The organism is Arthrobacter sp. GCM10027362 (assembly GCF_042679445.1).
Taxonomy (GTDB): Bacteria; Actinomycetota; Actinomycetes; order Actinomycetales; family Micrococcaceae; genus Crystallibacter.
This window is the reverse complement of sequence record NZ_JBHTML010000012.1, coordinates 1-51,332: the sequence shown is the minus strand read 5'-3', so window position 1 is coordinate 51,332 and position 51,332 is coordinate 1. Positions and strand designations below refer to the sequence as shown.

General features: G+C 68.1%; 44 protein-coding genes, 1 tRNA gene and 1 riboswitch. Of the genes, 21 read left to right on the top strand and 24 right to left on the bottom strand.

Annotation, left to right across the window (positions count from 1 at the left end; translation table 11 throughout):
- The 6 genes from ACFQ36_RS04100 to argS all read right to left on the bottom strand — a co-directional run.
- A partial coding sequence (locus tag ACFQ36_RS04100) for a Rho termination factor N-terminal domain-containing protein (RefSeq protein WP_377010907.1) occupies positions 1–484 on the bottom strand: 484 nt, incomplete at its 3' end.
- Positions 485–867: 383 nt separating this feature from the next.
- Positions 868–1,830, bottom strand: a complete 963-nt coding sequence (gene thrB, locus ACFQ36_RS04095; RefSeq protein ID WP_377010905.1) for a homoserine kinase — start codon at positions 1,828–1,830, stop codon at positions 868–870.
- A gap of 7 nt (positions 1,831–1,837) precedes the next feature.
- Positions 1,838–2,938 carry a threonine synthase gene (gene thrC, locus ACFQ36_RS04090; RefSeq protein WP_377010903.1) on the bottom strand — a complete coding sequence of 367 codons (1,101 nt, stop codon included), beginning with the start codon at positions 2,936–2,938 and terminating at the stop codon, positions 1,838–1,840.
- A complete protein-coding gene (locus ACFQ36_RS04085; RefSeq protein ID WP_377010901.1) occupies positions 2,939–4,261 on the bottom strand; it encodes a homoserine dehydrogenase in 1,323 nt (440 codons plus the stop codon).
- Between the two features lie 109 nt (positions 4,262–4,370).
- Positions 4,371–5,825, bottom strand: a complete 1,455-nt coding sequence (lysA, locus tag ACFQ36_RS04080) for a diaminopimelate decarboxylase (RefSeq protein ID WP_377010899.1) — start codon at positions 5,823–5,825, stop codon at positions 4,371–4,373.
- A 4-nt stretch (positions 5,826–5,829) separates the two neighbouring features.
- A complete protein-coding gene (gene argS, locus ACFQ36_RS04075; RefSeq protein WP_377010896.1) occupies positions 5,830–7,470 on the bottom strand; it encodes an arginine--tRNA ligase in 1,641 nt (546 codons plus the stop codon).
- A gap of 241 nt (positions 7,471–7,711) precedes the next feature.
- Between argS and ACFQ36_RS04070 the strand changes: the two genes are divergently transcribed.
- Positions 7,712–7,784 (top strand) — tRNA-Arg (locus ACFQ36_RS04070).
- 74 nt (positions 7,785–7,858) lie between these two features.
- Here ACFQ36_RS04070 and ACFQ36_RS04065 read toward each other — a convergent pair.
- The gene (locus ACFQ36_RS04065; protein ID WP_377010894.1) at positions 7,859–8,839 is read right to left on the bottom strand and encodes a GlxA family transcriptional regulator; all 981 of its coding nucleotides are present in this window, start codon (positions 8,837–8,839) and stop codon (positions 7,859–7,861) included.
- Positions 8,840–8,920: 81 nt separating this feature from the next.
- On the opposite strand from ACFQ36_RS04065, the gene ACFQ36_RS04060 reads away from it, so the two are divergent.
- Positions 8,921–9,088 (top strand): hypothetical protein, encoded by a 168-nt coding sequence (locus tag ACFQ36_RS04060; RefSeq protein WP_377010892.1) that lies wholly within the window; start codon positions 8,921–8,923, stop codon positions 9,086–9,088.
- A 241-nt stretch (positions 9,089–9,329) separates the two neighbouring features.
- Here ACFQ36_RS04060 and ACFQ36_RS04055 read toward each other — a convergent pair whose 3' ends face one another.
- From ACFQ36_RS04055 to ACFQ36_RS04040, 4 genes are all read right to left on the bottom strand, one after another.
- Entirely contained in the window at positions 9,330–9,887 is a 558-nt protein-coding gene (locus tag ACFQ36_RS04055; protein WP_377010890.1) for a DinB family protein, read from the bottom strand.
- Between the two features lie 222 nt (positions 9,888–10,109).
- Positions 10,110–10,901: an ABC transporter ATP-binding protein gene (locus ACFQ36_RS04050; RefSeq protein ID WP_377010888.1), complete on the bottom strand. Its 792-nt coding sequence runs from the start codon at positions 10,899–10,901 to the stop codon at positions 10,110–10,112.
- Between the two features lie 2 nt (positions 10,902–10,903).
- Positions 10,904–11,821 (bottom strand): ABC transporter permease, encoded by a 918-nt coding sequence (locus ACFQ36_RS04045; protein ID WP_377010886.1) that lies wholly within the window; start codon positions 11,819–11,821, stop codon positions 10,904–10,906.
- A gap of 34 nt (positions 11,822–11,855) precedes the next feature.
- Positions 11,856–12,863: an ABC transporter substrate-binding protein gene (locus ACFQ36_RS04040; RefSeq protein ID WP_377010884.1), complete on the bottom strand. Its 1,008-nt coding sequence runs from the start codon at positions 12,861–12,863 to the stop codon at positions 11,856–11,858.
- A gap of 314 nt (positions 12,864–13,177) precedes the next feature.
- Between ACFQ36_RS04040 and hrpA the strand changes: the two genes are divergently transcribed.
- Positions 13,178–17,167: an ATP-dependent RNA helicase HrpA gene (gene hrpA, locus ACFQ36_RS04035; RefSeq protein ID WP_377010882.1), complete on the top strand. Its 3,990-nt coding sequence runs from the start codon at positions 13,178–13,180 to the stop codon at positions 17,165–17,167.
- Positions 17,168–17,327: 160 nt separating this feature from the next.
- Here the strand turns inward: hrpA and ACFQ36_RS04030 are convergent, their stop codons facing one another.
- From ACFQ36_RS04030 to ACFQ36_RS04015, 4 genes are read right to left on the bottom strand one after another with little or no spacing between them, the layout of a single operon-like run.
- Positions 17,328–17,756: an HIT family protein gene (locus ACFQ36_RS04030; RefSeq protein ID WP_377010880.1), complete on the bottom strand. Its 429-nt coding sequence runs from the start codon at positions 17,754–17,756 to the stop codon at positions 17,328–17,330.
- On the bottom strand, positions 17,753–18,982 hold the full coding sequence (locus ACFQ36_RS04025; protein ID WP_377010877.1) for an NAD(P)-dependent alcohol dehydrogenase: 1,230 nt from the start codon (positions 18,980–18,982) through the stop codon (positions 17,753–17,755). Before ACFQ36_RS04025 ends, ACFQ36_RS04030 begins: the two co-directional genes overlap by 4 nt.
- Complete coding sequence (locus tag ACFQ36_RS04020; protein WP_377010874.1) at positions 18,979–19,920, bottom strand: sulfurtransferase; 942 nt, start codon at positions 19,918–19,920, stop codon at positions 18,979–18,981. Before ACFQ36_RS04020 ends, ACFQ36_RS04025 begins: the two co-directional genes overlap by 4 nt.
- Positions 19,921–20,619, bottom strand: coding sequence for an MBL fold metallo-hydrolase (locus ACFQ36_RS04015; RefSeq protein WP_377010872.1), 699 nt, complete (start codon positions 20,617–20,619; stop codon positions 19,921–19,923).
- Between the two features lie 62 nt (positions 20,620–20,681).
- On the opposite strand from ACFQ36_RS04015, the gene ACFQ36_RS04010 reads away from it, so the two are divergent.
- Positions 20,682–21,137 carry a Fur family transcriptional regulator gene (locus ACFQ36_RS04010; protein WP_377010870.1) on the top strand — a complete coding sequence of 152 codons (456 nt, stop codon included), beginning with the start codon at positions 20,682–20,684 and terminating at the stop codon, positions 21,135–21,137.
- Here the strand turns inward: ACFQ36_RS04010 and ACFQ36_RS04005 are convergent.
- From ACFQ36_RS04005 to ACFQ36_RS03980, 6 genes are all read right to left on the bottom strand, one after another.
- On the bottom strand, positions 21,106–22,026 hold the full coding sequence (locus ACFQ36_RS04005; RefSeq protein WP_377010868.1) for a metal ABC transporter permease: 921 nt from the start codon (positions 22,024–22,026) through the stop codon (positions 21,106–21,108). The two genes, ACFQ36_RS04010 and ACFQ36_RS04005, sit on opposite strands and share 32 nt — an antisense overlap.
- A 2-nt stretch (positions 22,027–22,028) precedes the next feature.
- Positions 22,029–22,832, bottom strand: coding sequence for a metal ABC transporter ATP-binding protein (locus ACFQ36_RS04000; protein ID WP_377010909.1), 804 nt, complete (start codon positions 22,830–22,832; stop codon positions 22,029–22,031).
- Positions 22,832–23,848 (bottom strand): metal ABC transporter solute-binding protein, Zn/Mn family, encoded by a 1,017-nt coding sequence (locus tag ACFQ36_RS03995; RefSeq protein WP_377010866.1) that lies wholly within the window; start codon positions 23,846–23,848, stop codon positions 22,832–22,834. The genes ACFQ36_RS04000 and ACFQ36_RS03995 overlap by 1 nt, the downstream gene beginning before the upstream one ends.
- Positions 23,849–24,036: 188 nt before the next feature.
- Complete coding sequence (locus ACFQ36_RS03990; protein ID WP_377010864.1) at positions 24,037–25,098, bottom strand: hemolysin family protein; 1,062 nt, start codon at positions 25,096–25,098, stop codon at positions 24,037–24,039.
- Entirely contained in the window at positions 25,095–26,429 is a 1,335-nt protein-coding gene (locus tag ACFQ36_RS03985; protein ID WP_377010863.1) for a hemolysin family protein, read from the bottom strand. The genes ACFQ36_RS03990 and ACFQ36_RS03985 overlap by 4 nt, the downstream gene beginning before the upstream one ends.
- 403 nt (positions 26,430–26,832) lie before the next feature.
- Positions 26,833–28,287 carry a GuaB1 family IMP dehydrogenase-related protein gene (locus tag ACFQ36_RS03980; RefSeq protein ID WP_377010862.1) on the bottom strand — a complete coding sequence of 485 codons (1,455 nt, stop codon included), beginning with the start codon at positions 28,285–28,287 and terminating at the stop codon, positions 26,833–26,835.
- A 271-nt stretch (positions 28,288–28,558) separates the two neighbouring features.
- Between ACFQ36_RS03980 and ACFQ36_RS03975 the strand changes: the two genes are divergently transcribed.
- The 3 genes from ACFQ36_RS03975 (at position 28,559) to ACFQ36_RS03965 (ending at position 33,385) form a co-directional block, all read left to right on the top strand.
- Positions 28,559–32,371 (top strand): multifunctional oxoglutarate decarboxylase/oxoglutarate dehydrogenase thiamine pyrophosphate-binding subunit/dihydrolipoyllysine-residue succinyltransferase subunit, encoded by a 3,813-nt coding sequence (locus tag ACFQ36_RS03975; protein ID WP_377010860.1) that lies wholly within the window; start codon positions 28,559–28,561, stop codon positions 32,369–32,371.
- 96 nt (positions 32,372–32,467) lie between these two features.
- Entirely contained in the window at positions 32,468–33,067 is a 600-nt protein-coding gene (locus ACFQ36_RS03970) for a GDSL-type esterase/lipase family protein (RefSeq protein ID WP_377010858.1), read from the top strand.
- A 243-nt stretch (positions 33,068–33,310) separates the two neighbouring features.
- A complete protein-coding gene (locus ACFQ36_RS03965; RefSeq protein ID WP_369299106.1) occupies positions 33,311–33,385 on the top strand; it encodes a 50S ribosomal protein bL37 in 75 nt (24 codons plus the stop codon).
- An 87-nt stretch (positions 33,386–33,472) separates the two neighbouring features.
- Here ACFQ36_RS03965 and rsrA read toward each other — a convergent pair whose 3' ends face one another.
- Together rsrA and ACFQ36_RS03955 are read right to left on the bottom strand one after the other, a co-directional pair.
- A complete protein-coding gene (gene rsrA / locus ACFQ36_RS03960) occupies positions 33,473–33,736 on the bottom strand; it encodes a mycothiol system anti-sigma-R factor (protein ID WP_377010856.1) in 264 nt (87 codons plus the stop codon).
- Positions 33,733–34,464, bottom strand: coding sequence for a sigma-70 family RNA polymerase sigma factor (locus tag ACFQ36_RS03955; protein WP_377010854.1), 732 nt, complete (start codon positions 34,462–34,464; stop codon positions 33,733–33,735). Before ACFQ36_RS03955 ends, rsrA begins: the two co-directional genes overlap by 4 nt.
- A 397-nt stretch (positions 34,465–34,861) precedes the next feature.
- Here ACFQ36_RS03955 and ACFQ36_RS03950 point away from each other — a divergent pair, with 397 nt between their 5' ends.
- From ACFQ36_RS03950 to ACFQ36_RS03900, 11 genes are all read left to right on the top strand, one after another.
- Positions 34,862–35,476, top strand: a complete 615-nt coding sequence (locus ACFQ36_RS03950) for a DoxX family protein (protein WP_377010853.1) — start codon at positions 34,862–34,864, stop codon at positions 35,474–35,476.
- 5 nt (positions 35,477–35,481) lie between these two features.
- The gene (gene aroA / locus ACFQ36_RS03945) at positions 35,482–36,837 is read left to right on the top strand and encodes a 3-phosphoshikimate 1-carboxyvinyltransferase (protein WP_377010851.1); all 1,356 of its coding nucleotides are present in this window, start codon (positions 35,482–35,484) and stop codon (positions 36,835–36,837) included.
- 2 nt (positions 36,838–36,839) lie between these two features.
- Complete coding sequence (locus tag ACFQ36_RS03940; protein ID WP_377010849.1) at positions 36,840–37,952, top strand: ribosome small subunit-dependent GTPase A; 1,113 nt, start codon at positions 36,840–36,842, stop codon at positions 37,950–37,952.
- Positions 37,953–38,211: 259 nt separating this feature from the next.
- Positions 38,212–39,042: a histidinol-phosphatase gene (gene hisN / locus ACFQ36_RS03935; protein WP_377010847.1), complete on the top strand. Its 831-nt coding sequence runs from the start codon at positions 38,212–38,214 to the stop codon at positions 39,040–39,042.
- Between the two features lie 77 nt (positions 39,043–39,119).
- Positions 39,120–39,232: riboswitch (SAM riboswitch) on the top strand.
- 39 nt (positions 39,233–39,271) lie between these two features.
- Positions 39,272–40,651 carry an aminotransferase class V-fold PLP-dependent enzyme gene (locus tag ACFQ36_RS03930; RefSeq protein ID WP_377010845.1) on the top strand — a complete coding sequence of 460 codons (1,380 nt, stop codon included), beginning with the start codon at positions 39,272–39,274 and terminating at the stop codon, positions 40,649–40,651.
- Positions 40,652–40,717: 66 nt separating this feature from the next.
- The gene (locus tag ACFQ36_RS03925) at positions 40,718–41,482 is read left to right on the top strand and encodes a class I SAM-dependent methyltransferase (protein WP_377010843.1); all 765 of its coding nucleotides are present in this window, start codon (positions 40,718–40,720) and stop codon (positions 41,480–41,482) included.
- 45 nt (positions 41,483–41,527) lie between these two features.
- Complete coding sequence (locus ACFQ36_RS03920; protein WP_377010841.1) at positions 41,528–42,445, top strand: metal ABC transporter substrate-binding protein; 918 nt, start codon at positions 41,528–41,530, stop codon at positions 42,443–42,445.
- Positions 42,442–43,233 carry a metal ABC transporter ATP-binding protein gene (locus tag ACFQ36_RS03915; RefSeq protein WP_377010840.1) on the top strand — a complete coding sequence of 264 codons (792 nt, stop codon included), beginning with the start codon at positions 42,442–42,444 and terminating at the stop codon, positions 43,231–43,233. Before ACFQ36_RS03920 ends, ACFQ36_RS03915 begins: the two co-directional genes overlap by 4 nt.
- Positions 43,220–44,116, top strand: coding sequence for a metal ABC transporter permease (locus ACFQ36_RS03910; protein WP_377010838.1), 897 nt, complete (start codon positions 43,220–43,222; stop codon positions 44,114–44,116). The genes ACFQ36_RS03915 and ACFQ36_RS03910 overlap by 14 nt, the downstream gene beginning before the upstream one ends.
- Positions 44,117–44,132: 16 nt before the next feature.
- Positions 44,133–44,894 carry a metal-dependent transcriptional regulator gene (locus tag ACFQ36_RS03905; protein WP_377010836.1) on the top strand — a complete coding sequence of 254 codons (762 nt, stop codon included), beginning with the start codon at positions 44,133–44,135 and terminating at the stop codon, positions 44,892–44,894.
- Positions 44,895–44,973: 79 nt separating this feature from the next.
- Entirely contained in the window at positions 44,974–46,134 is a 1,161-nt protein-coding gene (locus ACFQ36_RS03900) for a glutamate--cysteine ligase (protein WP_377010835.1), read from the top strand.
- 52 nt (positions 46,135–46,186) lie between these two features.
- On the opposite strand, the gene ACFQ36_RS03895 is transcribed toward ACFQ36_RS03900, so the two are convergent.
- Positions 46,187–47,011: a BTAD domain-containing putative transcriptional regulator gene (locus tag ACFQ36_RS03895; RefSeq protein ID WP_377010833.1), complete on the bottom strand. Its 825-nt coding sequence runs from the start codon at positions 47,009–47,011 to the stop codon at positions 46,187–46,189.
- A 231-nt stretch (positions 47,012–47,242) separates the two neighbouring features.
- Here ACFQ36_RS03895 and ACFQ36_RS03890 point away from each other — a divergent pair, with 231 nt between their 5' ends.
- From ACFQ36_RS03890 to ACFQ36_RS03880, 3 genes are all read left to right on the top strand, one after another.
- Positions 47,243–48,670, top strand: coding sequence for an aspartate kinase (locus ACFQ36_RS03890; protein ID WP_377010831.1), 1,428 nt, complete (start codon positions 47,243–47,245; stop codon positions 48,668–48,670).
- Between the two features lie 181 nt (positions 48,671–48,851).
- Positions 48,852–50,234, top strand: coding sequence for an aspartate aminotransferase family protein (locus ACFQ36_RS03885; RefSeq protein WP_377010829.1), 1,383 nt, complete (start codon positions 48,852–48,854; stop codon positions 50,232–50,234).
- 174 nt (positions 50,235–50,408) lie between these two features.
- Entirely contained in the window at positions 50,409–50,990 is a 582-nt protein-coding gene (locus ACFQ36_RS03880) for a M12 family metallopeptidase (RefSeq protein WP_377010827.1), read from the top strand.
- The last annotated feature ends 342 nt before the right edge of the window (positions 50,991–51,332 follow it).

Genomic DNA, 51,332 nt, shown 5'->3' with positions numbered 1-51,332 from the left:
CCGGTGCGGCGGCCTCGGCCTGCCGCTCTTCGGCGGCCACGGGGGCTGTGCCCTCGCCCGCGGCCGGAGCGACGGTGCCCTCCGAGCTTGCGCGGCGGTTGCGGCTGCGGGTACGGCTGACCCGTTCGGCGGCCTTGACCGGATCACCGCCGTCCTTCTTCGGAGCTGCGGCGGCTTCGGCGGGAGCCTCGTTCAGCTTGGCCCGGCCTGCCGGCGCCTTTTCGGCCTGCTCCGACGGCGCCTGCTCCGACTGCGCAGCCTTGGTGGTGCGCCGGACCGGACGGTCCGCTACGGCAGAGCCGCGCTGGTGGTCGGAAATGGCGGCGACAAGATCGCTCTTGCGCATCCGCGAGCCTCCGGTGATTCCCAGCTGGCCGGCGAGGACCTGCAGCTGCACAAGCTTGAGTCCAGCCAGACCTGCGCTCTTGGGCGCAGAGTCCGATTTTTCTTCCACACCTGCAATCAGGTCAGTGGTTTCTGTCACGAAGGTTCCTTCCCCCTCGTCGGGCGGTCCGGATGGGAACAGGACCGCGGTGATTGCCTCCCGTCCGGTGCATGAGAAGCCCGGCCGGGTTCGGGTTTGCCAATGCCTAAGCCGGGCAAAGCCGAGTGATAGAAAGAGCCTTGGATGGAACCCGTTCACCCAGGTTGAGGTTTCGCCGCGGTGCCGGTGGCTCAATATGCACCGGCGGAACGCCTGGCGGGTCCTGGAAGGCTGCACCGATACATCGGTTAACGACGTCTCGACCCACAACGCATCCTTGCTGGAGCATTCAATACTGACTGGAATCAATACCGAGCCGCATCAATTGCGATTGATCCGACTTTGGTCGATCGGAAGCTTCCCGCGCCGTTTAACCATACCGGTTAATTCCGGGGGTGCACTCTTACTCTAGCACCTTCTGTGTCCACCGCGAGCCTCAGAACACGCCAGCCGTCGGGTGAATCCGAGGACTTCAGGTGGTCGGCGATCAGTGCCTCCACGGCGTCGGCCTGTTCCGCACCCGCCGCCAGGGTCATCACCGTGGGACCCGCCCCGGAAACCACCGCCGCAAATCCGGCGGCGCGCAGTGCCTGGATCAGGTCCGCACTCGGCCGCATGGCCGGCGCCCGGTGGGCTTGGTGCAGCGCGTCCACGGTGCCGGGCAGCAGCAGCGAAGGGTCCCGCGTCAGTGCCTGCACCAGCAGCGCGGCCCGACCCGAGTTCGCCGCGGCGGCGCTATGGGAAACCATGTCCGGCAACAGGTTCCGCGCCGTTTCGGTGGAGAGTTCGTAGGCCGGAATGGCCACCACCGGGACAACTTCCGGGTCGATATCCACCGCGGTGCTGAAGAACGTACCGTCCTCTTCCCAGGAAATGGCCAGCCGGCCGGCCAGGGCGGGGGCCACATTGTCCGGATGGCCTTCCAGTTCGGAGCAGCGCTGCAGGATCTGCGCCGCATCCAGCCTGGCCTCGGCAGGCAGCAGTGCGTTCGCCGCCAGGACCGCCGAGACGATGGCAGCCGCGGAGGAGCCCAGGCCCCGGCCGTGCGGAATCACGTTCTCCGCCCGCAGCCGCAGCCCGGCCGCGCTGAAGCCTGCCGATTCCAGCGTCTCGCGCAGCGTCCTGATGATCAGATGGGATTCGTCGGTGGGCAGTGCGGAGGCGCCCTCACCGGTGACCTGCGCCCGGAAGATGCCATCCTCGGTGGTTTCCACCGATACCGTGTCGTACAGGCCCACGGCCAGGCCCAGGCTGTCGAAGCCCGGGCCGAGATTGGCGCTGGTGGCCGGAACCTGCACGCTGACGCGCTGTCCGGCCTTGACCGCGGTGCGCTCCAATATCCTCAAGACTTCCCTACTCCAGGCCCAGGGCTGCCGCCACGCTGATAACGTCGAAGTCGACCTTCACCGGCGAGACTTCGGCTCCGTCCTCGGTGCGCAGGGCCCACTGCGGGTCCTTCAGTCCGTGGCCGGTGACGGTGATGACGATGGTCTTGTCCTCCGGTACCTCGCCGGAGGCATGCTTCTTGATCAGTCCGGCCACCCCGGCGGCCGAACCGGGCTCGACGAAGACGCCTTCCTTCGAGGACAGCCAGCGGTGTGCGGCAAGAATTTCGGCGTCGGTCACCGAGTCGATCAACCCGCCGGACTCGTCGCGGGCTTCGATGGCCGTCTGCCAGGAGGCGGGGTTGCCGATCCGGATCGCCGTGGCAATGGTCTCGGGCTCGGTTACCGGGTGTCCCAGCACCAGCGGGGCGGCGCCGGCGGCCTGGAAGCCCCACATCTGCGGGGTCTTGGTGGCAACGGCCGGCAGCATGCCGGCGGTGGCCGACTCGTAGGGAGCGGCGTATTCGCGGTAGCCCTTCCAATAGGCGGTGATGTTCCCGGCGTTGCCCACCGGCATCACGTGGATGTCCGGGGCGTCGCCGAGGAAATCCACGGTCTCGAAGGCCGCGGTCTTCTGGCCCTGGATGCGCGCCGGGTTCACCGAATTGACCAGGAACACCGGGTAGGCCTCGGAGAGCTTGCGCGCCACCTCGAGGCAGTTGTCAAAGTTGCCGTTGATCTGGATGATCTCGGCACCGTGGGCGATGGCCTGGCTCATCTTTCCCATGGCGATCTTGCCGGCCGGCACCAGCACGGCGCACTTCAGGCCCGCCTGGGTGGCGTAGGCCGCCGCGGAGGCGGAGGTGTTGCCGGTGGAGGCGCACACCACGGCCTTGGCGCCGGCCTCGACGGCGGCGGTGATCGCCATCGTCATCCCGCGGTCCTTGAAGGATCCGGTGGGGTTCATGCCCTCGACCTTAAGGTAGACGGTGGAGCCGGTGAGCTCGGAGAGCGCCTTGGCCCGGACCAGCGGAGTGCCGCCTTCACCCAGCGTGATGATTTCGGTCTGTCCGGTGACCGGCAGACGGTCGGCGTACTCGCGGATGACACCGCGCCATTGGTGAGCCACTTAGACTCCTTCTACTCGCAGGACGGAAATAACTGAATTGACGACGTCGAGCGCGCGGATCTCCTCCACCGTGGCCGCCAGCGCCGCCTCCGGCCCGCGATGGGTCACAATCCGCAGTTCGGCGGCCGGCCGGTCGGCGGAAGGCAGGCCCGGGACCGGCTCGGTGTGGACGGTCTGACGCATGGTTTCGATGGAAACGCCGTGGGCGGCGAAGATCTGCGCGATCTTGGCCAACACGCCCGGCTGGTCCGCCACGTCCAGGCCGATGCAGTAGCTGGTGGTCACGGCGCTCAGCGGCAGCGCGGGAACCTGGCTCTTGGTCGCCTCGATGCGCCACGGGCCGCCGGCCACCAGCGCGCGGGCCGCGCTCACGACGTCGCCAAGCACTGCCGACGCCGTCGGGGCGCCGCCGGCCCCCTGGCCGTAGAACATCAGTTGGCCGGCGTTGTCTGCCTCGACGAACACAGCGTTGAAGGCCCCGTGCACGGCGGCCAGCGGGTGCGTGCGCGGCAGCAGCGTCGGGTGCACCCGGACCGAAATGCCCTCGGTGCCGTCCTCGGTGGCCAGCTTCTCGGCAATGGCCAGCAGCTTGATCACCAGCTGCGCGTCCTTGGCCGCGGCAATGTCCTCCGCGGTGACCTTGGTGATGCCCTCGCAGTAGACATCGTCGAGGTTGAAGTCGGTGTGGAAGGACAGCGAGGCAAGGATCGCGCCCTTGGCCGCCGCGTCCAGGCCCTCAATGTCCGCGGTCGGGTCCGCTTCGGCATAACCGAGTTCCTGGGCAGCCTTCAGCGCGTCCGCGAACTGTGCGCCGGTGGAGTCCATCTGGTCCAGGATGTAGTTCGTGGTGCCGTTGACGATCCCGAGCACCTTGGTAATCCGGTCCCCGGACAGGCTCTCGCGGATCGGGCGCAGGATCGGGATGGCGCCGGCGACCGCGGCCTCGTAGGCCAGGCGCACCCCGGCTTCGTGCGCCTTCGCATACAGCTGCTGGCCGTTGGTGGCAATCAGCGCCTTGTTGCCGGTGACCACCGTGGCGCCGCCCTCAATGGCCTTGACGATCAGGCTGCGGGCAGGTTCGATGCCGCCCATCAGCTCGATGACGATGTCCTTGTCCTTCACCAGCGTCTCGGCGTCGGTGGTGAACAGGTTGCGCGGCAGCTCGACGTCGCGGGGCGCGTCGATATTGCGCACTGCGATCCCCGTCAGTTCCAGCTTCGCACCCACCCGGGCCGCGAGGTCGTCCGCGTCCTCAAGCAGGATACGGGCCACCTGGGAACCGACGTTACCGCAACCCAAGAGTGCCACTTTCAGCGTGTCCATGCCGCTCCAACTTCCAATCAGTGAAATATGCACAAGCGCGTCGCGCTTTCCCAACCGCTCGCAAGCTCGCGGCGGGACCCCTTAGCGCTAGCTTAGAGTCTGGTCCGGCTCAGCCCAGGTCGCGGGCCAGCAGGTCTGCTTCGGTTTCCCCGCGGACAATCAGCCGCGCCTGTCCGTCCCGGACGGCGACCACCGGCGGACGAGGCACGTAATTGTAATTGCTGGACAAGGCCCAGCAGTAAGCCCCGGTTGCCGGTACGGCCAGCAGATCCCCCGCGGAAACATCCTCGGGAAGATAAACATCCCGCACTACAATGTCACCGCTCTCGCAGTGTTTGCCAACCACGCGGGAAATAATCGGCTCGGCCGCCGTCACACGCGAGGCCAGCGCCGCAGAATAATCCGCGTCGTAGAGCACCGGGCGGGCGTTGTCGCTCATGCCGCCGTCGACCGAAATGTAGCGCCGCGGGCTGGTGCCGCCTTCGTCGCGGTCCACGTTGACGGTCTTGTGCGTGCCGACCTCGTAGAGCGTGAACGTCGTCGGGCCCACGATTGCCCGGCCGGGCTCGATCGAGATCCGCGGCACCGGGATGCCCAGCCGTGCGCAGGTCGAGCCGACGACGCCGGCCATGGCCCGGGCCAGTTCGGCCGGCGGGCGCGGGGTGTCCGCTTCGGTGTAGGCGATGCCGTAGCCGCCGCCGAGGTCCAGTTCCGGCAGGTCCACGCCGTGGTCCTGCCGGATGTCGGCCAGGAAGGTCAGCAGCCGCTCGGCCGCCAGGGCGAAGCCCTCCGGCTCGAAGATCTGCGATCCGATGTGGCAATGCAGGCCCAGCAGGTTGATGGACGGGGCGGCCAGCGCCCGGGCGACCGCCTCGGCGGCCGGGGACCTGTCCTGCTGCCCGCCGGCATCGCCGTGCTCGGGGGCCGCCATGGAGAGGCCGAATTTCTGGTCCTCGTGCGCGGTGGCGATGAATTCGTGGGTGTGCGCGTGCACGCCCGGGGTCAGCCGCAGCATCACATTGGCCCGTTCCCCGCGCGCGGCGGCCAGGTCCGTCAGCCTGGCCAGTTCGTCCAGGCTGTCCACCACAATCCGGCCCAGGCCCATGTCCAGGGCACGGTTCAGTTCCGCGTCGGACTTGTTGTTGCCGTGCAGCCCCAGCTTTCCACCGGGAAGGCCGGCGCGCGCGGCCACGGCCAGTTCGCCGCCCGTGCAGGTGTCCAGGCGCAGGCCCTCCTGCTCCACCCAGCGGGCCACTTCCGTGCACAGGAACGACTTGCCGGCGTAGTAGACGTCCACTCCCCCGCACAGGTCGGCGAAGGCGGCGTCGAAGGAGTCCTTGAAGTCCCGGGCGCGGGCGCGGAAGTCCGCCTCGGAGAGCACGAACAGCGGGGTGCCGAACTGTTCCTTGAGCTCGTCGACGCCGATTCCGCCGACGGTCAGCTCCCCGGAGTCCGAGCGCCGAACGTCGCTGGCCCATAGCTGCGTGCGCAGCGAGTTGACGTCGTTGGGGGGGCTGAGCCATGCGGGTGCCAGCGGGGAAGCCTGGGCAGAGGTGGAGACCATGGCGCTACATCCGTTCCGGGGCGCTGACACCGAGCAACTCCAGGCCGTTGGCCAGGACCTGGGTGGTGGCGTCGTTGAGCCACAGGCGGGTGCGGTTGACGTCTTCCACGGGTTCATCCCCCATCGGTGTCACGCGGCAGACGTCGTACCAGCGGTGGTACGCGCCGGCGATGACCTCCAGGTGGCGGGCAATCCGGTGCGGCTCGCGGTATTTCGCCGCGGTGGCCACCACGGACGGGTACTCGCCGAGCTTGGCCAGCAGTTCGTTCTCGGTGGCGTGGTCCAGCAGCGAGGCGTCGAAGGCACTGCGGTCCACCCCGGCGGCGGCGGCGTTGCGGGCCACCGCGCACGTACGGGCGTGCGCGTACTGGACGTAGAAGACCGGGTTGTCGTTGCTGTGCTTCTTCAGCACTTCCGGGTCGATGGCCATCGGCGAGTCCGCAGGGATCCGCGCCAGCGCGTAACGCAGCGCGTCCTTGCCCAGCCATTCGACCAGGTCCCGCAGCTCGATGATGTTGCCGGCGCGCTTGGACAGGCGCGCACCGTTAACCGAGATCAGCTGGCCGATCAGGACCTCGATGTTCTTCTCCGGGTCGTCGCCGGCGCAGGCGGCAATGGCCTTGAGCCGGTTCACGTAGCCGTGGTGGTCGGCGCCAAGCAGGTAGATCTTTTCCTCGAAGCCGCGGTCCTTCTTGGACAGGTAATAGGCGGCGTCGGCGGCGAAGTAGGTTGGTTCGCCGTTGGCCCGGATCAGCACCCGGTCCTTGTCGTCGCCGAAATCGGTGGTGCGCAGCCAGACCGCGCCGTCCTCGTCGAAGATGTGGCCTTGGGCGCGCAGGCGTTCGACGGCGGCCTGGATGGCGCCGGTGCTGTGCAGCTGCTGTTCGGAGAAGTAGACATCGAAGTGAACGCCGAACTCGTGCAGCGTCTTGCGGATGTCCTCCATCTGCGCCTCGTAGGCGGCGTGCCGGACCACCGGCAGGGCCGCCTGGTCGGTGAGCTCCCGGATGTCCGGATGGGCGGCCAGCACCTCGTGCCCGAGGTCGGCGATATAGGGGCCGGGGTAGCCGCCTTCCGGCGTCGGCCGGCCGTGGATGGCCGCCAGCACGGATTCGGCAAACTTGTTCATCTGCTTGCCGGCGTCGTTGATGTAGTACTCGGCTGTGACGTCCGCGCCGCTGGCCCGCAGCACCCGGGCGATCGCGTCGCCGAGGGCGGCCCAGCGGGTGTGGCCGATGTGCAGCGGGCCGGTGGGGTTGGCGGAGACGAATTCCATGTTGACCACGTGCCCGGCCAGGGCGTCGTTGGTGCCGTAAGCCGGCCCGGCCTCGACGATGCTGCGGGCCAGCGACCCGGCGGCCGCGGCATCCACGGTGATGTTCAGGAACCCGGGCCCGGCGATCTCCACCTTGGCCACCCCGGTGATCTTCTCCAGCCGGGCGCTGAGGATTTCGGCGAACTGTCGCGGGTTCATCCCGGCCTTCTTGCCCAGCTGCATCGCTACATTGGTGGCCCAGTCCCCGTGCTCCCGACTCTTCGGACGTTCCACCCGAACCTCGCCGGGCATCTCGACGGCGAATTCGCCGGCGTCGACGGCGTCCTGAAGGCAGGCGGTAATGGCAGCGGAGAGTTCTTCTGGAGTCACCCATTAAGCATAAATGCCCGTACCAACTCCGAATTCCGCCGCGGGAGGGGCCGGTAAGTACGTGATCGCCGCGGCAGGGGTTTCGGGACCGGGCCGGGGCCCGGACGGCCCGCACGGACATATTCCGTGGCTGTTGAGCGCGCCGTTTTCGTGTCGCGGCCCCTGACCTGATAAGCTCTATGAGTCCTGAAGATCAGTGCACGACTTCCCCCGGGAAGCATGGTGGACCGGTCGGAGCCACGCCCTCGTAGCTCAGGGGATAGAGCGTCTGCCTCCGGAGCAGAAGGCCGTAGGTTCGAATCCTATCGAGGGCACGCGAGGATACAGAAGGTCCGGGGCCGCAAGGCCCCGGACCTTCTGCCTATTCCGGCATTTCCCGTCCTTCGGCTCAGGCCGGCTGCAGCGACTTCCCGCGCAGCGATCCGCGGAAGGTGCGCCGGTAGGCCGCCGGGCTGACTCCCAGCGCCTTGGTGAAATGGTGCCGCAGCAGCACTGCCTGGCCGAAGCCGCACACCCGGGCGATTTCCTCGATCCCCAGGTCGGTCTCCTCCAACAGTTCCTGGGCCCGCAGCACCCGCTGCGAGTTCAGCCACGCGGCCGGTGTCGCCCCGGTTTCGGCCCGGAACCGGCGGGCGAATGTCCGCTCGGACATGTGCACACGCGACGCCAGTTCCGCGACGCTGACCTCCTGGCCGAGGTTTTCGCCGAGCCAGACCAGCAGGTCCTTGAGCGTGTTGCAGCCGGCCAGGGACATCGGCCTGTCGATGTACTGCGCCTGGCCGCCGTCGCGGTGCGGGGGCACCACCATGTCCCGCGCGATCGCCGTGGCCACGGACGCCCCCAGTTCGGTACGGACCAGATGCAGGCACGCATCGATCCCCGCGGCGGTGCCGGCACTGGTGATGATCCGCCCGTCCTGGACATACAGGACGTTCTCGTCCACCTCGATCAGCGGGTATTCCCCCGCCAACCGCCGGGCGTACTGCCAGTGGGTGGTGGCACGCAGGCCGTCCAGCAGGCCCGCCTCGGCCAGCACAAACGCGCCCGAACATACGGACAGTATCCAGGCGCCCCGGGCATGGGCCCGGCGCAGGGCCTGCTTGACGCTCTCCGGGGCCGGGACGGAGTCCCCGTAGGGGGCCACCACCACCAGGTCCGCATCCTCGGTGGCGTCGAGGCCGCGCGCAACGTTGATGGTGAAGCCCGTCTTGGTCCCGATGACGCCGGGCTCAGGGGTACAGACGGTGAAATCGAAGGCGGGAACCCCGGTTCCGCGGTTCGAACGGTCGATGCCGAAGACCTCGCACACCACGCCGAACTCGAAGGGGGACGTCCCGGGAAGTACTATGGCCGCTACCTTTTTCAGCACGTTTCCATTATGGCAGTTTTTTGCTGTTAAGGGTCTTTTCCGCCACTCTTTTTTTGCCTCGCGCGGGCGCACGATGGCGGTATGGAACTTCTTCTGGCACTGGTACTCATCACCATCGTGGTCGCCCGCACCATCAGGGCCATCCGCCGGGACGGTCTGGGCCATGCCCCCGCCGAGCGCTCGCAGGCAGACTGGATCGCCGATTCGCTGCCGAGCAGGGCCTACGCGGACCTGGCCCGGTTCCACTGAGCATTCATCCACCCCGAAACCACTTCGATCAGCAGCGCACAGGAGCCCGGTGCCGCCAGGCGGGACCGGGCTCCTGTGCTACCGCAGCCGGCCTGGATACCGGGGCACTGTCCCTGCCTCCTGCCCGAGGGCCTTCGCCTCCAGCAGTTCGAATTCCCCCGGCTGATGGTTCCGGCCTCGCGCAGGGCGTTGGCTTGGCAATTTCGTCCACCCCGCTGCGGACGTTCCGCCATCCCGCCGGCTACCGGCGGTGCGCGAACAGGTCCCGCAGCAAGGCCACCTCGGCCAGGTGGTGGATCAGTTCGCGGTTGATGTGCAGCACCAGGGCCGCCATCGGGCGCTCCGCGAAGGGTCCCTCGGCGGCACCGCAGGCCCGGCCCAATCCCTCCGCCCGCAGCGAGCGGACTCCCTGGACCCAGCGGCCGTAATACTCGTCCAGCACCGCCAGCGCGCCGCCGGCGGCGCCGGGGTAGTCGAATTCCTGATAACTGACCGGGGGGCCGCCGAAATACGCGGCGTTGCGGACCCCGAGGACGCCGACCAGGATGTGCCCCAGCCGCCAGGCAATGGTGGTCACCGGCGCCGGGGAGGGTTCCGGCAAGGCGAAGTCGATGGTGAACATACCGGAGCCGGCGGCGATCGGCGCATGGCTGGTACCGCGGTGCCGCACGTTCCAGCACCCTTCGGCCGGCTCCCAGAAGTATTCCTCGTCGGTCAGCCCGTCCAGCCGCGGCCGCGCCTGACGATCCCAGTGCCACACCAGCTGGTCCAACAGTTCCGCCTGGACGTCGAACGCCATCCCTGCCCCTTTCCCGGCTTTCCCCGCCCTTCCCCGGCACGGCCGGTGCCGGCCGCGGCTACACCCATGATGGCCGCCGCGGATCTGTTTGCCCAGCAGCCTGCCGGCGACGCGGCCCGGCAGAACCCGGGGACGCGGAAGGGGCCGCACGCTGCCAGCGTGCGGCCCCTTCCGGAGCAGCCGACACGGACCAGGAGGCCGGCCGGGAACTCCCGGTGCAGGTTACTGGAGCATCGTGCGGTCGTCGACCGCGGCGCCCTTGATCTTTTCGAACTCGTGCAACAGGTCCGGCACCGTCATCCGGCCCTTCTGCTCCCGGTCCAGATCCAGGATGATCCGCCCCTCGTGCATCATGATCAGCCGGGTGCCCAGCTGCAGCGCCTGTTCCATGTTGTGCGTGACCATCAGGGTGGTCAAATGGTGGCGGCTGACCACCTCGGCGGTCAGCCGGCTGACCAGCGCCGCGCGCTGCGGGTCCAGCGCGGCCGTGTGCTCGTCCAGCAGCAGGATGCTGGGGCTGCTGAACGTGGCCATGAGCAGGGACAGCGCCTGGCGCTGGCCGCCGGAGAGCAGGCCCACCTTGGCCTTGAGCCGGTTCTCCAGTCCCAGTTCCAGCGACTTGAGCTCTTCGCGGAAGAATTCGCGCTTCTTCCGGGTCACGCCCGGGGCCAGGCCGCGGCGCTTGCCGCGTTCGTAGGCGATGGCCAGGTTCTGCTCGATGGTCATCTCCGGCGACGTACCCGCCATCGGGTCCTGGAAAACCCTCCCGACGAACTTGGCCCGCTGGAACTCGGCCAGCCGGGTCACGTCCTTGCCGTCGATGGCCACCGTGCCCGAGTCCGGGCGCAGCTTCCCCGAGGCGATGTTCAGGATGGTGGACTTGCCGGCGCCGTTGCTGCCGATGACGGTGACGAATTCGCCGGCGTCCAGGGACAGGTTAATCTCCTGCAGCGCCACGCGCTCGTTGACCGTGCCCGCAAAGAAGGTCTTGTGCACATTCTTGATTTCCAGCATGGTCAAACCTTCGCCCCCGCCGATTCGGTTGCTCCCGTCAGGGATTTCTTCATGTTCGCAAGCCCCTGGACTTTCCGGAAGACCTTCAGCTGCGGCAGCACCAGCGCGATGACCACCAGCACGGCCGAGATCAGCTTCATGTCGTTCGGGTTCAGGCCCGCCTGCAGCGCCAACTGGATGACCACCCGGTACAGCACCGAGCCGAGCACCACTGCCAGCGTGGCCACGAAGATGACCCGCGACCCGAAGATGGCCTGCCCGATGATCACCGAGGCCAGCCCGGCCAGGATCAGGCCGATGCCCATGCCGATGTCGGCAAAGCCCTGGTACTGGGCGATCATCGCCCCGCACAGCGCCACCAGGCCGTTGGACAGCGCCAGCCCCAGGATCTTGGTCCGGTCCGTGCTCACGCCGAAGCTGCGGATCATCTGCTCGTTGTCGCCGGTGGCCTGCAGGGACAGGCCCAGGTCCGTGTGCAGGAACCAGTCGATGACCAGCTTGATGGCCAGGGCAATGATGGCGAAGACCAGGATGCCGACGGCGGACCCCAGGAACCCGGCGTCGCGCAGCGGCGTCAGCAGGGTGTCCTGCCGCAGCAGCGGCAGGTTCGCCTTGCCCATAATGCGCAGGTTGATCGAGTAGAGCGCGATCATGGTCAGGATGCCGGCCAGCAGCCCGTTGATCTTGCCCTTGGTGTGCAGGATGCCGGTCACCCACCCCGCAGCCAGCCCGGCGGCGAACGCCGCGAGGGTGGCCAGCAGCGGCGGGACGCCGTTGATGATGCTGATGGCGGCGACGGCGGCACCGGTGGTGAAGCTGCCGTCCACCGTCAGGTCGGGGAAATTCAGGATTCGGAAAGTGAGGTACACCCCGAGGGCCATGACCGCGTAGATCAGACCCAGTTCAACCGCAACAATCATGCGTGTGGTTCCTTAGTTGTCGAACAGTTCGGTACTACTGGACGACGTTGTCCGCGGACTTGAGCACCTCGGCCGGAATTTCAACGCCCATCCGCTTGGCCGCAGCCTCGTTGACCACCAGCTCAAGGTCGGAGGCCTTCTCGATCGGCATTTCGGCCGGCTTGGCCCCGTCCTTGAGGATCTTCACGGCCATCTCGCCGGTCTGGTATCCCAGCTTCTCGTAGTTGATGCCCTCGGTGGCCAGCGCGCCCTGCTTGACGCTGTCGCCCTCGGAGGCGATCACCGGAACCTTCTTGGACTCGGCGACCTGGATCAGGGAGCCGAGCGCGGACACCACATTGTTGTCGGTGGGCACGTAGAAGGCGTCGACATCGAGGGACTGGGCAGCCTGCTGCACTTCGCCGGAGTTGCTGATGGTTGCTTCCTTGACCTCAAGGCCCAGCTTCTTTGCGGTTTCCTTGGCCAGGTCCACCTGCACCTGCGAGTTGACCTCGCCGGAGGAGTAGACAATGCCGACGGTCTTGGCATCCGGCACGATCTTCTTCAGCAGTTCCAACTGCTTGTCCACGGGATTCAGGTCCGTGGTGCCGGTGATGTTCCCGCCGGGCTTTTCCAGGCTGTCCACCAGGTCCGCCTTGACCGGGTCGGTCACGGCGGTGATCAGCACCGGAATGTTGGTAATGGCCTGGGCGGCGGCCTGCGCGGTCGGCGTGGCGATGGCCAGGACCAGGTCCTTCTGGTCCGTATTGAACTTGCCGGCGATATTGGTGGCGGTGCCCTGGTCGCCCTGGGCATTCTGCTCGTCGTAGTTGACGTTCCTGCCCTCGGTGTACCCGTTGTCCGCCAGCGCCTTCTTGAAGCCTTCGCGGGCGGCGTCCAGGGACGGGTGGGAGACGATCTGGGTGATGCCAATGTCGACAGTGTCCGCCCCGGCGGCGGCACCGGTCTGGCCGGACGAACCGCTGTCGCTGCCGCAGGCGGTGGCCAGCAGCGCGGTGCCCAGCAGGCCGGCACCCAGGGTGGCCATTCTCGAACGCTTCATGCAAATTCCTTTCCACGGCATCGGGTACTTGGACGCCGGGGCCATCCGGCAGCATTCCGCCGGGTGGCCGGCGCCGCAGCATCATCGCCTGCAGGCGCCAGGGCCCTCCCCTGCCCAACGTTTCCACCGATACTATCTGTGAGACAGTTCACAATGTCCAATCGCTAACCGATTGTCAGGACAACCCTAGACGAAAACCCCGCTTCGGCTGGACATGCCAGAGCAAAACGTCCCCGGCGCCACCAATCCGTCCAGCGTGCGGCTTAGCCGCCGGCCGCCCCGATTTGGGCCCGACCGATAAAATAGTGGCAATCATGCCTCTGACAATTTCCTATCCCGCAACCCTTCCGGTTTCCGAACGGCGGGACGACATCATGGCCGCCATTGCGGCCAACCAGGTTACCGTCATCGCCGGCGAAACAGGGTCCGGCAAAACCACCCAGATTCCCAAGATGTGCCTGGAACTGGGGCTGGGCGAGAAGGGGCTGATCGGCCACACGCAGCCCCGGCGGCTGGCGGCCCGCACGGTGGCCGAACGCATCGCCGAGGAACTGGATGTCCAGCTCGGCGAGGAGGTCGGCTTCCAGGTCAGGTTCACCGGCGAGGTGGGCAAAACCACCCGGATCAAGCTGATGACCGACGGCATCCTGCTGGCCGAGATCCAGCACGACAAGCTGCTGAAGAAATACAGCACCATCATCATCGACGAGGCGCACGAGCGCAGCCTGAACATCGACTTCATCCTGGGCTACCTCAAGCGCATCCTGCCCAAGCGGCCGGACCTGAAGGTGATCATCACCTCCGCCACCATCGACCCGGAGCGCTTCGCCCGGCACTTCGGCACCGGGACGGAGCCGGCGCCGGTGATCGAGGTCTCCGGACGTACCTACCCGGTGGAGATCCGCTACCGGCCGCTGAACCTGCCCGCCGGGGAAATCGACCCGGATGACGATTCGGCCGAGCTCGAAGAGGACCGGGACCCGCTGGATGCCGTCTGCGACGCGGTGGACGAACTGTCCAGGGAGGCCCCGGGCGACATCCTGATCTTCTTTTCCGGCGAGCGCGAGATCCGCGACGCCGCCGAGGCGCTGCGTCCCCGGCTGCAGGCCAACCGCCGGCTGGCGGGTGCCGAAATCCTGCCCCTGTTCGCCCGGCTCTCGCTGGCCGAGCAGCACCGTGTCTTCACGCCCGGCGGCAGGCGCCGGATCGTGCTGGCCACCAACGTGGCCGAAACCTCCCTGACCGTCCCGGGCATCAAGTACGTCATCGACACCGGCACCGCCAGGATCTCGCGCTACTCGCACCGCACCAAGGTCCAGCGGCTGCCGATCGAGCGGATTTCGCAGGCCTCGGCCAACCAGCGTTCGGGCCGCTGCGGCCGCGTCAGCGACGGCATCGCCATCCGGCTGTACTCCGAAGAGGACTTCGCCTCCCGGCGTGAATTCACCGACCCGGAGATCCTGCGCACCAACCTGGCCGCAGTCATCCTGCAGATGACCGCCATGGGTGTGGCCCGCAGCGCCAAGGACATCGAATCCTTCCCCTTCGTCGAACCGCCCGAAACCCGGGCGATCAACGACGGCGTGAATCTGCTGCGCGAACTCGGCGCCCTGGCTGCACCTGCCGGGCGCGGCGCCGGCTCCGACGACGCGCACGCACGGGGCGGCCTGACCGCCGTCGGCCGCCAGCTGGCGCAGCTGCCGGTGGATCCGCGGCTGGGCCGGATGATCGTGGAGGCGGGCAAGCGCGGGTGCGTGCGCGAGGTGATGGTCCTCGCCGCCGCCCTGACCATCCAGGATCCGCGCGAGCGTCCAACAGACAAACAGCAGCAGGCCGCCGAAAAGCATAAGCGCTTCGTGGACGAGAATTCGGACTTCACCGGGATCCTCAACCTCTGGCGGTACGTGCAGGAGAAGCAGAAGGAGCTTTCCTCCAGCGCCTTCCGCCGGCTCTGCCGCGATGAGTTCATCAACTATCTGCGCATCCGCGAGTGGCAGGACCTCTTTGCCCAGCTGCGCCAGCTCGCCAAGCCGCTGGGCATCACGCTCAGTCCGGGCAGCGAGGTGGACCCGGCAGGCAAGCACGATGACATCCACAAGTCGCTGCTGGCGGGACTGCTGAGCCACATCGGCCTCTACGACGAACGCAAACGCGAATATGCGGGCGCCCGCGGCACGCGTTTTGCCATCTTCCCCGGCTCGGCACTGTTCAGGAAGTCCCCGGACTGGGTAATGGCCGCCGAGCTGGTGGAGACCTCCCGGCTCTGGGCCCGGGTGGCGGCCCGCTTCGATCCGCTTTGGGCCGAGGAAATCGCCCCGCAGCTGCTCAAGCGCAGCTATTCGGAGCCGCACTGGTCCCGGCGGATGGGCTCGGTGATGGCCTACGAAAAGGTCACCCTGTACGGAGTCCCGATCGTGCCGCAGCGCCGGATCCAGTACGGGCGGATCGACCGCGAACTCAGCCGCGAGCTGTTCATCCGGCATGCCCTGGTGGAGGGTGACTGGAAGACGCACCACAAGTTCTTCCACCGCAACCGGCAGCTGCTGGCCGAGGTCGAGGAACTGGAAACCCGCACCCGGCGGCGCGGCCTGCGCGTGGATGACGAGACCCTCTTCGAGTTCTACGACCAGCGCATCGGCCCCGACGTGGTCTCCGAACGGCACTTCGACAAATGGTGGAAGGGCGCCCGGCAGGAGAATCCTTCACTGCTGGACTTCGACCCGGACGCCCTGCTCACCGAGGAAGCCGGGGACCTGGACGAGTCGGCGTTCCCGAAGGCCTGGCACCAGGATTCCTTCGAGCTGCCGCTGAGCTACGAGTTTTCCCCCACCGCTCCGGGCGCACTGCCGAATGCCTCGGACGGGGTCACCGTCAAGATCCCGGTGCTGTTCCTGAACCAGCTGGAACCGGCCCCGTTCCGCTGGCAGATCCCGGGCCTGCGCGCCGAGCTGATCACCGCCCTGATCAAGTCCCTGCCCAAGCAGGTCCGCAAGAACTTCGTACCGGCCCCGGACGTGGCCCGCTCCGCGGCGGCAGCCTTGGCCGAGGACTTCGATCCTGGCACGGACGAACTGGAGCCTTCGCTGGAACTGGTCCTGCGGCGCATGAAGGGGCACATCATCCCACCAGGATCCTGGAACTGGGATGCGGTGCCGCCGCACCTGCGCATGACCTACCAGGTGGTGGACGCCAAGGGAAGGGTCCTGGGCGAAGGCAAGGACCTGTCCCGGCTGCAGGAGGAACTGGCTCCGGCCACGCGCCGGGCCATCGCCGAATCCCTGGGCGCCACGCCGGAGACCGTCAAACCAGCGCCGAAATCCGGGCCCCGCGGTGTGCGTGCCGCCGAACGGGCCGCGGGCGTGGGGACCAAGACGCGGTTGTCTGCGGCGACCGGGGAGCGTGCCGAGGTCATGGTGCTGGCCAACGGCGACGTGCTGGCCGAACGGTCGGGACTGAAGGGCTTCGCCCCGTCGGTGCTGCCGCGGCAGGTCTCACGCCTGGTCGCCGGGCACACGGTCAGCGGCTACCCGGCGTTCGTCGACGAAGGCGGGACCGTCGGGCTGCGGATCTACCAGACCCGGGCGGAGCAGGAGTCGGCGATGCGCTCGGGCGTCATCCGGCTGCTGGCCCTGAAGGTCCCCTCCCCCCAGCGCTATGTGCTCGAGCACCTGAACAACACCGAGAAGCTGACCTTCAGCCAAAATCCGCACGGCTCGGTCAGTTCGCTGATCGACGACTGCACCCTGGCCGCGATCGACAAGCTGGTCCCGGCACAGCTGCCCTTCACCGCCACGGAGTTCAGCGACCTGTACGAGACGGTGCGGGCCGAACTGATCGACACGGTCTTCGCCGTCACCGCAACGGTGGAAAAGATCCTTTCGAGCACACGCCGGATCCAGAAGGCACTGAAGTCCAGCACCAGCCTGGCCCTGATCAGCGCGCTGAACGACATCAAGGCCCAGCTGGAGCATCTGGTCTACCCGGGGTTCGTGGCCCGGACCGGCTATGCGCAGCTGAGCCAGCTGCCCCGCTACCTGGCCGCGATCGAGCGCCGGCTGGAGAAGCTGCCCACCAACGTGGCCCGCGACGCAGCGCAGATGGCCGTCGTCCAGCGGCTCGAGGATGAGTACGACGACGCCGTGGCGGCCTTGCTGCCCGGCTCGCGTCCCGGCCCGGGCCTGCAGCGGGTGCGCTGGATGCTCGAGGAACTGCGCGTCAGCTTCTTCGCGCAGGAACTGGGCACCGCCTATTCGGTCTCGGAAAAACGCGTCCGCTCCGCCCTGCACGAGGCCCTCGCCGCCTAAAGCCCGTTCAGCGGCTCCCCCACCCCTCGCACGCCCGGGGCAGGGACCCCTGCCGCTTCACGTAGGGCACGAATCGGGCAGGGTCAGGTGCCTGCGCGCGCAAGAGAGCCGCCAGGGGTCCCGAGGCTGAGCTTGCGAAGCCTGGGGCAGGCGGCGAACGCTACGCGTCGGGGACGAATTCCCCATGCCCGGCGTCGCGCAGGGCGGCCCGGATCTTCTCCGCGCTGGCATCCATGACGGCCGGGTCCGGGTTGCGCTGTGCCCGCTTGAAGTCGTACTCGGCCTCGGAATTGGACGGCCAGACGTGCAGGTGCAGGTGGTTGATCTCGAACCCGGCGATGATCAGGCCGGCGCGCGCGGCGCCGAACGCCTCCACCTGGGCCCTGCCGATGACCTGGGCCACACCCGTCAGCCTGGCCATCAGGTCCGCCGGCGCGTCCGTCCAGCGGTCCACCTCCTGCCGGGGCACCACCAGGGTGTGGCCGTCGGCCAGCGGACCGATGCTCAGGAAGGCCACTACGTCTGGATCCTTCCAGACAAAGCGGCCGGGGATTTCTCCCTCGATGATCTTGGTGAACAGCGTGCTCATGCGTTCCTTTCCCGGGATTCCGTGCTGTCCGGCAGGTTGTTGGTTCCTTCTGCTTCTTCCCGGGCTGCCGCCGGATTCCTGGCCGGATTCAGCGACTCGACATCCAGCACAAAGCGGTATTTCACGTCCCCGGCCACCATCCGGTCCCAAGCCTCGTTGAGCCGGTCCGCCGCCACCAGCTCCACTTCGGCGCTGATGCCGTGGGCGGCGCAGAAGTCCAGCAGTTCCTGGGTCTCGGCAATGCCGCCGATCATCGAACCGCCGTAGGCAATCCGGCGGCCCACCAGCATGCCCAGCGGAACCGGCGGCATGCCCCCCGGCGGCAGGCTCACCTGGATCAAGGCGCCGTCGCGCCGGATGGTCCTCAGGTAAGGTCCGAGGTCGTGCCTGGCCGAAACCGTGTCGATGATCAGGTCGATGCTCCGCCGGGCCGCGGCCATGGCCTCGGCATCGGTGGAAAGCACGACGCGGTCCGCGCCCAGCCGCTGCGCCGCCTCGACCTTGTCCGGAGAAGTCGTGAAGACGGTCACGACGGCGCCCAGGGCCTTGGCGATCTTGACGGCCAGGTGGCCCAGCCCGCCCAGGCCCACGACACCGACCGCGTCCGAGGCCTCCACCCCGAAATACTGCATCGGGGAAAAGACGGTGATTCCCGCGCACAGCAGCGGTGCCGCCTCGGCCGGATCCAGGCTCTCCGGCATCCGGAGCACGTACTTCTCGTCCACCACGATGGCGGTGGCGTACCCGCCCTGGGTAATCTCGCCGCCATGGCGCTGGTCCACCGCGCCATAGGTGGCAACGGCGCCGTTCTCACAGTACTGTTCCAGCCCTTCGTTGCAGCTGTCGCAGTTCCGGCAGGAGTCGACCAGGCAGCCCACTCCGACCAGGTCCCCCACGGAGAACATGCTCACGTCCTCGCCGGTACGCGTGACCCGGCCGACGATCTCATGTCCGGGCACCAGGGGGTAGCGCTGGTCGCGCCACTCGCCGCGGATGGTGTGCACATCCGAATGGCACAGGCCGCAGAAGGCGATGCTGATCTCGACGTCGTGCGGCCCCGGTTCGCGCCGTTCGATCTCGAGCGGGACCAGGCCGGAGGTGGCCGAAGTGGCGCCGTAGGCCCGCACCCTGGTTCCGGTCGCGGCCCGGGCCGCCGGTGCCTGCCGCGGCTGCTGCGGGTTGAATTTCGTGCCCAAGGGCGGCGGAACGGGGCGGCCGAGAGTCATGCTCCGACGCTACCCGCTCCACCGCGGCCATGCCACAGGCCGCGGCCGGATCCGTCTCCGCCGGGGTGTTTTCCGACCGCCACCGGCAGGTCGGCCTGGTTGGACCACTGGGACCAGGACCCCGGGTACAGGGCCGCCTCGATGCCGGCGTGGGCCAGGGCCGCGACCTCGTGCGCTGCGGTGATGCCGGAGCCGCAGTACACGGCCACCTTTTTCCCTGCCGCCCCGGCGCCAAGCTGCCGGAACCGCTCGGCCAGCTCGTCCGCGGCCAGGAACCGGCCATCCGCCGGCAGGTTCGCGCCGGCGGGCGCACTGACGGCGCCGGGGATGTGCCCGGCCTTCGGGTCCACGGGCTCGGTCTCGCCCCGGTAGCGCTCCGCGGCCCGGGCATCGAGCAGCAGGCCGGACCGGGCAAAGTCCGCCACCTCGGCCAGCTCCAGAACAGGCATGTGCCCGGGTGCCAGCCGGACGGTGCCGCGCGCAGGGTGTTCATCCCCGGCCTGCAGCGGCAGCCCGGCGGCCTGCCAGGCCGCCAGGCCGCCGTCGAGCAGGTAGCAGCGGTCAAACCCGCCGTCGCGCAACAGCCACCAGAGCCGGGCCGCGGACATGCCGCCGGCCGCATCGTAGGCGACCACCACGTCGTCGTCGGCGACTCCCCAGGTGCGGGCCGCTTCCTCGAAGGCGGCCGGGTCCGGCAGCGGGTGGCGGCCGAGCACGGCGGACCCGGGAGCGGCCAACTGGTTTTCCAGATCCACGTAGACGGCACCGGGAAGGTGGCCGGCCAGGTAATGTTCGCGCCCGTGCGGATCTCCCAGTGCCCAGCGCACGTCCAGCAGGACCGTCCGGGCTCCTGTGTCCAGCCGCTGCTGCAGGGCCTGTACATCCATGAGTACCTGGCTGCCCGCGCCGCCGGCTGCCTGGTCCGTGTCCGGGCCCATTTACAGGTCCACGCTCTGGCGCGGGTCCAAATGTTCGTAACTGGTGCCGTACCGCGCACCGAAGGAGGCCACGTGCTTTTCCACCAGCCCCCGGCCGGTCCCGTTCAGCAGCCCGTCGTGGATCGGGAAGGCGCGCCTGGCCCGCATCGCAGTGACGAAGTCGATGACCTCGGAGACCTTGTTCCAGGGTGCATGGATCGGTACCAGCACGGCCGAAGCGGTCAGCCCGTCCGGGACGATGAAGGAGTCGCCCGGATGGTACACGGTCTCGTTGACCAGGTACCCGATGTTGGCCACCACCGGGATGAGCGGGTGGATCAGCGCGTGCTGGCCGCCGTAGGTCCGGATCCTGAAGCCCGGCACTTCGAAGCCGGAGCCCGGTTCGACGGCGTGGATGCGTCCTTCGGCGATGCCGGAGCCGGTGCCACCGGCCGAGGCTCCCGCGGCCAGCCCGGCGGTGAGCGAACGCAGCTGCTCCGCGACCCCGGCAGGGGCGTAAACCTGCAGGGTGCTGCTGGCGGCGACAATGCCGGGCAGCCGGTCCAGGTCCACGTGGTCCGCATGTTCGTGGGTGACCAGCACCGTGCCGGCCCCCTGCAGCGCCTCCTCCACCTCGGACAACGACCCCGGGTCGATGACCAGCACCTGGCCGTCATTCTCCAACCGCACGCAGGCGTGCGTGTACTTTGTCAGCAGCATGGGACCAGCCTACGCGCCTGCCCATCGGCTTCGGGGCATCCCCGGCTGGTAGTCTGGAAGGCATGTCCGTCCCGTCCGCACAGTCCCGGAGCCCCCGCCGCGGCTCCGAACAGCGGATGACCCGCCAGCGGCTGGCCGTGGGCAATGCCTTGGACAGCCTGGACGATTTCGTCAGCACGCAGGAGCTCTACCGGCTGCTGCACGAGCGCGGGGACTCGGTATCGCTGGCCACCACCTACCGCATCCTGCAGTCCATGGCCGAGGACGGGCAGGTGGACGTGCTGCGCAGCGGCGACGGCGAGGCCGTCTACCGGCGCTGCGCCGTTGAACACCACCACCACCACCTGCTCTGCCGCAGCTGCGGCAAGACCGTGGAGATCGAGGCGCCGGCGGTGGAACGCTGGGCCGCCCGCGTCGCCGAGGAACACGGTTTCACCGAGGTGGCCCACACGGTGGAAATGTTCGGGCTCTGCCCCGACTGCAGCATCAAGGATTTGGGCGCCCCACTCCGGCGGTGACCTTGACCGCCGGCATCTGGCGGCCGGCGGTCTTCCGCTCCAGGCCGCGCCTGTGCCGCTGCCAGCCGAGGAACCGGCAGGACAGGTAGATCAGGAATGAAATCGTGGTCACGTACGGGCTGATCGGAATCCTCCCGCCCAGGGCCAGCAGGATGCCGCCCGCTACCGAGGTCACGGCGAAGACCACGCTCAGCAGCACCACCAGGCGCGGGGACGAGGCCACCCGGAGCGCGGCGGCGGCGGGTGTGATCACCAGCGCCAGCACCAGCAACGCGCCGACCACCTGGATGGACAGCGCCACGGTCAGGCCCAGCAGGAACATGAAACCGATCCCGAGCCGGGCGACCGGCACCCCCCGGGCCTCGGCCAGCTCCGGATCCACGCTGGCGAAGGTGAGCGGGCGCCAGATGGCCAGCAGCGCCAGGATGACGAAGACCGAGCAGCCGGTCAGCAGGCCCAGCTGGACCGTGTCCACCGAGACGATCTGGCCCGTAAGCAAGCCGAATTTGTTGGCGCTGCGGCCTTGGTAAAGGGACAGGAACAGGATGCCCAGGCCCAGCCCGAAGGGCATCACCACGCCAATGATGGAGTTCCGGTCCCGGGCGCGCGTCCCCAGGACGCCGATAATCAGGGCAGCCACCACGGACCCGGCCAGCGAGCCGAAAACCACATTGGCCCCGATCAGCAGGGCGAAGGCCGCCCCGGCGAAGGACAGTTCGGCAATGCCGTGGACCGCGAAGGCGAGGTCCCGCATCATCACGAACACCCCGACCATCCCGCCGACCAGCCCCAGGACGGCTCCGGCGATCAGCGAATTGCGCACCAGCGGCAGCAGCTGGTCATAGTCCTGGAAATTGAACACTGCGTTGACAAAGTCGTTGAAATCCATGCCTAGAAGTCCTCGCCCTGCTCCGCGTGGTGGTGCGTCGTGGCATCCGGCAGCCCCACCACCACAATCCGCCCCTCAGTATGGATGACTTCCACGTGGCTGTTGTACATGTCCGAGAGCACCTCGGTGGTCATCACTTCCTCCGGTGTACCCACACGGAACTGTCCGCCGGCCAGGTAGAGCACGCGGTCCACATAGTCGATGATCGGGTTGATTTCATGCGTCACGAAGACCACGGCGCTGCCCTTGACATGGCACTGTTGGTTGATCAGCGAGCTGATGGCCTGCTGGTGATGCAGGTCCAGGGACAGCAGCGGCTCGTCGCAGAGCAGCACCTTGGGGTCCCCGGCCAGCGCCTGGGCGGCGCGCAGGCGCTGCTGTTCGCCGCCGGAGAGCAGGCCGACCGGCGCATCCGCATAAGAGGAGGCGCCGACCTGCTCGAGCAGCTCGTCCACCCTGCGGCGGAACCGGCGCGACCCCAGCCGCACCCCCCAGCGGTGGCCGTCCAGGCCCAACCCCACCAGGTCCCGGGCGCGCAGCGGCGTTCCGGGGGCGAAGGATTTCTGCTGCGGAATGTAGCCGATGTCCCTGCTGCCGCGGGCCACCGGCCTGCCATTAATCTGGGCAGTACCGTGGGTCAGCGGCTGCAGCCCGAGCAGTACCCGCATCAGGCTCGTCTTGCCGGAGCCGTTGGGCCCCAGCACGGCAAAGAACTCCCCCGGATTGATTTGCAGGTCCAGGCCGTGCCACAGCACGCGGTGGCCGAAGGACAGCGAAGCGTCCTTCAGGCTTGCGGCCGGTGTGATCACTTGGCGTTTCCGGCGGCCGCAGCGATGTTTTCCAGGTTGGTCTTCATCCAGTCCAGGTAATGCATGCCTTCGGGCAGCGTCTCGGAGAAATTGACGACGGGGGTGCCCGCCTTTTCCGCGGCACTGCGGACCTGCCGGGTCTGGGCGCCTTCGGTCTGCTCATTGTAGGCCAGGAACCGTACCGCCTTGGAGGCGGCCAGGTCCTCGGTCTGCTTCAGTGCCGTCGGGGCGGCGTCGCTGCCCTCTTCGGCCGCCTCCAAGAAGTCCTCCGGCGTGAGGTTCTTCAGGCCCAGCGCCTCGAACAGATGGAGCGGCACCGGATCCGTGGCGACCACCGCCTCGCCGGAAACTTCCTTGGCCAGCGCCGCGCGGTCCGCCTCGAGGCCGGCCAGCCCGGCGTGGAAGGCTGCCGCATTCTGCTTGAAGCTGCCGGCGTGGTCCGGGTTCAGGGGCTGCAGTTTCGCCGCGACCGCGTCCGCGACCTTGCCGACGGTGGCCAGGTCGTACCAGACATGCTCGTTGAAGGCGCCATGGGCATGGTCCGCACCATGGTCTTCGCCGTGGGCCTGCCCGGAGGCCTCCGCGCCGCCGGTTTCCGCACTGCCGGCGGACGCGGGACCAAACAGGTCCGCGGCGGTAATGATGGCATCGTGGTCCTTGCCCGTGTCCTCGGCCAGGGCGTGCAGGAACGGGTCGTAGCCTCCACCGTTTTCAATCACCAGGTCCGCCTCGCCGACTGCGAGCTTGTCCCGTGCCGTCGCCTCGTAGGAGTGCGGATCCTGGGCAGGCGAGTCGATCAGGGACGTGACCTGGACCGCGTCCCCGCCGATGACCTCGGCAATGTCCCCGTACACGTTGGTGGAGGCAACGATGCGGACCCTGTCCGCTTCGCCGGAGCCAGGCACGGCATCGGTGCCGGCCGGCCCGCAGCCGGCCAGGGCCAGGGACAGCGCGGCGATGCCGGCAAGGCCGGAAAGCCCGGGAAGCAGGGACGGGAGGCGGGAGCGCCGCATGGAACCTCAATCCAGTCTAATGAGAATAAGTAACGATAATCCTTGACCAGTCTAGGACAATTGCGAACCGTTCGCATTTCGCGGGGCGGCATGGCATACGACAGGCCCGGGACTGCAGTCCCGGGCCTGTCGTATCGGGGGCGGGAGCAGGCGCGAAGGGCCCGCTGCGGCGGCAAAGCCGCCGGCGCCTATTCGCCGCGGCGGCGCTCGCCCTGGACCTGGGTGGCGTCGCGGATTTCACCCACGAGCACCTCCAGCACATCCTCCAGGAACAGCACACCCAAGGTCCGCCCCTCGGGGCTGATCACGCGGGCCAGATGCGATCCAGTGCGCTGCATGACGGCCAGCGCATCCTCGATCTCGTCATCCGGCCCCAGGTTGGCCAGGGTGCGGACCTTGCCCACCGATATCGGGCGCCTGAAGCCCTCCTCCGGAATGGTCATGACGTCCTTCAGGTGCAGGTAGCCGGTAAGGTTCGCGCCGTCGTCGGCCACCGGAAAGCGCGAGAAGCCGGTGCGGCGCACCAACCGCTCGAATTCCTCCGGGGTGGCGTCCACGTCAATGGTCACCAACTCCTCGAGGGGGACCATCACCCTGCGCGCGGTCTGGCCGGAGAACTCCAGTGAACTGGAAATCAGGCCCGACTCGTCGTCCACCAGGCCGTGCCGGGTGGACTCCTGCACGATGGACTGGACTTCCTCCAGGGTAAAGGTGGAGGTCACCTCGTCCTTGGGTTCGACGCCCATCAGGCGCAGGACGTGGTTCGCGGACCAGTTGAGCACAGTGATCACCGGCCGGACCGCCTTCGAGGCATATACCAGCGGCGGCGCCAGCACCAGGGCCGCCTTGTCGGCGGTGGATACCGAGATGTTCTTCGGGACCATCTCGCCCAGCGTCACATGCAGGAACGTGACCAGCAGCAGCGCCACCAGGAAGGAAATGCCGTAGGAGACCTCGTGCGGAATCCCCAGCCAATGCTCCAGCGGCATCAGCAGCAAATGCTTGATGGCAGGCTCGGCCACGTTCAGGATCAGCAACGAACAGACCGTGATGCCCAGCTGTGCGCAGGCGAGCATCAGGGACACGTGTTCCATGGCCCACAGCGTGATCTTCGCGGACCGGGAACCGGCGGCCGCCAGCGGCTCGATCTGGCTCCGGCGGGCCGACATGATGGCGAACTCGGCGCCGACGAAGAATGCGTTGCCAATCAGCAGGATGACGAGCCAGAAAATACCGGCTTCCGAATTCATCGCACGCCCCCCTCGTCGGCCTCGCTGCCGGCCGGCTGCGGCGCGGGAATGAACCGCACGCGGTCGACCCGCCGGCCGTCCATGCGTTCGACCTCCAGCACTCCGCCCTTGACCGGGACGATATCCCCCACCGCGGCAATCCGGCCCAGCTCGGCCATGATGAACCCGCCCACGGTCTCGTAGCTGGCCTCGTCCGGGACTGTCAGCAGCGGGATCTGCTCGGAGACCTCGTCCGGGCGCATCAGGCCCGGAAAGTACCAATTGCCGGTGGCGCTCTGCAGCACCCCGGGCTTGACCCTGTCGTGCTCGTCCTTGACCTCGCCGACGATTTCCTCGACCAGGTCCTCCAGCGTGACCACCCCCGCGGTGCCGCCGTATTCGTCCAGGACGACGGCGAACTGCAGGTTGGAGGCGCGCAGCTCACCCAGCAGCGAGTCCAGGTGCACGGTTTCGGGCACCCGGAGCACCTCGGACATGATGGCGGCCACCGGGAGCTCGGCGCGCTTCTCGCGCGGCACCGCGATGGCCTTCTTAAGGTGGGCCACGCCGCGCACATCGTCCGGCGAATCACCCAGGATCGGGAACCGCGAGTAACCGGTCCGCCGCGCCACCGCCACCAGGTCCGCCACGGACTGGTCCGCGTCGATGAATTCGACCCGAATGCGCGGGGTCATCACGTCGGCGGCCGTGCGGCCGGAAAAGGTGAGGGTGCGGGACAGGAAATTGGCCGTACCGGCGTCCAGCGTGCCCATCTCGGCCGAGCGGCGCACCAGCGAGGCCAGTTCGGAGGGGGTGCGCGCACCGGAGAGCTCTTCCTTGGCCTCGAGGCCGAACAGGTGCAGCACCTTGTTCGCAAAGCCATTGAGCACCACAATCGCGGGCTTGAACACCGCGGTGAAAACCAGCTGCGGGCGGGCCACGGCCTTGCCGATGGCCATGGGCAGCGCGATGGAGGCGTTCTTGGGGACCAGTTCGCCGATCAGCATGGAGAGCAAGGTGGCCAACGTCATGGCGATAACGACGGCAGCGGGCTCGCGCACCGCCTCAGGCACACCCGCGGCGGCCAGCGGCATGCGCAACAGGGAACTGATGGACGGTTCGAGCAGGAAACCGGTCAGCAACGTGGTCAGGGTGATGCCCAGCTGGCAGCTGGACAGCTGGGTGGACAGGGACTTCAGGCACCGCATCAACGGCACCGCACCCTTGTCCCCGTTGTCAATGGCGCGCTGGACGGTGGGCTGGTCCAGGGCCACCAGGGCAAACTCGACGGCGACGAAGAAGCCGGTGCCCAGGATCAGGAGCAGTCCGGCGGCGAGTTGGAGCCATTCCATTAGCGGGCGCCTCCCGCACTGCAGGTCGGGAAGTACGGTGGGAAATGTTCAGGCCGGTCCGGAGGAAGATCGTCCGAACCCGGACTGGAAGGCTCCTGTCCTGCCGCTCCGGCGGCGGGCAGCGAATGATGGGCACGTGTGCGGGGTCTGCCGGTGCTGGGTGTGATTGCCCTGGTGCATGCCGCAGCGGGCGGGGCAAACATCACGGACCGGCGCCTAGAATAGCTGTCCATTGTCGTTAAATCGTAGCAGCCGGATGGGCCGGCCTGAGCCTTGCGGGAGCGCTTAGAGCGGGGCGCGAGGGCCCCGCCGTGGCGGCGGAGCCGACCGGTTCGGGCCTGCCCGCAGCTCGCACGCTCGCTGCGGGCCCCGCGACCCAAACCTTGCGGGAGCGCCCCAACCTCTACCAGCTCTGCGGCACCGGCCGGCCTTCCTCATAGCCAGCAGCAGACTGCACGCCCACCACTGCACGTTCCCGGAACTGGGCCAGATCCGCGGCACCGGCATAGGTCATGGAGCTGCGCAGGCCGGAAGTGATCAGGTCCAGCAGATCCTCGACGCCGGGCCGGGCCGGGTCAAGATACATCCTGGAGGCGGAAATGCCCTCTTCGAACAGGCCCTTGCGGGCCCGCTCGAAGGCACCCTCGCTGCGGGTGCGCTGCTGGACCGCCCGTGACGAGGCCATGCCGAAGCTCTCCTTGTACTCGCGCCCGCTGCTGTCAGTGAGCAGATCCCCCGGGCTCTCGTGGGTGCCGGCAAACCAGGAACCGATCATGACCTGACTGGCACCGGCGGCCAGCGCCAGGGCCACGTCGCGCGGATACCGCACGCCGCCGTCGGCCCAGATGTGCGCGCCCAGCCGCCGGGCTTCCTCCGCGCATTCGCGCACCGCGGAAAACTGGGGGCGGCCCACCGCCGTCATCATCCGGGTGGTACACATGGCCCCGGGACCCACACCCACCTTGACGATGTCCGCGCCCGCACCGACCAGGTCGCGGACACCCGCGGCGCTGACCACATTGCCGGCAACCACCGGCACGGCAGGATCCAGGCTGCGCACCGCACGCAGCGTCTCGAACATCTTGGCCTGGTGACCGTGGGCGGTGTCCACCACCAGCACGTCCACCCCGGCCGCCAGCAGCGCCGCAGCCTTGGTCCGGACATCCCCGTTGATGCCGACGGCAGCGGCGACCTTCAGCCGCCCGCCCCCGTCGAGCGCCGGACGGTAGATGGTCGAGCGCAGCACCCCGGTGCGCGTGAGCGCACCCTGCAGCACGCCATCGTCGTCCACCACCGGGGCAAAAGCCGTGCCGGCGGCGTCAAACAGTTCAAAGGCCTTGCGCAGTGCCGGTTCCAGCTCCGCCCCGAACATCGAGGCCTGCAGGGTCAGCAGGTTCGGACGCATCACCGAAGCCAGCGAAGCGAACCGGTCAACCCCTTCACAGTCCTGGGCCCGCACCTCGCCCAGGCAGCGCTGGTCCGCATCGACGAGCACCACGGCGCCGTGGGACCGCTTGGCCATCAGGTGCAGGGCGTCGATCACGGTATTCTCCGGGTGCAGCCGCAGCGGGGTCTCGTAGACCGCGTGCCGGGCCTTGACCCACGCGGCCACTTCGGCAATCACCTCCACCGGCACATCCTGCGGCAGTACCGCCAGCCCGCCGCGGCGAGACAGCGTCTCCACCATCCTCCGGCCGGTCACCGCGGTCATATTGGCCGCTACCACCGGAATCGTGGCACCGGTCCCGTCCTGCGGAGCCAGGTCCACGTCCAGCCGGGACACCACCTCGGACCGGGACGGGACCAGGAAAACATCCGCGTAGGTCAGGTCCGTGGACGGTTCGTTGAGGAATCGCATACTGTGCTCCTGGACTGGGCGGGGCTGTCGTCATTGAAGGCGGTTGGTCCGGCCGGCCGGACCCCTTACTAAGAATACGTAGTGATTGATCGGGCAATTAGCCGTACCACCAGATGTGTTACTAGACTGGCTAAAGGTCCAGATCATGCGCATCCGTGCGCCCGCGGCTGCCATACTCTGCGGCGGGGCTGCGGCAAGGCAACGGGGAATCCGCAGGCACTGCGTGCGATCGGACGGGCAAGCGGCAACTGATGGAAGAGGCGTATACAAAGTGCCAGAGCATCCCAACCTTCGTCTCCCGGAGGAATTCGGCGGCAACGAGTGGCTCGTCGATGAGATTTACGAGCAGTACCTCCAGGACAAGAATTCCGTGGACAGGAAGTGGTGGAGCATCTTCGAATCCGCTACCGAGAATGCGCCGGCCGGCAACGGCGCACCGGCCAGCACCGCCCCGGCCGAACCCAGTCCCACCACAAAGGCACTGCCTGTGATCAAGCCGGCCGTTTCCCCGGCAGCCGACGGCACCGCCGCCGGGACCACCCGGATTCCGGCCGATCCGGCCCCCGCCCCGAACACCTCGACAACCGTTTCGGTCTCTGCCGCTCCGGCTGCCCAGCCGGCCCCCGCCCGGGCAACCGCACCGAAAGCCGCGCCCATCCCCGCCCAGCTTCCCAAGTCCACGCCCAGCGCGAAGACCGAAGAGGACACCATCTCCGTGTTGCGCGGCCCGGCCAAGGCCATCGCCACCAACATGGACCAGAGCCTGAGCGTGCCGACGGCGACCACGGTCCGCGCCGTCCCGGCGAAGCTGCTGATCGACAACCGCGTGGTCATCAACTCCAACCTGGCCCGTGCCCGCGGCGGCAAGGTGTCCTTCACCCACCTGATCGGCTATGCCGTGGTCAAGGCGCTGGGCCAGTTCCCCAGCCAGAACGTGCACTATGACGAGGTGGACGGCAAGCCCGTGGCCGTCCAGCCCGCCCACGTGAACTTCGGCATCGCCATCGACATGCCCAAGCCCGACGGTTCCCGCCTGCTTGTCGTGCCGAACATCAAGAAGGCCGAGACCATGAACTTCTCGGAGTTCTGGCACACCTACGAGGACCTGATCAAGCGCGCCCGCGCCGGCCAGCTGACCGCCGACGACTACGCCGGCACCACCGCCTCGCTGACCAACCCGGGCGGCATCGGCACGGTCCACTCCGTGCCGCGCCTGTCCAAGGGCCAGGCCACCATCATCGGCGTCGGCGCCCTCGAGTACCCGGCCGAGTTCCGCGGTTCCAGCGAGAAGACCCTGGCCCTGCAGGGCGTGGGCAAGATCATCACCCTCACCTCCACCTACGACCACCGCGTCATCCAGGGCGCAGGCTCCGGCGAGTTCCTGCGCCTGGTCGAATCCCTGCTGCTGGGCGAGCAGGGCTTCTACGACGAAATCTTCGAAGCGCTGCGCATCCCGTACGAGCCGGTGCGCTGGCATGCGGACAACCAGGTCGACGTCGAGCTGCAGGTCAACAAGATTGCCCGCATCCAGCAGCTGGTTCACGCCTACCGTGTGCGCGGCCACCTGATGGCGGACACTAACCCGCTCGAGTACGTCCAGCGCAAGCACCCGGACCTGGACATCCTCACCTACGGCCTGACCCTGTGGGACCTGGACCGCGAATGGGTGACCGGCGGCTTCGGCGGCAAGCCGCGGCTGAAGCTGCGCGACATCCTCGGGGTGCTGCGCGATGCCTACTGCCGCACCATCGGCGTCGAATACATGCACATCCAGGACCCGGCCGAGCGCAAGTGGTTCCAGGACGAGCTGGAGCGCCACTACGCCAAGCCCAGCCGCGAAGAGCAGCTGCGGATCCTGGGCAAGCTGAACGCGGCCGAGGCCTTCGAAACCTTCCTGCAGACCAAGTTCGTGGGCCAGAAGCGCTTCTCGCTGGAAGGCGGCGAGTCCCTGATCCCGCTGCTGGACGCCATCATTTCCGATGCCGCTGACGACGGACTGGACGAAGTGGCCATCGGCATGGCGCACCGCGGCCGCCTCAACGTGCTGACCAACATCGCCGGCAAGACCTACGCCCAGGTCTTCCGCGAGTTCGAAGGCACCCAGGACCCGCGCAGCGTCCAGGGCTCCGGCGACGTCAAGTACCACCTGGGCACCGAAGGCTCCTTCACCTCTGACAACGGCAACGAGACCAAGGTCTACCTCGCCGCGAACCCGTCCCACCTCGAGGCCGTGGACCCGGTGCTGGAGGGCATCGTCCGCGCCAAGCAGGACCGCTTGGACCAGGGCGCCAGGGGCACCTTCCCCGTGCTGCCCATCATGATCCACGGCGATGCGGCCTTCGCCGGCCAGGGCGTGGTGGCCGAGACGCTGAACCTGTCCCAGCTGCGCGGCTACCGCACCGGCGGCACCATCCACGTCGTGGTGAACAATCAGATCGGCTTCACCACCTCGCCGCAGTCCTCGCGCTCCTCGGTGTACTCCACCGACGTGGCGAAGATGATCCAGTCCCCGGTCTTCCACGTGAACGGCGACGACCCGGAGGCAGTGGTCCGCGTGGCCCAGCTTGCCTACGAGTACCGGCAGCGGTTCCACAAGGACGTCGTCATCGACCTGGTGTGCTACCGCCGCCGCGGCCATAACGAGGGCGACGACCCCTCGATGACCCAGCCGATGATGTACAACCTGATCGAGGCCAAGCGCTCCACCCGCAAGCTGTACACCGAGGCCTTGGTGGGCCGCGGCGACATCACGCAGGATGAAGCGGACCAGGCGCTGCGCGACTACCAGGAGCGGCTGGAACGGGTGTTCGCCGAAACCCATGCCGCCCAGACCTCGCCGATCCCGATCGTGACCAAGGACGCCGCGGCCGTGAGCGACCTCGAACGTCCGCTGTCCCAGCAGCAGGAAGACAAGGCACACGTCCCCAGCAGCACCGCGATCAGCGCCGACACCCTGGCCTACATCGGCAAGGCGCACGTCAACCTTCCCGAGGGCTTCACCGTGCACCCGAAGCTCAAGGCCCTGCTGGAAAAGCGCGAGCAGATGTCCCGCGAGGGCGGTATCGACTGGGGCTTCGGCGAAATCGCAGCCTTCGGCTCCCTGCTGATGGAAGGCGTCCCGGTCCGCCTCGCCGGGCAGGATTCCCGCCGCGGCACCTTCGTCCAGCGCCACGCGGTCTTCCACGACCGCGCCACCGGCGCCGAATGGACGCCGCTGGCCCACCTCACCCCGGACCAGGCCAAGCTGTGGATCTACGACTCGCTGCTGTCCGAATACGCCGCCCTCGGCTTCGAGTACGGCTATTCGGTGGAGCGCCCGGACGCCCTGGTGCTCTGGGAAGCCCAGTTCGGCGACTTCGTCAACGGCGCGCAGACCGTCATCGACGAGTTCATTTCCTCCGCGGAACAGAAGTGGGGCCAGCGCTCCTCGCTGGTCATGCTGCTGCCGCATGGCTACGAGGGCCAGGGCCCGGACCACTCCTCGGCCCGGATCGAACGTTTCCTGCAGCTGTGTGCCGAGGACAACATGGTGGTGGCCAACCCCACCACCCCGGCCTCGCACTTCCACCTGCTGCGCCGCCAGGCCTTTAGCCGGCCGAGCAAGCCGCTGATCATCTTCACGCCGAAGCAGCTGCTGCGCCTGAAGGCGGCGGCCTCCTCGGTGGAGGAGTTCACGCAGGGCGGCTTCCGTCCGGTGCTGCCGGAAACCGAGATGCTCAACGCCGCCGAAGTGGACCGCGTGGTCCTGGTTTCCGGCCGGCTGTACTACGACCTGCTGGCCGCCCGCCGGAAGAACGACGACACCCGCACGGCGCTGGTGCGGGTCGAGCAGCTCTACCCGCTGCCGGTCGACGAGATCAAGGCGGAGCTGGCCAAGTACCCGAACGCCGAATGCGTCTGGGCACAGGACGAGCCGGCCAACCAGGGCCCGTGGCCGTTCATCGGCCTGCACCTGCCGCAGCACCTGGACAAGGGCCTGCGCCTGGTCGCGCGGCCGGCGTCGGCGGCCACCTCCACCGGTTCCGCCAAGCGGCATGCCGTTGAACAGGACATACTGGTCAAGAAGGCTTTCGAGCGCCGGTAGGTAAGATGGTGGGTGGGGTGCCAGCGGCGCCCCACCCATTTTTCTTTTAACCATTTGCACCCACTGCCATACCGGGTATCGACCAGAAAGCAACTTGTGGAGCAACGCAGAATCAGGATTGCCGCCGTCGGTGACGAACTGCTGGCCGGCGCGGGCGATCCCCGCGCACTGGGCTGGCTGGGCCGGGCCCTGGCCCGGACCAATCCCGCCCCGGCCTCCCTGGTCTCCTTCACGCTGGCCTCCCCTAACGAAGGCACCGAGGAGCTGGCCGGGCGCTGGCTGCAGGAGGCCGGCCGCCGCTTCGACGACGGTCACGAGAACCGGCTGGTGATAGGGCTTTCCAGCCGGGACCTGGACCTGGGCCTGACCACCGCGCGCAGCCGGCTGAACCTGGCCAATATCCTGGACGGTGCCTCGCAGCTGAACATCAAGGTGTTCGTGGTGGGCCCGCCCCCGGGGCTGGACCCGGAACGGAACCTGCGCCTGGCCGAACTTTCGGCTGCCTTCGGTGACGTGACCACCCGGCGCAAGCACGTCTACGTCGACACCTTCACGCCGCTGCTCAACCACGGGCAGTGGCGCACGGACCTGGCTGCCAACGGCGGTGGGCCCGGCCAGGCCGGCTACGGCCTGATCGCCTGGCTGGTGCTGCACCGCGGCTGGTACCAGTGGCTGGACCTGTCCGAACCGGCGTAGAGATTGGGGCGCTCCCACCGTGTCGCTGACGCGCCACGCCGGGGCCCTCGCGCCCCACTCTAGGGGCGCTCCCACCGTGTCGCTGACGCGCCACGCCGGGGCCCTCGCGCCCCACTCTAGGGGCGCTCCCACCGTGTCGCTGACGCGCCACGCCGGGGCCCTCGCCGTCACTGTTTAGGTGCGGCGGCCAAGGGTGTGGGAGACTGATTGGCGGTTCTTTTACAGCCACATAAGGAGGCAGCAATGAGCAAGCGTGCACGCAAGCGCCGTGACCGCAAGCGCGGCGGCGCAAACCACGGCAAGCGCCCCAACACCTGAGCCGGCCGGTTCCCCGGCTTACGGACACTGAAAGAACCCCCGCGGCGATGCGCCGACGGGGGTTCTTTCGTCATCGCGTGGACACGCTCAAACGGCGTTGAGCGTCTCCGCGTGGCTGATCCGGGCCAAGATCCGCTCCTTGAGGTTCTCCGGTGCCGCTTCCCGGCACGAGCGTTTCACTACGGTGCGGATCAGGCATTCCAGACTGTATTCCCTGGCACAGTCGGGACAGCTGTCCAGGTGCGCCTGGATTTCCTCAACGTCCTCGCGCGAGAGCACGCCGTCAACGTACTCATAGATGCGCCTCATGCGTTCGTCATCGCAATCGCCCATGCCCTGGCAGTCGCTCATTTGCCGCTCTCCTGTTGTGTCACGGTGGTGGTATCCGATGTCTCCGGCCTCCGGATGCCGCGTTCGGCCGCGTAGTCCGCAAGCAGCTCACGCAGCATCTTGCGCCCGCGGTGCAGACGGGACATCACCGTACCGATGGGGGTGTTCATGATTTCCGAGATTTCCTTGTAGGCAAAGCCCTCTACGTCGGAGAAGTAGACGGCCAGCCTAAATTCTTCCGGAATGGCCTGCAGCGCATCCTTCACGTCCGAGTCCGGCAGATGGTCCAAGGCTTCGGCCTCGGCCGAACGAAGCCCTGTGGGCGTGTGCGACGCGGCCTGGTACATCTGCCAGTCCTCGACCTGGTCCGTGTTGGACTGCAGCGGCTCGCGCTGCCGCTTGCGGTACAGGTTGATGTAGGTATTGGTCAGGATGCGGTACAGCCAGGCCTTGAGGTTGGTTCCGGGCTTGTACTGGTGGAAAGCGGAAAAGGCCTTGGCATAGGCCTCCTGGACCAGGTCCTCCGCGTCGCTCGGATTGCGCGCCATGCGCATGGCCGCCGAGTACAGCTGGTCCACGTACTGCATGGCATCGCGCTCGAAGCGGGCGACCCGTTCCTCGGGTGTTTCTTCGGCTGCCCCCGCGGGTTCGTTGCCAGCTGCCCCGTCGATCGAGTCGTCGGATGCCCCGGCGGCGGCAAGCTGCTGCTTTTCGGCCATGACCTCGGCCTCGGAGTTGTCGGTAGTCATTGGCTCCAAGTCTACGCTTGGCACCCGCCCGTCCGGCCACGGCGCCGGAACGCCGCTGATCGGTTCGGTGGTCGCTGTTGGCACAGGGCCTCCCCTTCCCGGCTTTCCTGACTCCATGACTTTCCACACCGCACAAAGCCCGTACAGCACCAACCATCAGGTACCGGCTGTGAAGCTTCCTGCTCTTAGGCGCAACGGTCCCCGGTCCGGCTCTATTCCCGACCAGAGGCCCGGCCCGCCCCACGCGTGCAGAGGTGTGCCCCGCCGGTTAAAGTGCCAAACTAGAGACCAGCGCCACCCGCACCACGGCGCCGACCTGCACCAGTCCGTATCAGTTGTTGTATTCCGTGAACTTTGCCCTGCCGGTCCGCACCGACAGCATAGCCAGGAGGCACCTATGACAGTTGTCCGTCGTCTCGCCCGCCCGCTCCTTGCAGCCACCTTCGTAGCCTCGGGCGCAGACCAGCTGCGCAACGCCCGGGAAACCGCGGACCAGCTGCGCCCGGTTCTGCAGCGCGCCGGTTCCATGGTGCCGCAGGCCTCGGTTATGACAAACAAGGAAATGATCGTGGCCCGCACCATCGGCGCCGTCCAAGTGGGCGCCGGAACAATGCTGGCAGCAGGGAAGTTCCCCCGCATAGCCGCCTTGGTCCTGGCCAAGATGGCCGCCATCAATGCCCTGGTGGAATTCAAGAACACCGATGCCGCCACCCCCGAGGGACGCCGGTTGCGCCGCAGCCAGCTGCTGAAGAACCTGGGGCTGGCCGGCGCCGCCCTGCTGGCGGCCGTGGACACCGCCGGAGCGCCCAGCCTCGCCTGGCGCGCCGGACACCTGGCTGAAGATGCCCGCAGGAACCTGCGGTCGCTGAGCAAGAGCACCGGCAGGACGGTGGACAAGACCGCCAAGACAGTGGGCAAGTCCGCGAAGACCATGGGCAAGACCGCACAGTCCATGCAGAAGACGGCGTCGATGGCAGCGGCAAAGACCACCGCTGCGGTGACGGGCTCCTGAGCTTCATGACTGGTCCTGCCACCACCCCTGCCCCACCGCACGCCACCTACTGGCCGGCGCCCTATGCCACCGCCCCGTTGGACGCCACGGTGAGGGTGCCGGCGTCGAAATCCCTGACCAACCGGTACCTGGTCCTCGCCGCGCTGGCGGACGGGCCCTCGCGGCTGCGCTCACCCCTGCATTCGCGGGACTCGGCGCTGATGGTCGGTGCGCTGCGGGCCCTGGGCGCCGGCGTCGAGGAGGTCGAGGGGGACGGACTGTTCGGGCCGGACCTGGTCGTGACCCCCATCGAGCCCGGCCGGCAGCTGGGCCGGGTGGCCGTCGACTGCGGCCTGGCCGGGACCGTGATGCGCTTCGTGCCGCCGCTGGCGGCGCTGTGCAGCGGAAGCATCGTCTTCGACGGGGATCCACCTGCGCGCAACCGCCCGATGGGCCCCATTATCTCCGGCCTGCGCGGCCTGGGCATCGCCGTCGACGACGGCGGGCGATCCGCCCTGCCGTTCACCATCGCCGCCGCTGGCGGCGTGGACGGTGGCCATTTGGTAATCGATGCCAGCTCCTCCTCGCAGTTTGTCTCCGCCCTGCTGCTGGCCGGAGCCCGGTTCAGCCAGGGGCTGCATCTGGAGCATTCGGGTCCCCCGGTACCGAGCCTGGACCATATTGCCATGACCGTGCAGGTGCTGCGCGGCCTGGGCGTTGCGGTGGATGATTCCACTGCAAACCACTGGATCGTCTCCCCCGGCCCGGTGCGGGCCTTCGACCTGCGGATCGAGCAGGACCTTTCCAACGCCGGCCCGTTCCTGGCTGCGGCCCTGGCCACCGGGGGCACCGTGCGGATCCCCGACTGGCCGGCCGAAACCACGCAGGTGGGCGACCAGTGGCGCACCATCCTGCCCCGGCTCGGGGCCAGTGTGGAGTACAACGACGGCACGCTGACCGTCACCGGAGGCCCGGAAATCCACGGCGCGGAGCTGGCGGACACCAGCGAGCTGGCCCCCACCGTGGCGGCGCTGTGCGCGCTGGCCGGTTCCGAGTCCCGGCTCACCGGCATTGCCCACCTGCGCGGCCACGAGACGGACCGGCTGGCTGCGCTGGTGACCGAGATCAACCGGCTCGGCGGGGATGCCGAGGAAACCGAGGACGGGCTCATCATCCGGCCACGGCCGCTGCACGCCGGTGTCTTCCACTCCTATGCGGACCACCGGATGGCCACGGCCGGGGCGATCATCGGCCTCGCCGTCCAAGGGGTCCAGATCGAGGACATCGGCACGACGTCGAAGACCATGCCCGAGTTCCCTGAACTCTGGCAGGGCATGTTCACAGCCAGGCGGGGTGCCGCGAAGCCGGCCGGAGCGCGCTGACCATGGGCCGCACCACCGGCAGCTGGGACGAATCCGACATCCGCATCCGTCCGAATAAACGAGGATCCCGCCCACGTACGAAGGACCGCCCGGCCCACGAGGACGCCGTCATCGGACGCATCATCACGGTGGACCGCGGACGCTACACCGCCGTCGTCGGCGAAAATACCCCGCAGGAGCGCACGGTGGTGGCGGCCCGGGCCCGCGAACTGCGCCGTACCCCCGTGGTGGCCGGGGACTTCGTTGCCCTGGTCGGGGACGTCTCCGGCAACCCGGACACGCTGGCGCGGCTGGTGCGCGTGGAGGAACGCCGCACGCTGCTGCGCCGCAGCGCCGACGATACCGACCCGGTCGAGCGCGTGGTGGTGGCCAACGCGGATCAGCTGGTGATCGTAGTGGCGGCGGCCAATCCCGAGCCGCGCACCGGGTTCATCGACCGTGCGCTGGTGGCTGCCTACGACGCCGGCATCAAGCCGCTGCTGTGCGTGACCAAGGCGGACATCAAGGATCCGGAGGACCTGCTGGCCAACTACGAGAACCTGGACCTGCCGGTGGTCGTCAGCCGGACCGCCTCCACCGACACCTCCGGCATAGACGCCCGCTCGGACCAGGGCGCATCGGCCCGCCTGGATACCGACGCCGTGGCTGCCCTGCGCAAGCACCTGGACGGCCTGGTGAGCGTCATGCTCGGGCATTCCGGCGTCGGCAAATCCACCATGGTCAACGCACTCACCGGCGCCGACCGGGCCATCGGCGACGTCAATGCCGTGACCGGGCGCGGCCGGCACACCTCCTCCTCCGCACTGGCGCTCAAGCTCCGCGGTGCCCCGCCCGGCAGCTGGATCATCGACACCCCGGGTATCCGTTCCTTCGGCCTGGCCCATGTGGACCCGGACCGGATCCTGGCGGCCTTCCCCGACCTCGCGCCGGGCGCCGAGGACTGCGAGCGCGGCTGCAAGCACAACGACGCGGCCGTCAATTGCGGGCTGGATGAGTGGGTGGCCGCAGGGAACGCCGGTGTCCCCGGCCCGGCCCGGCTGGCCTCCCTGCGCCGCCTGCTGGGCATGCAGGAACACACCGAAGCCAGGGATGCCAAGGAACTCGGCAACGTCTGAGATTGGGGCGCTCCCACAGTGTCGGCTCCGCCCGTTCGCGGTCACCCTGCACGCTGCGCGCACGGGGACCCCTGGCCGCTCTCTTGGCGGGCCCCTCGCGCCCCACTCTCGTTCAGCGGCTCCCCATCCTTCGCAGGCTCGGCTTGGGGCCCTCGGGCACTACCGCCCATCCGCCTCCCATCCCTCGGCGGCTAGCGCTCCGTGCCCTCCCTAACCTCGCAGGCTCGGTTTGGGACCCTCGGGCACTACGCTTGGACCCATGACCGTGGAACCGCACAACTATACCGACGACCTCCGCCTGGCCCATGTGATGGCGGACGCCGTGGACGCCCAGACCATGTCCCGCTTCAAGGCCCTGGACCTGCAGGTCGATACCAAGCCGGACCTGACCCCGGTCACGGATGCTGACCGGGCCGCCGAAGAAGCGATCCGGGGCCAGCTCTCGCGGGCGCGGCCACGGGATGCAGTGCTTGGCGAGGAGTTCGGCAGCAGCGGCCAGGGCCCGCGCCGGTGGGTGATCGACCCGATCGACGGCACCAAGAACTTCGTCCGCGGCGTCCCCGTTTGGGCCACGTTGATTGCCCTGATCGACGACGGCAAGCCCGTGGTCGGCGTGGTCAGCGCCCCGGCGCTGGGCCGGCGTTGGTGGGCGGCCAGGGGTGCCGGCGCCTACACCGGACGTTCGCTTTCGGCAGCCACCCGGCTGAGTGTCTCCAAGGTGTCAGGCCTGGCCGATGCCTCGCTGTCCTATTCCAGCCTGACCGGCTGGAAGGAACGCGGGAACCTGGACGAGTTCCTGGCGCTGACCGAGTCCGTATGGCGGACCCGCGCCTACGGTGACTTCTGGTCCTACTGCCTGGTGGCCGAAGGTGCCGTGGATATTGCCTGCGAGCCGGAGCTGAATCTTTACGACATGGCCGCCCTGGTGCCGATCGTGTCCGAGGCCGGCGGCCGGTTTACCTCCCTCGAAGGCGAGGAGGGCCCCTTCGGCGGCAACGCACTGGCGACCAACGGCCTGCTGCACGAGGAGGTGCTGCACCTGCTCAATCCGGAGCTGCGCGGCCAGCGGCCGGCGGGCGCCGCGCTGTAGCGTGGCGCCCCGTTGCGGTTCCCGCCCATTACGTAACATCCGCGCGTTGCGGCCGGGATGCAGCTAGGCTGAGCACAGGTCACGAGTGCCAGCGCAAAACCCCGGTTTGCTGGCCGGCAACCCTCCCGCCGCGGCGGGGTGCCCCGGGTGACGACCTGGCCGCGCCTGCCCGGCGCGGCAAGCGCGGATTTGCCGGTACTGCCGGCGACTCCCTCAGCCACGAGGTTCCATGAGCACGAGCATTTTGTCATCCGTCCTGCCCGCCGGCTTCCGCACCGCGGCTGTTCCCCTGCTGGAGGTGGTCGGGGGCGGTCTGGCCGTGCCGCTGCTCGGCGGCCGCCGGGTCCGGTTCGCGAACCTGGATTACGCGGCCTCGGCCCCGGCCCTGACCGACGTGGCCGGCCACCTGCAGGACCTGCTGCCCTACTGCGCCAGCGTGCACCGCGGAGCCGGCTACACCGCCCAAGTCTCCACCGCCGTCTACGAGAAGGCACGCCGTACGCTGCGCGGCTTTGTGGGCGGCCGGGAGGATGACGAGGTCATCTTCACCCGGAACGCCACGGACGCGCTGAACCTGCTCGCCGGCTGCCTGCCCGGCCGGGGATCGGGGGGCGAGGTGCTGTACCTGGATATCGAGCACCACGCGAACCTGCTGCCCTGGCAACGCCTCCCCCACCGCAGCCTCAGCGTCCGGTCCACCCTCGCGGAGACCCTCGCTGCCCTCGAAGCCGAATTGGCGGAAGGGCGGACAGCGCTGCTGGCGGTTACCGGTGCCTCGCATGTCACCGGAGAGCTCTTTCCGGTGGCCGAGGCGGCCCGGCTGGCACACCGCTACGGGGCCCGGATCGTGGTGGACGCGGCCCAGCTGGCCGCGCACCGCCGGATCGGGATGGCGGCGGACGACATCGATTACCTGGCGCTTTCGGGCAGCAAGCTCTACGCGCCCTTCGGCGCCGGCGCCCTCATCGGCCGCGGCGACTGGCTGGACGCCGGAAGACCGTACCTGGCAGGCGGTGGCGCGGTGCGCCGGGTCCGGCTGGAGACCGCAAGCTGGGCCACCGGGCCCGCCCGCCACGAGGCAGGTTCGCCCAACCTGATGGGGGTGGCGGCGCTGGCCAAAGCAGCCGAGGTGCTCGCGGACCTGGATCCAGCGGCGTGGCAGCGGCATGAGGGAGCGCTGCACAGCTATCTGATGACCGGCCTTGGGTCCCTGCCCGGGGTCAGCGTGCACCGCATTTTCCCCGAAGACTCCCCCGGCACCGCAGGCATCGTGAATTTTTCGGTGGCCGGTTACGACGCCGGCCTGGTCGCCGCGTATCTGTCCGCCGAGCACGGGGTGGGGCTGCGTGACGGCAAGTTCTGCGCACACCCGCTGCTGAACCGGCTGGGCCTGCCCTCCGGTTCGCTCCGGGCCAGCTTCGGCCTGGGGTCGCGGCTCGACGACGCCGCCCGGCTGGTCGCCGGCGTCGATGCGTTGCTGCGGGAGGGCCTGCGCCACGACTACGTGATCGAATGCGGACGCTGGGTTCCGGCCGAGGAAACGCGCCCCTTCCCGGACTGGGCGCCGCCCCTGCCTGGAACCGCAGGGGCTGCGCCGGCGGACAGCTGACGGACCGGGTAGAATTTCCCACCGATCGGAACCTCAACCCAGCACCCGGCCCTAAGGAGTACAGCGGTGGTTCATCGCGGTCCGCGGCTGGATGATGCACGCCGCCGTGCCTTCGGCTCCAGCTTCCAGACCGGCGGCGAACACTACGACCGCGTGCGGCCGGGGTATCCCGAGGACGCCGTGGACTGGCTGCTGGCCGCGGCATCCGGCGCAACGCAGGCCGCCGACGTGGGAGCCGGCACCGGCAAGTACAGCGCGGAACTGCTCTCCCGCGGGCTCCAGGTGGTGGCTGTGGACCCGTCGGCGGACATGCTCGCCCAGCTGGAGCGCAAATTCCGCGGCGTGCGCACGCTGGTCGGCACCGCGGAGCAGACCGGCCTGCCGGACGCCTCGCTGGATGTGGTCACGGTGGCGCAGGCCTGGCACTGGGTGGATCCGCTGGCCGCCAGCACCGAACTGGCCCGGATCCTGCGTCCGGGCGGCCTGCTCGGACTGATCTGGAACCAGCTGGACGTGACCGTACCGTGGGTTCACCGGCTCTCGCGCATCATGCACGCCGGAGATGTGCACCGGCCCGGTTTCCGCCCGCAGGTCGGCCCGGAATTCAGCGGGCTCGAGCGGCATGAGACCCGATGGTGTGATCCGCTCACGCCGGCCGACGTGCTGGAACTGGCCAAGTCCCGCAGCTACTACCTGCGGGCGGGCGAAGCCACCCGGGCCAAGGTGCTGTCCAACCTGCGCTGGTACCTGCACGACCACCTGGACTATGCCGGGACCTCGGTGATCCAGCTGCCCTATTACACCCAAACCTGGCGGGCCTTCAAAGCCTGAGCACGAACCATTCTTCGCAGGCCCGCCGTCAGGTTATATTTAGGTATGCCGAAAAACTGGTGGGCCGCGATCGCCCTGCTGCTGGCCCTGGGCGCCTTGTCCGCCTGCGCAGCCCAGGGTCCCGCGAGCGGCCGCCCCGACTCGGAGGATCCGCGGCCGCTGGTGCTCACCACATTCACAGTGCTGGCGGACATGGCCCGGACCATCGGCGGCGGGCATGTGCGGGTGGAATCCATTACCAAGATCGGTGCCGAAATCCACGGCTACGAACCCACGCCGTCGGACCTGGTGAACGCACAGGAAGCGGACCTGATCCTGGACAACGGCCTGGGCCTGGAACGCTGGTTCGAACGGTTCGTGGCCTCCGTTCCCGTGCCGCACGTGGTGCTGTCGGAGGGCGTGGAACCGGTCGACATCCGTTCCGGCGACTACGAGGGCAAGCCGAACCCGCACGCCTGGATGTCGCCCCTGGCCGCCAAGACGTATGTGGACAACACGGTCAAGGCCCTCAGCCGGCTCGATCCGGCCCACGCCGCGGATTTCCGAACCAACGGCGAACTGTACAAACGCGAACTCGACGCCGTCATGAAGGAACTGAAAGAGGCCTTCAGGGACCCGGGAGCCGCGCGCGCCCTGGTCACCTGCGAAGGCGCCTTCTCCTACCTGACCCGGGACGCCGGCCTGCAGGAGGCCTTCCTCTGGCCGGTGAACTCGGATGCCGAGGGCACCCCGCACCAGATCAAGGACGCAATCCGGTTCGTGCAGGCGCACAAGGCACCGGCAGTCTTCTGCGAATCCACCGTCAACCCCTCGGCCATGGAGCAGGTGGCCGCGGCCACCGGAGCCCGGCTGGTGATGCCACTGTACGTGGACTCGCTCTCCGCCGCCGACGGACCGGTCCCGACACATCTGGACCTGATCCGCCACGACATCCGCCTGATCAAGGAAGGACTGGCCCCATGACCCTGCAACACGTACCGGCCGGCGCTGCCGCCATCGCCGTCAGCGGGCTGCACGTGGGCTACCACGACGTCGTCGCCCTGGACGGCGTGGACCTGACCGTCGAGGCCCGGACCATCTGCGGGCTCATCGGCGTGAACGGCTCGGGCAAGTCCACGCTGTTCAAATCCCTCATGGGCCTGGTCCAGCCCACCCGCGGTTCGGTGCGGCTCTTCGGCCTGGAGCCCGGCCAGTCGCGGAAACTGAACCTGGTCACCTACGTACCCCAGTCCGAAGACGTCGACTGGACCTTCCCGGTCTCCGTTCGCGACGTCGTCATGATGGGCCGCTACGGCAGGCTCGGCCCGATGCGCCGCGCACGGCGCCAGGACCGCGAGGCCGTGGACCACGCCCTGGAGCGCGTCGGCCTGGCCGGACTGCAGCACCGGCAGATCGGCGAACTGTCCGGCGGCCAGCGCAAGCGGGCCTTCGTGGCCAGGGGCATCGCGCAGGACGCGGCGCTGATGCTGCTGGACGAACCGTTTGCCGGCGTGGACAAATCCTCCGAAGCCGCCCTCGTGGCGCTGTTCCGCGAACTGCGGGACGAGGGCAGGACCATGCTGGTCTCCACCCACGACCTGGCCGGAATCCCGCAGTTGTGCAATGAAGCCGTGCTGCTCCACCGGCGCGTGCTGGCCCACGGCTCGCCGGAGTCGGTGCTGACCAACGAGAACCTCGCCCGAGCTTTCGGCACCATGCCTGCCCCGGCCGGGACGGCCGCCCGGAAGGAGACCCCCGATGGACTTGTTTAACTGGTTGCTGGAGCCGCTGCAGTACGGCTTCCTGACCCGCGCCCTGCTGGTCACCGTGGCCGCCGCCGTCGTCTGCTCGGTGCTCTCCTGCTGGCTGATCCTCATGGGGTGGTCCCTGATGGGCGATGCCGTCTCCCACGCCGTCCTGCCGGGAGTGGCTTTGGCCTATATCGCGGGCATCCCGTTCTCCGTGGGCGCGTTCGTTTTCGGGGCCGGGGCCGTGGCCCTGATCGGCGCCGTCCGGGCCAACAGCAAGCTGAAGGCGGACACCGCCATCGGCGTCGTCTTCACCGGCCTGTTCGCGGCCGGCCTGGCCATCGTCTCCAAGACGCCGAGCCAGATCGACCTGCAGCACATCCTCTTCGGCAATGTCCTCGGGGTCACCACCGGCGAACTCATCCAGGTCCTGGTCCTGGGCGCCGTGACGCTGGCCGTGCTGCTGTTCAAGCGGCGGGACCTGACGCTCTTCGCCTTCGACCGCGTCCACGCCCACGCCATCGGCCTCGGGACACGCCGACTGTCCGCGCTGCTGCTCGGCCTGCTGGCGCTGACCGTCGTCGTCGGGCTGCAGGCAGTGGGCATCATCCTCGTCGTCGCCATGCTCATCACCCCCGGCGCCACCGCGTTCCTGCTCACCCGCAGCTTCGACCGAATGCTGCTGATCGCCGGCTCGGTCACGGCGGCGGCCTCCGTGGCGGGGATCTATGCCAGCTACTACCTCGACATTGCCACCGGCGCCTCGGTGGTCCTGGCCCAATCGGTGGTGTTCCTCCTGGCGTTCTTCTTCGCCCGACGCAGCGGGGTAGTCTGGCAATGGCGGCGGCGCCGTGCGTCCCGCCTCGAGGCGGTCCGGCCTGCCGCCGGGCAGGAAGCCAGCCGATGAATCCGTGGAAGCGAAGATGTCCCCAGCCAGCAAGAAGCCGAACAAGACGCACAAGAAAAACAAAAACACCGTCCTGAACAGCGATTCCTCCAGCGTGCAGGACTACGTGAAGGCCATCTACACCTTCACCGAATGGCAGGACCGGCCGGTCAGTTCTTCCCGTCTGGCCGCCCGGCTGGGGGTGGCGAACTCCTCGGTGTCCGAAATGGTGCGCAAACTCGTGGAGCTCGGCCTGGTAGCACACGAGCCGTACGGCAGCGTCGAGCTCACACCGGAGGGCCGCCGGCTGGCCCTGGCCATGGTGCGCCGGCACCGGCTGCTCGAAACTTACCTGGTGGACGAGCTCGGCTATGCCTGGGACGAGGTGCACGACGAGGCCGAACTGCTTGAACACACGGTCTCGGAGAAGATGATCGAGCGCATCTCGACCAAGCTGGGAAACCCCGCCCGGGATCCGCACGGGGATCCGATTCCCGCCGCCGACGGCTCCGTCACCGTCCCCCGTGCATACCAGCTGCACGATCTGGACGAGGGGCATATCGGCCGGATTACCCGGATCAGCGATGCGGACCCGGCGCTGCTGCGCTTCCTGCAGGCCGAGGACATCGGGTTGGACGATCCGGTCAGGATCATCGGCCGCAGGCCCTTCGGCGGGGCGCTGGTGGTCAGCATCGGGGCCGAGGGCAACGCGCGCGAGCTGGACCTCGGCGACCAGGCCGCGGCAGCGCTATGGATCAGCAGCGACCATCCCCACCCAGGATGTGTCATCGGACACTGATCGCCGGCGTCAGGTCAACGGACAGCATGCTGATCAACTAAGCTCGTGGTGTCCGCTGTCCCCAACGGAAAGGCAGCCCATGCACTTCCCCGTCACGGCCGCGCCCCAGGTCCGGAATGCCCCGGCACCCCGCGGGACCATCCCGACCATCGGCATCGAAGAGGAATACCTGCTGTTGGATCCGCATACTGCCAAGCCGATGGCCGTGGCAGACGCGGTGGCAGCTCATTTGGAGGGCTCGGCCCAGGTAGCCCGCGGGGACATCCAACGTGAACTGCTCAGCTGCCAGATCGAAACGGCGACCAGCGTGTGCAGCACGCTGACCGAGGCCGAGGAGTACCTGCTCAATTTCCGCCGCAACCTGGATGCAGCAGCCCGCAAGAGCGGCGCGCGGGCGGCGGCAACGGCCACGGCGCCGCGCATCGACGAAAGCTACCCCGAGGTGACGGACAAGCTGCGCTACCACCAGCTCAAGGCCAGCGCCAAGGGCATCGTGGCGGACCAGTTCATCAACGGCCAGCACGTGCATGTCCAGGTTCCGGACAAGGAAACCGGTGTCCAGGCCCTGAACCGTATCCGTCCCTGGCTGCCGGCCATCGTGGCCCTCAGCGCCAACTCGCCGTTCTGGCTGGACCGGGACAGCGGCTTCGCCAGCTGGCGCACCATCAGCTACCGCCGCTGGCCGTTGCAGGGCTGCGCACCGCTCTTCGCCGACGCCGCCGACTACGAACGGCGCATCCAGCGGCTGGTGGACACCTCGGTAATCATCGACCGTGGCGTCCTGACCTGGATCGCCCGGCTCTCGGACCACTACCCGACCCTCGAGGTCCGTGCCGCCGATGTGCAGCTCCAGGCGCAGGATGCCGTGCTGCTGGCTGCCTTGGTCCGCGGTCTGGTCGCCACCGCCGTGGCCGAGGCACTCGCCGGCCAGCCCTGTCCGGCCCCCGACGCCGAGGTCCTCGACGCGGCCGTCTGGCAGGCAGGACGCCACGGCATGTCAGGCCGCTTGATCGACCCGCTGGCCGGAGTCCTGCTGCCGGCGGCGGAGGTTGTCTCGCAGCTGCTGCGGCATATCCGCCCCGCCCTCGAGGAGGCAGGAGACGCCGAGTGGGTGGACGCCTCGCTGGCTCGGGTGCAGGCGGAAGGAACGGGAGCCGAGCGCCAGCGCCGGGCGATGGAGCAGGGTGGACTGCCGGCGTTGCTGGATCTCTACGCCGCTTCCCTGACCGCCGAGCCATAGCTCCCTGCCTGCCCCGGACAGCTCTCCTGGCGGGGCCGGCCCGGGTCCGGGGCTATCGGGCAGGCAAGCCGCCGGACCGGGAACGGCGTGCAAAGCCGGCGCTTTCGAGCCCGCGGTCCGGCCGGGCTTCGGACCGCGGGAATACTTTCCGCTCCGCGCCCTGCTCCAGCTTCAGCGGCCTGATCAGCTCCGAGATCTTGGCGGAAGGCTCCACCCCGAATTCATCCCACAGCCGGGAACTGAAGGCATCAAAGCTGCGCAGGGCCTGCGCATAGTTGCCCTCGGCCAGGTGGGACTCCAGCAGCAGCCGCTGGGCGCTCTCCCGCAGCGGCTCGATCGCGATGGCGCAGGCGGCAGCCTCCACGGCCTGTCCCGTCTCACCCTCCTCGAGGAACCGCCCGGCCAGACGTTCGAGTGCAGTCAGGCGCAACTGGTTCCAACGTTCCTGCTCTGCCGTTACCCAGTCCTCATACCAGCCGGGCAGGAGCTCGGCGTTCCGGAGCGCATCCAACATCTCCGCGTTCCGGTGTTCCCCGGCGCTGCCCGAGCTGCGGTCCAGGTCCGCGACCATGCGGCGGACGGCCTGTACATCCACGGACACATTGGCTGCCAGCCCCAGAGGGTCCCGTCCTTCCACCAGCAGCCCGGGCAGCTGGTGGGAGACCATCCAGATGCTCTCGCGCAGACTCCCGGTGGCCTGCTTCTCCGAGCTGTTCGGCCACAGCATTCCGGCCAGGAAGGACCGGGGCTGGCTGCCATACAAGGCCAGAACCGCGATCAGCCGCTGCTGGCGGAACGTCACCTTGACCGGGTGCCTGCCCCGGAACAGATGCCACCCACCCAGCAAGTGGATTTCCCAATTACGGTATACCGTCATAATCCGGGCTCCCCCCAGCAATGGTCCCTTTCGACCGGCCGCCCCCACGGCCCGATGTGGAACACCCCCGCTCTTACAGCTTGCCACCGTGCACGCGGATGTCAACAGGGCTAAAGCATTCACACCGAAACTAATCGGCGAGCGGTAACGTACCGGTAACGGGGGCGTAACGGATGCCCGAGTGAACTGTACTGAACATGACCTCACTGGACATGATCTGCAGGAGTTGCCATGTATCACCGCACCGCCCCAGCAAGTTCCCACCAGGAAGCCTCCCGAGCCCTGCAGCCGCCCGGATCTCCTGCCGCCCTCGAGACGGATTTCGGCGCCGGACTGGTTGTGCAGAAGTTCGGAGGATCTTCCGTTGCCACCGCCGAGGCGATCACCCGTGTTGCCCGCCGGATCATGGATACCTACGAATCCGGCCACCGGGTGGTCGTGGTGGTATCCGCCATGGGGGACACCACCGACGATCTGCTGGATCTGGCCGCCCAGGTCGCTCCGGTGCCGGCGGCCCGCGAGCTCGACCTGCTGCTGACCACCGGCGAGCGGATCTCCGTCGCCCTGCTCGCGCTGGCCCTGGCCAACCTGGGCGCGGTCCCCCATACCTTCACGGGAGCGAAGACAGGACTGGTCACCGACGAGGTTCATGGCAAGGCACACGTAGTCGACGTCGACGCCCGGCGCATCCGTACCTCGCTCAGCCGCGGTGAGATCCCCATCGTTGCAGGTTTCCAAGGGCGCAGCTACCGGACGCGGGAAATCACCACGCTGGGCCGCGGCGGATCGGATATCACCGCAATAGCACTGGCCTCGGCCCTGAACGCCGGAGTCTGCGAAATCTACACCGATGTCGACGGCGTCTACACGGCCGACCCCCGGGTGGTTCCCACGGCCCGGAAGATCGACCGGATATCCAGCGAAGGAATGCTCGAACTGGCCGCCAACGGGGCCAAGATCCTGCATGTGCGCTGTGTCGAATACGCCCGCCGTTTCGGGGTGACGCTGCACGTGCGCTCCTCGTTCGCGCCGGGGGAAGGAACGTTCGTGGTGCCGGGGGCCAGGGGGCCTGCCCCGGAGACGCCGCGGTCCGCGCTCGAGGATCCCATCATCTCCGACATCACGGTGGACCGGCTGGAGGCCAAGATCATCATCCGCGGGGTGGCGGATGTTCCCGCTGCCACCGCCGTACTCTATGCCGCCGTCGCCCGGGCAAAGTCGAACGTCAACATCATCGTGGAGACCGCCTCGGAATCCGCCGGCGGATACACGGACATCACCTTCACTGTGCCGGCGGCCAAGGGCCGGGCCGTGCTGAAGTTGCTGTCCAAGTTGCGGCCGGCGGCCCGATTCGAATCACTCGTCTACGACGACCAGGTCGGCCAGCTCTGCCTGTCCGGTTACGGCATTCGCCGGGATCCCGCCGTCTTCTACAGGTTCTGTAAGGCCTTGGCCGACGCCGGGATCAACATCGAACTGATGTCCACTTCGGAGTTCCGGATTAATGCGGTGGTCCGCGCCCATCTGCTGGACGACGCCGCCGCGGCGGTCAACCTGGCCTTCGGACGGACCATGGAGAAGGTGCCTGCCACACAGGCCGTGCCCGTCCCATCGCCCGCTTCCCTGCCCGCGTCCGCCGACGCGCCGCTGTTTGCCTGACCGGGACCACCCGTCCGTCCCGCCGCTCCTGCGCGGGGTTTCCAGCAATAACAAGCGAGTAACGCGCCAGTAACACTGGACATCGTCCAATGGGTCCGTTGGGGGGCGTCAGTCGCGCCCGAGTGGAACAAGCGCCGCCAGGATCCGCCGGTGCGTTTCCTGACGCCAGGGGAGGAACATCATGACCGCACAGCCAGCCATCCGTGAATTCACCGCACCGTTCATTGCCGGACCGATACCGGGCCCGCGTTCCGCGGAAATGCTCGCCCGCCAGCAACAGCGTGAATCCAACGCACGAACCTATCCGCGCAACCTGCCGATCGCCATTGACGAGGCCCATGGCAGCTTCGTGCGCGACATGGACGGCAATGTCTTCATCGACTTCCTCGCCGGGGCCGGCGTCCTCTCGCTCGGCCACAACCATCCCGAATTGATCGGCGTTGCCGCCGAGCAACTGGGCAGGTTCACCCACGGCCTGGATTTCCCGACGCCGGCCAAGGAAGCCTTCATCGATGCGCAGCTGTCCATGCTGCCTGCCGCCATGCGGGAGAAGATGAAGATCCATTTCTGCGGCCCCACGGGAGCGAACGCCGTGGACGCTGCCATCAAGTTGTGCAAGACGGTAACGGGCCGGGGCGACATCGTTTCGTTCCAAGGCGGGTTCCACGGCAGCAGCGCGATGGGCATGGCCCTGACCGGGCTGGTGCAGCAGAAGGCGCCGGTGCCCAACGGAATGCCCGGCGTGCACTTCTTCCCCTACTCCTATTGCAGCCGGTGCCCCCTCGGGCTCTCGCCGGACGACTGCGGAGCCAATTGCGCAGCCTTCCTGGAAAACACGCTCAAGGACGACCTCTCCGGCATGGCAAAGCCTGCGGCCGTCATCCTCGAGATGGTCCAGGGCGAAGGCGGCGTCATCCCTGCCACGCGCGAGTTCGTGCAGCGCATCCGTACGGTGACCCGGGAGCTGGACATACCGCTGATCGTCGATGAGGTCCAGACCGGATGCGGACGCACCGGGACATGGTTCGCCTTCGAGCACTACGGCATCGAGCCGGATGTCATCGTTGCCTCCAAAGCCCTGAGCGGCATTGGGTCCCCGGTGGCGATCATCCTGTACAACAGGGAGCTGGACAAGTGGGCTCCAGGCGCGCACACCGGCACCTTCCGCGGCAACCAACTGGCCTTCGCTTCCGGGGCCGAAGCCGTGCGCATCGTGCGCAGGGACGGCATCCTGCAGCAGGTACGCGAACGCGGAAAGCAGATCGAGGGTCTGCTCAAGCCGCTCGAGGAACTGCCGTGGGTCCACGAGGTGCGTGGCCGGGGCATGATGTGGGGCATTGAGCTGGCCGACCCGGTTACCGGCCGTCCCGCCGGAACGCTGGCCCGGCAGGTTCAGGAAGAAGTTCTGCAGAAAGGACTGATCCTGGAAACCGGCGGCCGCGGCGGCTGCGTGGTGCGGCTGCTGCCTCCCCTGAATACCAGTGCCGAAGTTGTCGGCACTGCCTGCCGGATCCTGGCGGAAACCATCAGCGGCCTGCTCCCGGTACCGGTACAACCGGAATGACTGCCGCTGCCTGCCGGGCACGGTATCGGGCCGCCGGCGCAGAGTCTGCGGCCGCGCTGTGCCCGGCAGGTTCACGGTCCGGTCCGCCGGAAGCGCCGCCGGTCCGGGCGGTGGCCCATGGGCCGTGACCATACCCGTGCGGCCCGGACCAGGGCCGGGTGGCTGGCGGCAGCCGTGCTGCTGCCAGTCCTGCTGCTGCCTGCCTGCAGCAATACGCCCCGTCCTGCCGCTCCGGAGAACTGCCAGACGCCGGCCGGTTCAATGCAGCTGGATATTGATCCGGAAGATACGCCCGAAGCGCCGTGGCCGAAACCGGCCGGCCGGGAGCTGGAAGTGTACTTCGACACCTCGGGACTGTCCGCACGCTATGCGAAGCTGGCCAGCGAAGCGGCACGGATCTGGTCCCGCAGCCCTTGCCTGAATGCCCACGCGGCTGAATGCCCGTCCGGGGCCAACTGCGTGGCGGTTGAGGAGGAATTCTCCCGCGGGCGGAACACGGACGGGGAATTCACCGGGCACAACAGCGACGGGGTGCGGGAGGGCGGGACGATCACGCTCTACACGCGGCTGCTGGACGAGGCCAGCGACAACGGGGCCTTGGGCACCATCGTCCACGAGATGGGCCACGCCTTGGGGCTGGTCCACCGGCAGGACCGCAACGACGTCATGAATTCCGTCACGGACGACCAGACGAACCCCGTGCCGGACGGCACCGACTTCTACAACCTGGCCGTCATCTACGGCGCCGGTGCCTGACGGAACTTGCCCAACAAAACTGATGCGCGGATAACGCACCAGTAACACTCCCCTAACGCCGCCTGCCTTCCAATATCAGTGGGGCACTTGCACACATTCACTGAGACAATGCCGGCCCTCGGCGGCCGGCATTAATTGGCGCTGAGGGGAATAACGCCATGACCGCACCACATGAGGTAATCAACTGCGCCCTGCAAACGGCTGACCTGCACTGGATCGGGGAACGGCCGTGACCACCAGCGGGACCGGTCGGGCACGGCACCGGTCCACGACGCGAATGCGGGCGGCGGCGCCGGCTCCGGCGGGCCGGCACCGGTTGGAGGGGCCGGCGGATGCGGTGCC

Excerpts from the sequence above, each read along its gene's own strand:
- ACFQ36_RS04085 (WP_377010901.1), bottom strand. The coding sequence starts at position 4,261 with ATGGACACGCTGAAAGTGGCACTCTTGGGTTGCGGTAACGTCGGTTCC.
- lysA (WP_377010899.1), bottom strand. The coding sequence starts at position 5,825 with ATGGTCTCCACCTCTGCCCAGGCTTCCCCGCTGGCACCCGCATGGCTC.
- ACFQ36_RS04060 (WP_377010892.1), top strand. The coding sequence starts at position 8,921 with ATGGAACTTCTTCTGGCACTGGTACTCATCACCATCGTGGTCGCCCGC.
- ACFQ36_RS04055 (WP_377010890.1), bottom strand. The coding sequence starts at position 9,887 with ATGGCGTTCGACGTCCAGGCGGAACTGTTGGACCAGCTGGTGTGGCAC.
- ACFQ36_RS04050 (WP_377010888.1), bottom strand. The coding sequence starts at position 10,901 with ATGCTGGAAATCAAGAATGTGCACAAGACCTTCTTTGCGGGCACGGTC.
- ACFQ36_RS04045 (WP_377010886.1), bottom strand. The coding sequence starts at position 11,821 with ATGATTGTTGCGGTTGAACTGGGTCTGATCTACGCGGTCATGGCCCTC.
- ACFQ36_RS04040 (WP_377010884.1), bottom strand. The coding sequence starts at position 12,863 with ATGAAGCGTTCGAGAATGGCCACCCTGGGTGCCGGCCTGCTGGGCACC.
- hrpA (WP_377010882.1), top strand. The coding sequence starts at position 13,178 with ATGCCTCTGACAATTTCCTATCCCGCAACCCTTCCGGTTTCCGAACGG.
- ACFQ36_RS04030 (WP_377010880.1), bottom strand. The coding sequence starts at position 17,756 with ATGAGCACGCTGTTCACCAAGATCATCGAGGGAGAAATCCCCGGCCGC.
- ACFQ36_RS04025 (WP_377010877.1), bottom strand. The coding sequence starts at position 18,982 with ATGACTCTCGGCCGCCCCGTTCCGCCGCCCTTGGGCACGAAATTCAAC.
- ACFQ36_RS04020 (WP_377010874.1), bottom strand. The coding sequence starts at position 19,920 with ATGGGCCCGGACACGGACCAGGCAGCCGGCGGCGCGGGCAGCCAGGTA.
- ACFQ36_RS04015 (WP_377010872.1), bottom strand. The coding sequence starts at position 20,619 with ATGCTGCTGACAAAGTACACGCACGCCTGCGTGCGGTTGGAGAATGAC.
- ACFQ36_RS04010 (WP_377010870.1), top strand. The coding sequence starts at position 20,682 with ATGTCCGTCCCGTCCGCACAGTCCCGGAGCCCCCGCCGCGGCTCCGAA.
- ACFQ36_RS04005 (WP_377010868.1), bottom strand. The coding sequence starts at position 22,026 with ATGGATTTCAACGACTTTGTCAACGCAGTGTTCAATTTCCAGGACTAT.
- ACFQ36_RS03995 (WP_377010866.1), bottom strand. The coding sequence starts at position 23,848 with ATGCGGCGCTCCCGCCTCCCGTCCCTGCTTCCCGGGCTTTCCGGCCTT.
- ACFQ36_RS03990 (WP_377010864.1), bottom strand. The coding sequence starts at position 25,098 with ATGAATTCGGAAGCCGGTATTTTCTGGCTCGTCATCCTGCTGATTGGC.
- ACFQ36_RS03985 (WP_377010863.1), bottom strand. The coding sequence starts at position 26,429 with ATGGAATGGCTCCAACTCGCCGCCGGACTGCTCCTGATCCTGGGCACC.
- ACFQ36_RS03980 (WP_377010862.1), bottom strand. The coding sequence starts at position 28,287 with ATGCGATTCCTCAACGAACCGTCCACGGACCTGACCTACGCGGATGTT.
- rsrA (WP_377010856.1), bottom strand. The coding sequence starts at position 33,736 with ATGAGCGACTGCCAGGGCATGGGCGATTGCGATGACGAACGCATGAGG.
- ACFQ36_RS03955 (WP_377010854.1), bottom strand. The coding sequence starts at position 34,464 with ATGACTACCGACAACTCCGAGGCCGAGGTCATGGCCGAAAAGCAGCAG.
- ACFQ36_RS03950 (WP_377010853.1), top strand. The coding sequence starts at position 34,862 with ATGACAGTTGTCCGTCGTCTCGCCCGCCCGCTCCTTGCAGCCACCTTC.
- aroA (WP_377010851.1), top strand. The coding sequence starts at position 35,482 with ATGACTGGTCCTGCCACCACCCCTGCCCCACCGCACGCCACCTACTGG.
- ACFQ36_RS03940 (WP_377010849.1), top strand. The coding sequence starts at position 36,840 with ATGGGCCGCACCACCGGCAGCTGGGACGAATCCGACATCCGCATCCGT.
- hisN (WP_377010847.1), top strand. The coding sequence starts at position 38,212 with ATGACCGTGGAACCGCACAACTATACCGACGACCTCCGCCTGGCCCAT.
- ACFQ36_RS03930 (WP_377010845.1), top strand. The coding sequence starts at position 39,272 with ATGAGCACGAGCATTTTGTCATCCGTCCTGCCCGCCGGCTTCCGCACC.
- ACFQ36_RS03920 (WP_377010841.1), top strand. The coding sequence starts at position 41,528 with ATGCCGAAAAACTGGTGGGCCGCGATCGCCCTGCTGCTGGCCCTGGGC.
- ACFQ36_RS03915 (WP_377010840.1), top strand. The coding sequence starts at position 42,442 with ATGACCCTGCAACACGTACCGGCCGGCGCTGCCGCCATCGCCGTCAGC.
- ACFQ36_RS03910 (WP_377010838.1), top strand. The coding sequence starts at position 43,220 with ATGGACTTGTTTAACTGGTTGCTGGAGCCGCTGCAGTACGGCTTCCTG.
- ACFQ36_RS03905 (WP_377010836.1), top strand. The coding sequence starts at position 44,133 with ATGTCCCCAGCCAGCAAGAAGCCGAACAAGACGCACAAGAAAAACAAA.
- ACFQ36_RS03900 (WP_377010835.1), top strand. The coding sequence starts at position 44,974 with ATGCACTTCCCCGTCACGGCCGCGCCCCAGGTCCGGAATGCCCCGGCA.
- ACFQ36_RS03895 (WP_377010833.1), bottom strand. The coding sequence starts at position 47,011 with ATGACGGTATACCGTAATTGGGAAATCCACTTGCTGGGTGGGTGGCAT.
- ACFQ36_RS03890 (WP_377010831.1), top strand. The coding sequence starts at position 47,243 with ATGTATCACCGCACCGCCCCAGCAAGTTCCCACCAGGAAGCCTCCCGA.
- ACFQ36_RS03885 (WP_377010829.1), top strand. The coding sequence starts at position 48,852 with ATGACCGCACAGCCAGCCATCCGTGAATTCACCGCACCGTTCATTGCC.